This is a genomic window from Nostoc sp. (assembly GCF_036917465.1).
In the GTDB taxonomy this organism is placed as follows: domain Bacteria; phylum Cyanobacteriota; class Cyanobacteriia; order Cyanobacteriales; family Nostocaceae; genus Nostoc.
On sequence record NZ_JBALDL010000012.1, the window covers coordinates 1 to 57,538 of the forward strand.

Genomic DNA, 57,538 nt, shown 5'->3' on the forward strand with positions numbered 1-57,538 from the left:
GACGGAGGAACAGGCATCAGTCAATATGCCATATGTTTCGGGAAATCATATTTCCTAGTTACAAGCCCCATCCCCTCGTGGGTGGGGCAGTTGACAGTTAAGGTGAAGGCTACTTTCAATCAAAATCTGTTGGTAAATCTGGATTGCGGTAATGGTAGAAAAGTCGGGTGATTTGTCTTGGTGTCACCCGTCCGATAGAAAGCTTTGGTAAAGTATCTTCAGCAAAAAAACCTACATCTTCAGTTTCAATACTAGATGATGGAGAACCACCGATAATTTCGCAGTGAAAAAACAGCTTATAGACATAAAACGGAAACGGGGGATGTCCCTGTTTATCTCTGTCATAGACTGCTAGTAATTTGATAGCGCGTGCTTGATATCCAGATTCTTCATATACTTCTTTCACAACTACTTCACTGGGCGACTCGCCAACATCTGCCCATCCACCAGGTAAAGTCCAACAGCCATCGGCTCTTTCTTTAACTAACAATATAGTATTATCCCGAAAAATCGCTGCTCGCACGTCAACCTTGGGAGTTGCATACCCGATTTCACGGCTAAATAAATCAAGGACATAACTGTGTTCTACATTCGAGAAAGTCGCCATGATTTCTGTGGCGATCGCTCGTAATTGCTTATAGCGTTCAATATCAAAAGGGCCTTCAGAATAGGTTAGACCATTTTGAGCGATCGCTTGTAATTTTTGCGCCCATTCCAGCCATTTAGTTTCCATATTTAGGGATCGGGTACTGGGTACTGAGGATTGGGCATTGGGATTGGAAAATAGTATTTTTAATCTTATTTCCCATTCCCCATTCCCCATTCCCCATTCCCTAATTACGCATCATCTAAAGCCGCAATTCCGGGCAACACTTTGCCTTCAAGTAACTCTAAGCTAGCGCCGCCACCAGTGGAGATGTGGCTCATTTGGTCTGCTAAACCAACTTTTTCCACAGCCGCTACTGAGTCACCCCCGCCAATGATGGTGGTTGTGCCAGTTTTACCGATTTCGGCGAGAGTATGAGCGATCGCTTCCGTACCTGCGGCAAACTTATCAAACTCAAACACACCCATTGGCCCGTTCCAAATTACCGTTTTGGTATCTGCAAGGGCATCTTGGAAAAATTTCACCGAGTCTGGCCCAATATCTAAACCCATCCAACCATCGGGGATATTCTCAATGCTAACGGTTTGAGAATTGGCATCAGGGGCAAAGTTATCTGCCACTACCACATCTGTGGGCAGCAATAAAGCAACACCCCGTTCCTTAGCCTTAGCTTCCAAAGACTTCGCTAGTTCTAGCTTGTCTTCTTCTACCAACGACTTACCGACATTCAAACCACGGGCTTTGTAGAAGGTGAAAATCATCCCACCGCCGATAATCAGCTTGTCGCACTTCTCCAGCAGTGTTTCAATCACACCAATTTTGCTGGAAACCTTGGAACCACCAATAATTGCCGCCAAAGGACGTTGGGGATTTTCAATGGCGTTTTGCAGATATTGCAATTCCTTCTCAACCAAATATCCAGCCACAGAAGGGGTGAGGAATTTTGTCACACCTTCAGTAGAAGCGTGGGCGCGGTGTGCAGTCCCAAAAGCATCATTTACATAAAAATCAGCATTAGCTGCCAATTTTTTCGCAAATTCTGGATCGTTTTTCTCTTCTTCTGGGTAAAAACGGACATTTTCTAGTAACAGCACTTGGCCATTTTGCAATGCGCCAACTTTAGCCGCAACTTCATCGCCAATGGAGTCATCAGTTTTAATGACTTCTTGCCCCAGTAACTCAGACAGACGTTTGGCAACGGGAGTTAGGCGTAATTTGTCATCCACACCCTTGGGACGGCCAAAATGACTTGCGAGAATGACCTTAGCACCCTTCTGCGTCAAATCTTGGATGGTTGGTAGAGCGGCACGAATGCGAGTATCGTCGGTAATCTTGCCTTGATCGTCCACAGGCACATTAAAGTCAACCCGCACCAAGGCACGTTTCCCAGATATATCAGCTGAAGATAAACTTGCTAAACTTTTTTTGGACACACCAAACTCTCCTGATTGCCTTTTTGTTATTGTTTTGAAAGTAGAACCATCAAGATTTTACCGGAGTCAGGGGTACCCAAGTGACAGAGATATTTAAGACAGTACTATTTCCGATCGATCAAAGCCGGGAAACACGGGAAGCTGCTGATGTTGTTACCAACGTAGTCAAAAAGTACAGCAGTCGCTTGGTGCTGCTGTCTGTGGTGGAAGAAGCACCAAAAGACGCGCCTAGCGCCGATCCGATGGTGTCACCGGAGGTAGTTGCTAAACTGCTAAAAAATGCCCAATCTTTATTTTCTGGGCAAGGAATTCAATCCGAAATCCTAGAAAGGCAAGGAAAACCAGCTTTTACTATCTGCGATGTCGCTGATGAAATTGGGGCTGATTTAATTATCATGGGCTGTCGGGGGCTAGGCTTAACTGAAGAGGGAGCGGATGATAGTGTGACAACTCGCGTTATTAATCTTTCCCCTTGTCCAGTGCTGATTGTGCCTTAGCAGTGTGTTTTGGAATACTAGTAAATTTGTGGGGCGATCGCTAATTAAAAAAGAGAAAAAAGAACGAATGTCACGAAGAAAAGGTGAAACCCTTGCTTATTCTGGCTGTGCAGATGTAGAGAAAGTAGTTGATTTGTAAGTATTATTTGGTTTTTAATTGTTGATTATGCAAACCCTACACCGCTACATCCAAAAGTCAGTCATATTCAGGATTTACACCTTTCTTGGTGCCATTCGTCTGTATACCTATTACAGATTTTTTGTTCTAGATAGCTCTCCTTAATCCGATTAAGTACTCAAATTAGAGGAAGCGCCAGAAAAGACGATTTCTTCAACATTCAACACATTTAGGGTGAAGTTATCACGTTGAATAGTGTAATTGTTACAGCTGCCTAGAATGATGTAATCACTTTTTAAGTCAGACAGAATTAGCTTGTCGTATCCACAGCCACCATCGATTGTGGCATTACCGTAACCAACATCAAATGTGTCGGCTCCAGCACCACCCAGAATTAAGACATCGGCAATAGCACCCCCTTGATTTGAAACGGGATTACCTTTATCATCAATTCGCCGGGCTTTGAAGTAATCGTTACCGTTGCCGCCATCAATTGTGCCACCTTGGATGCCAATATTGGCACCATACCCAGTAAGGGCATCATCTCCTCCTCCTCCACAGATAATGCCATTAGTATTAACAATACCTATGCCTTGACTAATGCCAGTACCGATGATGGTATCGTTGCCAGCGCCTAAATTAATAGTGCCACTGTTAACAATGCCTATACCTACACCGGAACCAAGCTCCCCAAAAGGACTATTAGAGGTTGCTTTACCGCCGTTGCCTGTTCCAGAGATGAAGTCGTTTCCCTGCCCTCCATTGATCACGCTACCCTCAGTGTTAGAGATGCCTATACCTTTACCTGCATAGTATGATCTAGAAGGTTCTAAACTTGCATCACTGCCGTAGCCGATACCGATAATAGAATCGTTTCCTTTATCTCCATTAATCACGCTACCACCACTGTTGGAGATGCCTGTACCATTTCCTCCGCCGGAAGTAGTTCCACCATTTCCAGTTCCCTTGATGAAATCGTTCCCTTCTCCACCATCAATGCTACTATCCTGAGTGTTAGATATTCCTATAGCAGACCCTTGAGAAAGTCCAATTCCAAAAAGTCCAATTCCAGTACCCTCAATAGAGTCGCTTCCTTTTCCACCATCAATGCGGCTATGCTGAGTGTTATCAATGCCTGTAGCGCCTATGCCCCCACCGTTACTTCCGCTTCCGATTCCGAAGATCGAATCTTTTCCATCTCCTCCATTGATGTAGCCCCCCTGAGTGTTGGAGATACCTATACCAGGTACATAGGTTCGATATTGAGCACCGCCTCTGCCTGTGCCAGAGATCAGATCATCTCCTTTGCCTGCATTGATAATGCCACTGTTAGCAATACCAGTGCCTGTGCCTGCATTGGAAAATGCGTCGCCACCAGTAGCACTACCCTCGATAGTGTCATTACCTGCTTTAGTATCAATGACTCCGTTTTTTAGAACCTCAATTCCAATTGCTGGGAATGCATTATCCTCTTGGCCCACCACTAGATCCGAACCAGAGGTGTCTATAAGCGAGGAAGAAACAATTAGTCTCGGCATAATATTAACTTTCCTGACTTGAGTGTGATAAAGGTTTAACCCCGAAATGTCTTAGTCTCTCAATAAAAACTTTTAAGTCAGAATTCACAGAGAACTCTAAAATCAGGCCTTTTTATTTTCAGAAGTTCACAGAGTCTAGAACTAGAAAGTTCCAGACTTAACAAGTATTGGTTAACGAATTATTTGTCGCGATCGCAACAATCTCTAAGAGGATGTTTGAAAAGTCCTCTTGTTGGTAGCAAAACCTTCTAGATCCCCCTAAATCCCCCTTTTTAAGGGGGACTTTGATTCCGGTTCCCCCCTTTTTTAAGGGGAGCCAGCGCAGTCTTGGGGTCTCCCCAAGTGGAGCGATTGGCGTGGGTTAGAGGGGATCTAAAAGTGCTTAAAATCACAACAAAACACTTTTCAAACAATCTCCAAGACTGTTAATTACAAAAAATAATCTATTATTCGACACTTGAAACTAAGAAACATCTTAATAACCTGATAGTCATTACATACCGAAAATTTACTTAGATGTCTATAATCCAATGAACATCTTTACAGAATCTTCATATTACTCACTAAAAATTGTATGTATTAATATTGATTTATGTGTACTTCTTATATGTATATTTTCTTCTTCCTGTTGGCTTTAATAAGAAAATTCTGGATGTTTTATAATTGTTAACTTATCTTCCAGTATTAAAAAGCAGAAAATTCTAAGCGCCGACTGGTGGCGCTCAGAACTTTGGAGACAAATCTTGCATGTTTACACGCCTAACAGCTTAAAAGCGATAGTTGCGATCGCGCACCCACATACTAACTGGAACTGCCTTACCCTGTGGATCTACCTTCGCTTTCACCACAATGGGGGGTACTTGTCCTCTACGGGCGCGTTGAGTTCGCAAATCATTGCTAATCTGCTGGCGTTGATTTTCTGGGATGTAATATGTTTCCAAGCCGTAGTTAACAGAACCATCTTGATAAACACCTTTTAAGGCTACCTGATTAGCTCTAAGAGTTGTGGGGCGATCGCTACTGACTCGTAATGGTCTCCAAGCTCTAGGAACACCGCTACCAATGGAAAGTTGCTCTTGCAAAGTCACGTAAATATTGGTTCCTTCAGGCAATCTTCTGCCACTTCCCCGACCTTTGCTGACTAATGTTTGCCAACCAGGTAATCTACTCAAATTTGAGGGACGGGATATATTGTAATCTAGCGCTAAAGTATTACCATCTAATACATTATTTGGGTCTACAGGTACGGTTTGCAAAATCACCGTTTTACCTGTCACATCTGTATAAACCGCTTGGGCTGGTACTGCCATAATTAACCCTGTTTGCAGCGCCAGGGGAGCTAGTAACCTCCAAAAAGGTAAGGACTTATTCGATTTTTGTTCAGTAGCAATCAAGTAATCCCGAAAAGTCACTTTATTAGAGAACTCGGCTTCGGGAGACAAGGTTTTATTTTTAGATTCAGAAGAACTATTAGTCATGAGCGTAGTCCTAAAAAGCAAAAGAATTGAAGAGGTCAAAAGTAACGAGATTAGGACTAACGCAGAGAAACTTTAAAAACTTTGACGCACAGAGATTTCAGAAGAAGTTAGTAGACGCAATTAATCGCGTCTATACAGGAGTTAGAAGTGCAGAAAAAATCATCAATGTTGAATACACTACTTCTTACTTGAGCTAGAGCCACCAGGTAAACGGCGTTCAAACCAGAGTCCAGCGCTAATTAAAGCGGAACCGCACAAGATAAAGACTAGAGACTTAAAAAGTAAGTCGGTATCGTACTCCTGCACGCGACTGATAATTTGTAGTGTCACTAACAGCATACCGCCCCAAAAGGAGTTTCTGTTGCTTAATTTCAATCCTTCTTGAATTAGTCCCCAGGCTAATGTTGCTAGAAGTACATTGAAAATAAAAACACCAAGTTCATCAATCCGGCTGACAGTTTGATGCCAAAAAGGTACGATGGTAATAAAGGCAAGAAAAGTACCAATAACGGCAGTTGTGAAAATCACTTCGCGGCGCGGAGGATTATTTCTTTGACGCAGTAGAAATAACCATTGCAATACCGCCAATCCACTCAGAATCCCCAAATCGATGATCGGCAGAGACTGGAACAAGTTTGTCACATTTGTTGGTTGATTATAACCATAATTTGGAGATTCCCACACCCAACGAAAAGACAGAACGTAAAAGACAACGCCGAAGCTTAACAAAGCTAAATTACGAGCCAGAAATTGAAATAACCTGTAATTTATGGTTGGAAACAACAGATCGTCATAACTCCAGAATAATGCAGGTGGGAGTGCAAAAGCAAAAGATGCCACCCAAGGGGCTATATCAGCATAATTCAGCAGTGGCAGAGGATTAAGGTTAGCTTGTAAGGAACTAGCGAAAACAAAGGCTGCTAGACCAAAAATCCAGCGCGATCGGCAGAAGTAGGCTAAGGGGACAAACACCAGCCATGCCAACAAAGGCAGATGCTGTACCACTAACCGCGACCAAGTTAACTCACCTGAAGCAGACCATAAATCTTCTAATCCCGTCCAATACCCGATTTCTACGAGAATAATTGACAGAATTCCTAAAGAATTTATGGACAAACTGAAGGCCATTAACACAACACCCAAGCCCCAGGCGAGAAAAAGTTGGGAAGTTGAACCGGCAATATTGAACATCTGGGCCATCAGCAGTAAATTTGCGCCGAAAATCAAGGCGCTTAAAAAGAGTAATCCTTCTCCCAGTATGCGTTTGCTTCGTTCTGGCTTCTTTCCTTCAGGCGATCGCCAATTGTAAAAACCAGTAATAGCGATCGCAAAAAACAAACTCATCATCAGAATAAATTTGACTTCTCGCGATCCTCCCTGCCAGTTTCCTGATACAAAGGTAATTATGCCTAAGCACAAAAGGATGCTACCTATAGCGATCGCGATTGCTTTATTGCGATCGCGTACAGCAGCTTCCAGGTTTTTAAATTGATAACGTTCTGCTATCTGCTCATACAGCGAAGAACTAATTAATCCTTCATCCCTCCATAGTTGTGCTTCTTTGCGTAATTTGTGCGGAAAACTATCTAACAACATGACCTTCTCCGGTGCAGTGGGGTAGCTTGGCCATTGCGTTCTGAATGGCGGTCATTATATTTTGAGTATGAAGCCAAAAGCCTTAATTACATTGTTCTCGTGTAACAGTTTGATTTGGATTTTGATACAACCTAATTCGTAATTCGTAATTAGTTAAGAAGGATCATTTTTCATGTTGATTTCCACACAATTGCATCTGTACTCTGATTTCTAAAGATTGTTATTTATATATTTCGATGGAAAAACCTTCTAATTTATTACTTAAAGTCTCACGCCGTTTGTTCACTAATTTAGATGAGCAAGAAAAATTTATTGAGGCTTTAATCAATCCTCAGCCTTTTTCACCTAGTATTCTTTGGTGTCAAGAAAAGCCTGAAACTTTATCTTTAGTAGTAGAAACACCAACCTATTGGCAACCACAATTTATAGACCGTTTATCCTTGGGAGAAAAACCCGGTCAGCATCCCTTGCATCAACAAGGATATTTCTATTGTTTAGATTTTTCTTCAGTGTTTGCAGCTACTACTCTATTAGCAATTCCTCAATCAGTGCGTTTAGTTTTTGATATGTGTGCCGCACCAGGAGGTAAAAGTATCTTTGCCTGGAAAGCTTTACAACCTGATTTACTTATCAGTAATGAAGTAATTGGCAAACGTTTGGGAATGCTAATTTCTAATTTGAAACGTTGCCAAATCAGTCCTAGTGTAGTGGTTAATAGAGATTCGAGTATATTTGCCGAAATGTTTCATTGCTCTAGTAATTTAGTAATAGTAGATGCACCTTGCACTGGGCAATCTTTACTTGCTAAAGGTGAAAAAGCACCCGGATGTTTTCATCCAACTGCTATTAATAAAAGTGCAAATCGGCAAAAGCGTATTATAGCTAACTCTGCTAACCTTGTTTCCCCACAAGGTTATCTAGCTTATATGACTTGCACATATTCTCCCGAAGAAAATGAGCAAGTTTGTGAATGGTTATTAGAACGCTTTCCCCAGTTTCAGGCAATGGAAATTAGTAGTTTAGCTAAATATCAGTCGCATTTAACTACAATGCCTTGTTATCGAATGTTTCCTCAAGATAGGTTAGGTGCCGGTGCATTTACAGTATTATTTAAAAATACTAATGAAGATGAGCATAAAGAAGTGGATTTAAATGCAATCTCTTCGCTGTATATCTACCAAAATCTAAAAAATTCAGAAGTAAAAAGATAATCCCCATAAATAAATTTTGGGGATTTGATCGGCAAGTAACTTTTCCAGTCTCTGACTGGGAATGCAACGGCTTAGGCTTTGCCTCTTCTCTAAGCCCAGAACTAAGTAAATGGGCGTGAATAATTAAAGGTTTGTAGTTATAGCTAGAACCGCTTACTAGGAACCAATTTGATTAATTTATCTTTCGTAACATAGTTTAATTTATTGTTGCCCACTTACTCTTTCGACATTTATAAGTTCTACCTGCAAATGAGATGACGACACTAATAAAAAATTTTAAATAATTAATTCTTATGGATAATTAAATTGTTTTTAATTTTTTCCTAACCTAAATTTAACCTAAATTTATCCGGTATCAGAGTTAGACTTTTTGAAGTAAACATCAGACAGAAAAGCTAAACCGTACAGGATGCAAATTACATGAGTCGAAAAGTCAGCAAAGTGCTTAAACAGTCAGGAGTAATTCCTTATAGAGTGAACAATGGCAAAGTTGAAATCTTGCTAATCACAACCCGTAACTTTCAACACTGGGTGATTCCAAAAGGAGATATTCCTAATGGCATGAGTCCGCCCGCTTCAGCAGCCAAAGAAGCTTGGGAAGAAGCAGGGGTGATTGGACAGGTAGACGCGAATGAACTGGGAACTTACAAGTACCGCAAAGGAGGCAAAATTTACCGAGTCCAGATGTATTTGTTACCAGTTGAGATGCTGAGTGAAGATTATCCAGAAGCTAGTAAAAGAAAACGGCAGTGGGTAGAAGTGGCTACAGCCATCAGATGGATTAAGTTTAATTCACTAAAACGGATACTGAAAGGTTTTTTCGAGGTAAAATCTCACTTTTGTGCATTCCAAAATACTAATTAGATATAGAAACTCACTACTAACAATACTTATTTTTAGTCAGCGATTTATCGGGCATAAAAATTTCTACCAGTACTAAAGTCATTATTAAAAAGTTTAATTTATTTACATCTAGCTACTTATTCAAAAGCCCTTAAAGCAATGTGAGTGACTTTCAATAACTAGCTAATTAAAAAACTGCATTCGCTAGTGAAAATAAGTAAACATTAGACGTAAAGTATTACTTAAGTAAGTGGGTCAAATTAAATATCAAACCTCACCCTGCCTCCGGCTTCACTCTCCTTACTAAGGAGAGGGATTGAGGGTGAGGTTTGATCTTATATTTAATTACGCCTACTTACTTATGTTTACACTAATTTTATCTTAGAAAGCAAAAAAATAATCCCCATAAATAAATTTAGGGGATTTGATAAGGACATATTCTCGTTGAACTCTTTGCTCTTAGAGGATGTTTTAAAAGTCGTGATTGATGTATCAAACAAATATTTTTACCCCACCCTAACCCTCCCCTTATAAAGGGGAGGGAACTTGATTTTCTTGTTTCCCCCCTTTATAAGGGGGGATTAAGGGAGGTAAAATCACACCGTATAACTTTTAAAACACCCTCTTAGAGGATGTTTTAAAAGTCCTATTGTTGGTATAAAAAGTTTTAGATCCTCCTAAATCCACGCTACTTGCTTCACTTGGGGAGACCACAAGTGAAGCAAGTGGCTCCCCTTAAAAAGGGGAACTTTGATTCCGGTTCCCCCCTTCTTAAGGGGGGTTAGGGGGGATCAACAAGCGCCTAAAATCACAGCCAAAAACTTTTAAAATATCTTCTTAGACCTAAAACGGTTTATCGGAAAGTGACAAAAGTTTTTACTCCGTTCGATAAATAAATTTAGTTGTTCTCAAACCGATTTCTTCTTTGCCTTGTTCAGTAAGTATTGGTCTATTCACTAAGTAGACTTATCTGTTCTAAATCCAGAGTAAAGCTAGCCAAGTTTTTATACCGACAATTCCATCAGCTTGCAATTTTTTAGATGTTTGGAAACTAACAATTGCATTTTTAACTGAATCAGAAAACTTTCCGTCAATAGAATCAGTATACAATCCAATATCTTTTAATTGCTGTTGTAATTGTTTTACTCTTAGCCCAGAATCTCCTAGCTGCAATCCATTAAATCTATTCAAATCGGCTCGACCACTAACACCAGTTACACCAGAGATATCACCCGCATATTGATGGATTAAGTATTGCTCCTGCCAAGCACTAGGAATACTTGGGTTCTTAGTTCCGTAGTGGGCAATCCATAATGGATAATTAGCAAAATCAGATGGATTACCAATTTCTTGCCAGAAACTGGGAAAGGTATAAATGATTGGCTTAATTGGTTTTTTTGTTTGTTGTAAAAGGGCTTTTTCCACCTCTGCTAACCACTGTTTGGCTGCATTAATTACTCCTTGGCTATTTCCTCCTTTGTCAATTACCTCTACATCCAGAACTGGTGGTAAATCTCCGGGTTCTAATTGCCCCAAAGTTTTTAAGAATTCCTTCGCTTGCTGAACCGGATCAGATGTATGGGGGTGAAAAAAATGATAAGCACCCCTAATAATACCTACAGTTTTCATGGTCTGCCAGTGATGAGCAAAAGAAGAGTCTTTAATGCTAACTCCTTCTGTGGCTTTGACAAACGCAAAGGTTTTACCAGAGTTTTTTACAGCCGTCCAATCAACTCTGCCATCTTGATCGGCAACATCAATTCCTTCCATAAAATTTTTAACCTTTTTGATTAGTGCAATACTGAACTTATCAGAGGCTTTGATTAAATTTATGCTTTTTCTGGATCTTTAAGTAAATTACAGAATATTTACTAAGGTTGAGTGTCAAAAAATCGCACAGGAGTCACTCTGACTTTGCCTGTACAAGGCTTGATTTCTTCTGTGAGGGTCAAGTGCTGGTAAGCATTGGGAGGCGTGATTTCAATCTTACTAGAAATTGGGCAGTTTTCCTCTTGGGAACTGATGTGGTTATATGCTATCTGAAATGAGGCTTGTTTTCCAGGATCTAAAGTTATTTGTTGTCGAGGTTGCTTACTCGAAAAGTGAGTGTCTTTTGAGCGGATAACTTTAACCCTTTCCAAAGGCTGTCCTTTTGCATCCAGTAGTGCCAATCCTGGATAACCGTAGAGGGTGCAAGGGGATGACGCGTTATTGGTGAAGGCGTAAGTGAGGGCAATATTTCCAACGCCAGCATCTTCGGAGACTCGGCGCACTGACAATTGGCTAGTTTCACAGCGCGACGGATTGGTGGCAATAATGGATTCAGGGGTAGAATTATCTGTGGTTTTTTCAGTCGGTGTAGGTGTTGAGGTCAACACTGCTTCTTTCGTGGGCTGTTGAGTGATTGCTGGTAAGGCTTGCGTCTGTTTGGTAACAGACGGAGAACCGACACAGCCAGTTGTTACCGCAGTCAGTAGCAACAACATACTGCTTTCTATAATTGGAATTCGCATATCTCTTTTTTTGTAGTGAACTACTTACATTGATGCTTCACATCCAGTATAAGTTTCCAATTTCACAAGCGTTAGCGTTGCTGTGTAGATACCATCTTCAACAGCTTATCCATCTTTTCGGGCAACGTGAACAGCAGAAAGAAACGAGAGGTGTACACTGTCTCCAAAGTTCCTCAGCTTTTCCCGCAATCCTACAAATAGCAACTCCTTCGCCTTTGGCTCCAGTCTCATCATGGTACTTAACAGCTTGAGGTAGTCATCGATGCTGTACGTAACCTCACACGCGATTTGCTCAGTCACCAACTCCTTAAAATAACCAGAGTCTAGAATGTCTTGTTCAAACCCTCTCAAAATTTCCGCTTGAGTTTTGGCACCTTCATACCGGACAAGTGAGGGAGCATAGGCTTGATACACTTCCTCAATCGCCTGGTAAATTTCGTATTTCGGTTCAGGTCTCAGATTCCATAGCAGGATGAGAAACCCGTTGTCGCGTAATGCCTTCGCTGCCAAGGCATACCGAATCTCTGACGGTATCCAGTGAAAGGCATTAGCAGATAGAACGGCATTGAACTGTTTTGCTTCCAGTTCCCACTCCTCAAATGAGGTGTTGTGGATTGCAACGTTTGGATAGGTTGCACAGTTGCGTTGTACCAAACGACAAAAATCCTGGTTTGGCTCAATACACGTCATTGAAAAACCAAATTGAGCAAAAGCTACGGTCGCATTTCCTGGGCCACAACCGACCTCAAGAATCGATGCATCTGAGGAAAGTGGGGCTAAAACGACGGATCTCTCGATCAGTTGCTTTGGATATTGTGGTCTGGCGTTGTAATAAACATCAGCAACGGGAGAATACCAATTTCTTCGCTGTTCTAAATCTATAGAAGCTCTGGCATTTATTTCTTGTTTAGAGTCTTGCATAAGCTAATTAAACAAAGTAGGTACTGCAAAATCCCTTCGTATCCTGGTTAGGATTGCCTTGTCGTGGGTTTGGTCTTACATCGCTCCTTTGGTGAACTCCCCCGTCCAACAGGCTAAATATTCAACCGAATTCAATATTATCTGTTGCTTCAATCAAAGCACTGCAAATGCCTGGTTCACTCATCGAATGCCCCGCATCAGGAACCACTATAAATTCGGCTTCCGGCCAAGCGCGATGTAATTCCCAAGCTGATATCATTGGGCAGACCACATCATACCGTCCCTGAACAATTACAGCCGGAATATGGCGGATACGGTCTACATTTAAGAGTAATTGATCTTCGGTTTCCAAAAATCCCTTATTCATAAAGTAATGGCATTCAATACGTGCGAAAGCTGAGGCAAATTCGCTCTCGCCAAACTTTTGCATGAGTCCTGAGTCTAAAAAAAGTCTACTGGTACTAGCTTCCCAAATTGACCAAGCACGCGCTGCTGTTAATTGAATTTCTAAATCTGGATCGGTCAAGCGTTTGTAATATGCTGCGATCAGATCATCACGTTCTGCGATCGCAATTGGTTTGAGATATTCTTCCCAAGCATCAGGAAAAATATAGCTAGCACCCTCTTGGTAGAACCATCGCAACTCTTTTTGTCTCAGCATGAATATCCCACGGAGAATTAATGCCGTGCAGTGAGAGTGATGGGTTTGGCTATAGGCTAATGATAAAGTGCTACCCCAACTACCACCAAAAACCGCCCATTTTTCTATACCTAAATGTTGGCGCAGTTTTTCGATATCACTCACTAAATCCCAAGTGGTGTTTTCGCGTAATTCAGCATGGGGCATACTTTTACCACAACCACGCTGGTCAAACATCACTATCCGCCATTTTTGTGGGTGGAAATATTGCCGATAAAAAGGTGGACATCCACCACCAGGGCCGCCGTGTAGCAAAACGATGGGTTGACCTTGGGGGTTTCCTGACTCTTCAAAATGAATGGTATGAAGTTCAGAAACCTGTAAATTGCCTTCTCGATAAGGTTCGATTGCTGGGTAAAGTTCTCGCATATAGGATATTAGGAATTACGCATTGAGAGGAAAGACTAGATATAAGTGGTTTGAAAAACTACATCATTGGGTTACAAGATCCCCGACTTCTTAAAGAAGTCGGGGATCTGACCACCACTAACCATTCAGAAAAATCAGGCAACTGAAAAATGCGGTAGTTAATCCAAATTTCTAATTACCTTTGCCATTCTCCTGAAAATTTAACAAGTGATCGTCATTGACCCAAATTGCTTGTTGAGGCACAGAAATGGAAATTCCAGCTTTGTCTAGAGCAATTTTCAGACGGCGGCGAAACTCCCGTGCTACATCCCATTGCTTGAGGGGTTGTGTTTTAAACCATACACGAATAATCAAACCGCGATCGCCAAATTGATCTATTCCCAAAACTTGCGGCGGTTCCAAAATTTGACGCTGCCAATGGGATTCTTGATTCATCTCGAAAGCAACTCTTTCAATCAACTTCAAAGCCTCTTCTGTATCGGCTTGATAGGCAATGGGAACCGTTAAATCGGCTCGTGACCAACGACTAGAAAGATTGGCTACAACTTTAATTTCACCATTGGGAATTGTGATTAAGCGCCCTTCGGAATCCCGCACTTGGGTCATCCGCAAATTCAAATTTTCTACTAAACCTCCCACGTCTCCCACACTAATCACATCACCTAAAGCATACTGGTCTTCTAAAATAATCAGGAAACCGTTAATCGCATCTTTAATTAAGTTTTGCGAGGCCAAAGATAATGCAACACCAACTAAACTCGCACCCGCTAGCAAGGGAACGATATCTATCCCCAAAGATACCAGCGCTAGCAAGAAGCCTACTCCTATCCAGATAGCAGTAGTGATACTTTTAGTCACACCAGAAAATGTGGAAACTCTCAGTTGCAGCCGTGCAGAACTTTCTGGGGTTAGGAAAGCACCACTGCTGATCAGAGTGGAGGCGAAGCGGTCAATTAGGGCGTATGTCAAACGGATGGCTACATAGATTCCCAGACATACAATGCCTAATCGCAAAGGAAATTGAAAAGCATTGAGAATTCCTACCTGAAACCCTCGTGTATACGGAAATAGACCCAAAATAAAAAAGCTTCCACCTCCCCAAATTCCGGCTTGACTTAGCTGAAATAATCGTCTTTTGACTTCTTGGAGATGCTTCTTTTGCTGTTGATTCAGTTGTGTTGTAATTGGTTGATTTGCTGCTGGTGAAATTGGAGAGTTTAGCAGCTCTCTGGGGAGTTGGGAGGCGACAGGATTGACTGAATCTGAATCTTTTTGGGAACGTCGTTGCCAGCCATATAGCCCCAAACTGATAATTACCATTGCTACTCCAGTACCCGCAGCAATTTTACCTTGGTTGATTAAAGATTGAGTTTGCCTTTCTTGCTTTGCTTCTTGTAAGTCTTCTTGTAATGATTCGGCGACTTGATTTGCTGATGTGGATATATCTACCTGTCGCAGTCCAGCATCTTCAGAAGTAACGGTCATCAGATATTGACCGTTGACATAAATTACTGGTAATTCGTTGACTTTCCGAACTTCTACCTTGACTGCTGTTTTTTGTGGTGACTGAAAGTAATTTTGACCAATTTTATCTAACTTTTTTTGAATATCTTCTGAACGCTCAGGAAAGTTGGTTCTTGATGCCGCTATTTGAAATAATCGGCGACCATCTAAATAAATCCAGCCTGTGACAAGTCTATCATTTGAATCATTACTGACACTGCTGGGAGCTTGTAACTGAGGTAATAAAGGAATCTGGGCTGTGGCTTTTGGCATAGGTACAACGGTTATGGCCATTGAACTAGCGATCGCCAAAAATTGAAAACGCACTCAAACACCTCCTTGAGTAAAATCTACTAAATTCATTACTTCAACTATCCTGCGTAATTACTTTGGGTAGATGTACCTATCTAAAGTTGAGGTTTTGCTTTGAGATAATGACATTTTGATGTTTTTTCTTTATTATCTATCCTTAGATGGATGACAGGGTATTGAAAATCTGTAATTCAGACTGATAAGAGTCTTACTCTTAACCAAAGATAAAACAAAAAGGAAGAAGCTGGCGATGAAGTTGACATTGTGGTAATCAAACGTCAAGCTAGTTTTGAGGACTGTTGACTAGTGATTTGCTATTATTACAAGCAAAAATCGCCAGTTGTACAATACTCTAGTAGAGTGCGTAAAATTTACGTAGCTTTTTTTATTTTTTGAGGAAACTTTTGATGACCGCAACTTCTCCCCGATTAAAGCACGAGGTTAAAGACCTCGGCCTAGCTGCCTTGGGAAGACAGCGCATTGAATGGGCTGGACGCGAAATGCCAGTTTTGAAGCAAATCCGCGATCGCTTTGCGATCGAAAAGCCTTTCGCTGGTTTACGCCTTGTAGCTTGCGCCCACATTACAACAGAAACAGCACACTTGGCGATCGCTCTGAAAGCCGGTGGTGCAGACGCGCTTTTAATTGCTAGTAACCCCTTATCAACTCAAGATGACGTAGCAGCTAGCCTCGTCCTCGATCATGAAATTCCCGTCTTTGCTCAAAAAGGCGAAGATAACGAAACTTATAACCGCCACGTCCAAATAGCTTTAGATCATCGCCCCAACATTATTGTTGATGACGGTAGTGATGTGGTTGCAACTTTGATACAACAACGCCAACACCAAATCGCTGATTTGATTGGTAGCACTGAAGAAACCACCACGGGTATCGTGCGGTTACGCGCCATGTTTAGAGAAGGCGTTCTTACCTTCCCCGCAGTCAACGTCAACGACGCTGATACCAAGCACTTCTTTGATAATCGCTATGGTACTGGGCAATCAACCCTAGATGGCATTATCCGCGCGACAAATATTTTGTTGGCTGGGAAGAACGTTGTTGTCGTTGGTTATGGCTGGTGTGGTAAAGGTACAGCCCTCCGCGCCCGTGGGATGGGTGCTAACGTCATCGTCACCGAAATCGACCCCATCAAGGCAATTGAAGCCGTAATGGATGGCTTCCGCGTCCTGCCAATGGCTAAAGCTGCATCTGAAGGTGATATCTTTATTACTGTGACTGGTAACAAGCACGTCATTCGCGGTGAACACTTCGATGTGATGAAAGACGGTGCGATCGTTTGTAACTCCGGTCACTTTGACTTAGAACTTGATTTGAAATACTTGGCTGCACAAGCTAAAGAAGTCAAAGATGTTCGTCCTTTCACCGAAGAGTATAAATTGAAAAATGGTAAATCAGTTGTCGTTCTCGGACAAGGACGCTTGATTAACCTAGCTGCGGCTGAAGGACACCCCAGCGCGGTTATGGATATGAGTTTTGCGAACCAAGCTTTGGCTTGTGAATTCCTGGTGAAGAACAAAGGTAAGTTGGAACCAGGTTTGCACTCAATTCCTGTTGAAGTCGATCAAGAAATTGCTCGTTTGAAGTTGCAAGCTATTGGGATTACGATTGATAGCCTAACAGCATATCAAATTGAGTACATCAATTCTTGGACAAGTGGAACTTGATACATTGATTAATTGATTTTTTTGGGGATAGGCTTTTGGGCTTATCCCTTTTTTTGTGTTCGCACATTCGCTGAAGCATTCCCGTAGAGTAGACGCAAGTGCAATAGCTTACTTAAAAAATTAGGTAATATTATAATTTATAGGACTTACGCACTGTACAAATTAGTCATAGTATGCTTTTACCGAAATAGCTTGTTTCAGACTTTGACTAATTATATATTTACCGATAACTTAACCGTGGAGTAGGGGTTTAGCAATGCTAAACCCCTACGAGAAATATGGTTTTTCCGGGATATATATTTATTGTTTTCTGTCAATGCGTAAGTCCTAATTTAGACTATTCTTTTTTATATGTCAGCAAAAGATATTTTTCATAATACTGTGAAAGTAGCCTTAGAAAAAGATAGCTGGAAAATTACACACGATCCCTTGTTCTTTCAACTCACTGAACAAATTAGAATTAAAATAGACATGGGAGCGCAAAAGTTAATTGCGGCTGATAAAGATGAGCAAAAAATAGCAATAGAGGTAAAGAGTTTTATTGGGATGTCAGCAATCTCAGAATTTCATACAGATGTTGGTCAATTTTTGAACTACAGAGTGGCATTGGAGCAAAAGGACTCTGAACGAGTATTATACTTGGCAATAGCTAAAGATATCTACCAAGAGTTTTTTATGGATGCTTTTATTCAAAGTGTATTAGAACGATATGAAATCAAGTTATTAGTTTTTCATGTCCAAAAACAGGAGATAGTATTATGGAAAAATTAAATTATCAGGAATTAGTGAAAAAAGTTATTTATAAATATGTAAAAGATCAACCAAAAGAAGATTTAGAAAATACTGAAATTGTCTTTGATACAGAACGCGATCGCTATTTATTATTATATGTTGGATGGCATGATGAAGAAAGAGTGTATGGATGCCCCATTCATATTAGTATCAAGGATAATAAAATTTGGATTCAGCGCGATTTTACTGAAGAAGGAATAGCTAATCAGTTAGTAGAATTAGGTGTGCCAACAACAGATATTGTTTTAGGTTTTAGATCGCCTTATGTCCGGCAGTTTACTGGTTTTGCATCTGTTTAAATTTTTTGTATTTTATCCCGGCTTAAGTTGAAAGTTGACTATCTCAATTCGTGAACATCGGGAACTTGATAATTAATTAGTTGATTTTTTGGGGATACGGCTTTGACCTATTCCTTTGTTTGTAATTTCTTAGTATTACTTTAGTACAAATAAAACATCAGCATAGCTTTGATATTCATTGTTTTTAACCGACCAAGTTAATAATAGTTCATCTTTATTAAAAATTCGTTGATCTAAATAATTATCAATACTTGTTTTTAACAATATACAATCACTTTTTATTTTCCAACTATCTTCTAAAGAATTAGTATCAATAAGAATTAAATATAAGCGATTACTTGCATCAAATCTTTGAGAACCTTGTTCTTTATATAGACTACGTAAAAGATCACGGGGTTGCTGTATACACTCATTTATAAGACAAGGTATAAGATTAGAAAATTTATTATAAAATTCTTTTATTTCTTGATTTGTGCTTACATCAAAAGCTGATTTTAAATTAAGCAATTGGTCATCATTATTAAGATTTTTACCAAGAGGAATTCCATATTTTTTTGCTGCTTTTTTTAAGTCTGATAATTCCGTCCCTTCCTTAGTTATACCCATTTCTACCCTTTTAGCTATTATAAAATGTTTTGGAAAATAAGTTACTTTAAGATCAAAAGGTATATCGTCAATAAAAAAATCAACTTGTTTAATATTGCCAACAGTTGGCAATACACGTTGGTGGTCTTTAAAAATATTCTCAATTATCAGAGATGTCCATGTATTATACCAAGAATTAAGAACAAAATTTCTGACAGAATTTAATATTTCACCATTTATTTTATCTATTAAGATATCATAATTAGTAATCTTTTTTATATAATTATCAACTAGGTACTTATTAATATCATTTTGATGAATTCCGCCCCAATCAAAAGATTGTAACTTATATAATTCTGTCAGTAAATCTTCTTCTTTAGCCTGATATTTTTGTCTTTCTTCTATATATATTTCATTGATTACATCATCAATTATTTCGGAATTAATTTGATGATTAAAAAGAGTTTCTAAAAGCTCATTTTCTTTCTGCTTACTATCAGTAGTAGGTATTTTTGCTTTCTCATACAAACGAAGATAATATTTATTACGTCCTAAAGAGCGTAATTTTAAAAAATATAATCCTTCTGGAGATGATGTTAATTCAAAGAATTTATTTTCATTGTAGAGATGAGAAAGTTCAGAAAATGAATAACTCATTTATTTTCCAGCTTCAAGATGATTTTGAGTTAATATTAGGTATTTCTTTAGACCAATTAGGTAAATTTTCTAAAAATTCCAATTTTATCTTATCTTCATTTCCAGGTTTTTGATAGATTAAAACAAAATCATTTTTTAAACCTCCTTTTCGGTTATCTTGTACTACTGAATTGGCTGAATAATTCATTGGAAATAATCCACGAAGTAGCAATTGATCTGAAGATGGTATTACTTCTTTTAAAAACTTCCAACTAGCGGCATCTCTAGCATTGAAAAATAGAGCTAATATCCCACTAGGCTTAAGTATACGAGTAGCAGTCTGCATAAATTCCGTCATTTCATGAAGATAAAGTTTTTTATCCTTTAATCTAATACGGGCATTAGATACTACAATTTCATGAGAAAAGTCTGGCTGTTTATCTATTAAAGAATTCCACATTTCACTTAATTCTAAGTATGGAATTCTATCACTATGTGGAGGATCAGTTAATACAAGTGAAATGCTTTCATCAGGGCAATTATTGAGAATTTTTCGATTATCACCTTGAATAATCGCTACTTCAGCTTTATTATGAATAACATCTTCTAGTTTTTTGGATACTTGATAACCTTTTTCAAATTCATCTTGTTGAATGGATTTTAGTAAACTATTTGCACGTTTAATAAAACAATTCCAAACATTGATTTCAAAATGTAGTGTTGGTCTCCAATATCCTATAACCCAACTACCAACTTCTATTTTATTTGTTGACTGAGATTTTGTTTTACCTCTTCCTGTAATTGCAAAAACCATATTAGACATTTGACCTGAAGCAGATGTTAATGAGAGCAATAATGCAGATTTTATTGTATCTGGTTGTTTATGAATTGCATCAAGTAATAAATCTATATTATGTAATGCACGTCCCGTGAATAAATCTTTCAGTGTTAAAGAATTATTTGTATTTATTCGACTATTCTGAAAAAACTTAATTGGACGAGGTATCTGAGGTTGATATGCTTCAAATTCTTTCAATATTTGATAGTCATAATTAGTTGGCAACCTTTTATCACCTTCATTTCTTTTGTGTGATAGCTGCCAGACTGAATTTAGTTTATTTCCATTCCATAAATAGTGAGTTGCAAATTTTCCATCTTCTAGTAAGTAAGTTTTATAGATTTCGGGCTTAACACTTGTTTCTAATTCATAAATTGCTTTTTCTAAAAGATATGGACTTGGTAAATCAATTAGTAAATTCGATAATTCTACTGCTACAGGATTAATATCAATACCTATAAACCGTCTTTGCCTAATTGCTGCTTCACGAGCTACTAAACCTGAGCCTAAAAAAGGATCTAAAACTACATCACCCTTTTTTGTTAAATTTTCAATTAAAAAGGCTAGGGATTCAATTGGTTTCTTCCCCCAATATTTATGAAAAGCAGCTAATCCTTTGTAGCCTTTTGGTAATACTATTGTTTCAGGAGTTATACTAGTCAGTTCTGCTTCAAATAAATTTAATTGTTTAAAACTAGATTTCATTATTTATGTAATAATTAAAATTATGTATTTCTCAAAGAAATAGCTAGATACGTATTATATGGTATACTCTTTTAAGAGTATCCAAACGATTAGCTATTATTTATTAATAAATTTTTACAAAAAATATAAGGAAACTCAACTATATATTATATTTTGTATTCTTGCATTTCTCTTGCTTGACGCATGTCTTCGACTCAAAACGAGAGGTGGTACTGCAATGGATACCTTAGATAATTATCGCCAAATCATTCAAAAAATATTAAACGAATACGCTCAACTCCCCTACGCTTACGGAGAGCTAGAAAGACAACTAATTATAGACAAAACCGCCAACCATTACCTACTACTAACACTAGGCTGGGAAAATAATCAACGAGTGCATGGTTGCTTAGTTCATATTGACATTATCAACGATAAAATCTGGATTCAAAGAGACGGTACAGAATATGGGATAGCCAACGAATTTGTTAATGCTGGTATTCCTAAAAATCAAATTGTTCTCGCCTTCCAACCAGCCGATATCAGACAGTATACTGAATTTGCCGTTACTTAATTAAGCCTAAAAGCTGCTACTAAATCAGGAATAGACATTGCTATAACTTAAAACTCTCAACTTCATATACTAGAAATATTCCTACAGACACATCTCATGTTAACCGTAACAATTGATGAAATTCAGCGAAATCTAACTAGTTATCTTAAACAAGTAACAGCAGGAGAAACTATTATTGTCATGCAAGCAGGTAAACCTATTGCAGAAATTAAACCAGTTTCACCCATTTATCAACAAATTAGACCTTATGGCTTATGTGCTAGGGAGTTCATTGTTCCAGATGATTTTGATAGTCCCTTACCTGAAGAGATATTAAATAGTTTTGAGGGTAAATGAAACAGAATAGAATAGCCTTTACATTTTAAAAGTACATAAGAGTATGCTTTTTTCAGCATTAAATAATCAGCACTTGTTCGGAGCGATGCCTGCGGTTCTTGCTAGCCTACGCAAAACTACATGCTATAAGGGCAATTCATGAATTGCCCTAAGAATAAAATCTTTCTTTTCGGCTATTGTTTGCGTAAGTCCGGTTCACTTTTCGCTGTCCGGCTGAAGACTCGATAGTATAGCGACGTACTGGTTTCCTTTAAGGGAAACAGCAGATAAGTGAGAGGATTTATTGCCACAATAATATTTCGGAAGTCTCGCCGAGCCAAAAACAAGATAGCACGAGCAACTTGCTGTGCAGACATCACACCATAGGGATTCAGTTGACTCTTAAATGGGCCAAGAATTAACTTGCGAATGACACAATCCCCGTCCAAACGCTTGAGGGTAACTATATCACCTAGCGATCGCTTGCTGAGTTCATAAAGCGGACTCAGCGCTGGAGAAACCTCAGCTTCAGAAGTGTTTACCCAAATTTCCTTCGTTGCTTTTGCCTGTGGCCCTGTTACAGTTGTCACAAATATATCCATCAGCCGTAATGCTGAAAAGGTATTCACCTCATAAGAGAAATTGATCGCCTCTGGTGTGCGGCTGGCGTAGACATTGATTCCGTGGTTGATAATTAAAATATCTACTTTCTCTAAACTATCCCTCAGTTCGGCTTCATTTCCTAATTGCCAGGGAACCACTTTCACCCCAACTTGCTCTACTAATTTTTCTGGATTAGTCGTTAATGCCACGACTTTAGCATTATTCTTGACAAGTTCAGTCGCAAACGCTTGCCCTAACGCTCCTGATGCTCCGGTTAAAGCGATGGTTTTACCCTTGAGAGACAGTCCTGTACCAAGAATTTTATCTACTAAGGGAAAGACACCACTATAATAAGCGTTGACATCATCAAAATGATGCCGCCAATGGTAAGACCGATTCACCCACCAAATGGATGGAATTGTCTCTAAAGGGCCGGGTAGATGGTTGAAATCTGTATCAATTTTGCCCTGGAAATATCGCACAGACGCGCCATATAAGAAGGTGCAACCATAAGCAACTCCCAGCCAGAACCCCATTTGCTGGACAATTAAGGCAATGACTATCAATATCACCAGCAGTAGACTCGACTCTAAAATATCGTGATAGAGTTGGGATTCTTGATAAATTTTCAGGGAAACTATCGATAAATCTCGGCGATAGGCTGCATGGTGCTTGTTATGCCATTTAGCAAGCCAATTGACTTGGTGACACAAAGCATGGTAGCTGTCTCTCAAGACCTCAGCAAGTAAAAGTGAAAAAAGTCCCCAGCTAACAAACTGCAAGCTGGCATTTAGCCAAACCCAATTATTTTGTAATCCTACCTCAATTCCCATCAAGTTTTCAGCTAGCATTTTTATCATGTTTGTCTATACTCGTTTTTCTCAATCATTCTTTCACGATCTGATAAAGGTGCGCTAACGTCGAGTCTAGAGCATCATATAGCCAGGTTCAATGCGGGTAAAGTGTTTGCTCAATTGCTGATGCGCTTTTTGTAGAGTGTGAAACGGAATTGATGCGGATAAATGATGCTCAATACAATGGCATATTGCACACAAAAATCTTACAGGATAGAGGTTTAGCGTTGTTCGTGTATTCGTCAACAGATAGATGCCAGAACTTTATGAGACACTAAACAATTTAGCGCAACAGATTAGTAGAGATAATGCTGAGGTGCTGCGAAAAGCGATGTCTAAGCACTGTTATAAGTAGCCATAGAAACCAAGCATATCTGGATTGTAGATGATAATCACAATATTGAAACTGAACTTATCGGGATTTAAACAGCATGACAGATATAAACGATTTATCAAAACTAATTGCCAGTAAAGGCGATAATCCACTCATTATGTCAACTGAAAACTCCCAGTCAGAAGAAGATGTAGAAGTTGATAAAAAACTGCGGGAACTCAAGTTTAAACATGAACTAAGAAAAGATTGGATTTTATTTATTGTCAGAGATGTAGTAATTTTTCCCGCAGCCATCCTTTTTATTTTTGCTGTCAGTGGTTATTCCCTATTTCTTCATATTCATGGGTAAGTTATCTGATTAAAATTTTTAATAAACCGTAGAGACGCAGAGTACACAGATAAAGGAGAGATTATAGAGTTCATAAAAATTTAGAATTATGAAAAATTATTTCTCTTATCTTTGTGTTTATTTCTCTCTGCGTCGCGCCAGTTGCTACAACGGGGAGAACCGGGGAGTTATTGTGGCGCATTCGCGGGAAGTACCGCGAAGACAAGGGTTTGCCCCTGTGGGCTTTTGGTTTAGCACTGATGGCAATTGGCGGTATCGGATTACTTTGTGGACGATTAATTAAAGCCGCCGTCTCTCGTCAACGCGAATTTCTCGCTGGCTGATGCTTCGGGTGTACAGTTTACTCGCAACCCCAACGGACTTACCGGAGCTTGGTTAAGCGAGGTGCAGCCGCCTGAGTTGGTAGATAAAACCTTGGAATTGAGTAGCGAAATTAGCCAGTTAGATCCTAAAATTCGCTTGCCACTGGTGGATTTGGCAGTACCCCTATTGCGCCAAAATTCTGCCAAAGAATGCCAAAGGTTGTGTAAATGCGTCCACGGTTTAGTTGTAGCTACTGGAAGTTTATCACTGTGGTATTTTGTGTTGCAGTTAATAATGTAAGAAGTAGGATGCAATCTAAACATCTACTTAATCACTCATATAGCAATTCTATTTGATTTATAAGAGTTGCAACCCACAGATCCCCGACTTATTAAACAAGTCGGGGATCTTGTTTCTGCGCGTTTGATTAAGGATTGCTATAAGTATCTAAATATTAATGACACTGCTTCTCTGCTGCCAATGTTTCCAAAGTTCTGTTTGGAAAGTATAATATTGTACAAAAATTCTTGACATGGACTAGAAACATTACCTGACTTAAACAAGTTTAGACAAAATGCCAACATTCCAGAAATTTGATTGCTATATTAGATTAAATAACTATTCTGGCAAGGATTAAAAAGCTGTGCGAGATGATTTACAGGGCTTGGAAATTAGTCAACATGAACTACAAAAGCTGACTAATTTACCTGTCAATAATCGACTTGTAATCATTACAAATACTATCCAAAGATTAGCAAAATTATACATTCAAAAAATTCAAAGCTCAGAAGGAGCAACCGTAATTTTTATTGGATTTTCTACATTTGTTTTCGGCTATCTTTTATTTGATATATTTCTCAAAATATTTATATCATGGATGACAATTCCATCCTGGATATTATTAATTATTTTAGGTCTTTGGGTTGGCGGCTTTACACAAAGTATCTTATATTTAGTCTGGAAAAATAAAACTAAACTTGTCAAACTTAACATGACAAAATCTCTGCAAATTTTATTAAACGATGTTGAAAGATATAATACTGTTATCAGAGCAATAGATATTAACGATCAAATAGAAGAAGCTGGTAATCCAGAAGTGCTTATCAAGGAAAGAGAGAGTGTTCTTGCAGCGCTTAAGCTCACCAAAGCCGATTTAGTTCGCGCTTTGAAGACAGAAAGGATTTTGAGAGAAAATAAGAGTTTTATCCTTAGTAATACAGAACTATTCGTCAATAATTTAGCAACTTTAACAGCCATGCAAGTAAATGAACAGGCTACTGAGCATGGAAGGTTACTCAATGAAGCGTTACAGATTGCATTAGATGTACAAGACGAGATGAAAAGATTACAGACTCAGGGTTAAAACCAATGCTCAGGGCAACGTGCATAAAGAAGTGAATTTGAGAACGCGTAGATGCTCTCTATAAGTCCATAAGACGCTGTTGGATGGCTTCGGTTCCAACCTACATGCTATACCTCCTCAATGGCTTTTTCCCTAATCCTTCCCACGATTGCGATCTCCGGTCTAACATAAAGAATATTCCTCAAGCGATCGCTTATCGGCATGGACTGGAAAGAAATCAGAGGTAATTGGGTAATCATTCCCCGAAATCCCATAGGTATCATCCATTTTTTAGGAGGTGCATTTGTCGCCACTGCACCCCACATCACTTATCGCTGGTTACTCGAACAACTGGCAAGTAAAGGCTATGTTGTAATTGCTACGCCTTTCGTCAACACATTGGATCATACTGCGATCGCCAAATCTGTACTGTTAAATTTTGATCGCACCCTCGAACGCTTACATGACTCTGGGGCATTACGCAAGCTTTACTTCCCCATCTACGGACTTGGACACAGTATGGGCTGTAAACTTCACTTGCTGATTGGTAGCCTTTTTAAAGTAGAACGTGCAGGCAATATTTTAATATCCTTCAATAACTACGCGGCTAAAGAAGCTATCCCCCTAGTAGAACAGTTCAATTCTGCTTTTGCAATCGAGTTTACCCCCTCACCCTTAGAAACCAACAAGCTTGTCCAAGAGCGTTACAATATTCGGCGCAATTTATTAATAAAATTTAGTAATGACACCATCGATCAATCAGCAGCTTTAACCAAAATCTTACAAGAACGTTTTGATGAAATGGTGACAGCACAAACCTTACCAGGAAATCACACAACACCTCTAGGTCAAGATATTAAATGGCAAACTGGAACATCTTTTACCCCCTTTGACGCATTAGGGCAATGGTTCAAGCAAGAAGCATACCGCGACTTGAACCAGCTAAAAAGTTCCATTCTCTTATGGGTAAATCCTCTTGCACCGCCATAATATTTTATGACATTAATTAAGTCATGAATTCGACGGGAAAATATAAGTGAGTTAGTAAGATATTTTGATTGAGATTACTAACTCATTGCCAACATATATTTTTATTTTCTATTTAGAAAACTATTAATGAGTGTTTAATACAATTTTATATGTTTCAAATACTAGTAATCGATGATGATTATTCTATAAAAATCCTCCTAAAAAGGATGTTAGAAAAACAGGGTTATGAAGTAGTTAGTGCTAGTAGTGGCGAGGAAGGAATAGAAAAGGCGCTAGCTTACCGTCCAGCACTAATTATTTGTGATTGGATCATGCCAGGATTGACAGGTTTGGAAGTCTGTCACAGGATTAAGGAAGATCCCAAATTTTTCACAACATTCTTTATTTTATTAACATCCTTAGATTCTGTTGCCGATTGCGTCAAAGGTCTAGATGCTGGTGCTGATGATTTTATTTCCAAACCTATCGAGCATAATGAATTACAAGCACGGGTAAGAGCAGGATTACGCCTCCATCAATTGAGTAGAGATTTGCAAGCTCAAAAGTTACTTTTAGAATCAGAAATGTCAGAAGCAGCAGAATATGTCCGATCGCTGCTACCTCTTTCGATGACTGAACCCTTCAATATAAATTTCCGATTCATTCCCTCGCGACAACTTGGTGGCGACTGTTTCGATTACTATTGGCTTGATGATGATTATCTGGCAATTTACTTACTCGATACTGCCGGACATGGACTTAAAGCGACTCTTCCCTCCGTTTCAGTGCTGAATCTACTGCGTTCTCGTGCGCTTAAAAGTCTGAATTACTATCAACCTAGTGATGTATTGAAGGCTTTGAATGATACTTTTCAGATGAATTATCAAAATGACAAGTACTTTACGATTTGGTACGGAGTTTACAACCGAATTAACCGTCATTTAGTTTATGCTAGTGCTGGCCATCCACCAGCAGTTTTAGTAACTGGTGCATCGCCCAGAAAATCTGAAGTTAAACTCTTGAAAACCCCCGGTATGCCAGTTGGGATGTTTCCAGAAGCAAAATATGTTGATGAATTTTGCAATATTGAAAAATTTAGTAGTCTTTACATTTTTAGTGATGGCGCTTATGAAATCACTAAATCAGATGGCACTCTTTGGAGTTTGGACGCTTTTATTCAGTTACTTGTCAGCTTACAACATCCCGTTGATTGCCAACTCGATCGTGTACTGAGTTATTTAATCGCTTTGAACTCCAAAGATGCTTTTGATGATGATTTATCTATTTTGCAACTTCAGTTTGATTAATTACATATTGGAAACTAAAACCTGATTAAATGCGTCTTGGTTAGGAAAAATTTCAAATACTTTATCCATATTAGTCAGTTCAAATAATATTCTAACTTGCTCGTTAATTGAGCAAAGAACAAGCTTAGTATCTGCCGCTCGCAAGGTTTTAAAAGCTAATACTAAAGCTCCCAAACCTGAACTATCCATAAATGTTACATCTTTAAAATCAACTAACACAATCCTTGCACCATCTTCTAAAACATCAGTGATATTTTGTCGAAATTCTTGTGAAGTTGTAGCGTTTAAATTACCGTTGAGCTTAATAACTTTTACTTGTTCTCTCATAATTATGTCACGCTGATTTTTGTAAATGATTGTCTGATTTCGCTATTATATACCCATCATAGAACATTTAAAAATGCTTGTAAAATAAAAAATCAGATTCAAGATAGAGTAAGTATTGACAATTAATCTGGATGGATAAAGAATAATTATAAATAATTTGACATCTTTTTTATATAATGAAAAAAAACATTTAGCTTGATTAAATATAGTTTTTCTAGTAGTAAAAATCCCATTTTAAATAAAAACTTAAGTAAGTCAGCACGAAAAAAATATGTATATTTAGATTTGTAAAAAGGTTAGGATAACCGATTATTAAGCTGTTAGATGATTTTAGTCTCTTTACATAAGTAGGTCAGTGCAATTAAAGCTAACTAGTGGGGGCTGTCCTTTGTCATTGTTCATTGGTAAGAGTTTGAAGCCTGTTTACGTTTCGTAATATAGTTGAATTTATTTCCGCCCACTTACTTAGGTTTATTTTTTAAAGCCGACTTACCTAAATCAATGTGATATAGGGATATACTGATCTACAACCTGAAGTTACTGCTTTTCAGATTATTTCCCAAATATTTTTTTATTTATGTCCAATTACTTACATAATTGAAACAATTTACGTCTAGACTACCATCTCAATACACTAAGGCTCTACCACAAAGTTCTCTGAGGCGATCGCCTCAGCTACTTTAGTATTCCCAATATTTATAATTTCTCAACAGACAGCACAAAAAGTAAAGAGTTATAAATTTATAACTCCTTATTCTTAAGTCCTTCAAATAGAACTCACTTTAGCCCTGTGAAGCAGCTTCTCACCTTGAAGATAGCCAGTGTAGCGTACCTTGACTGTTTCTCCAGGTTGTGAAGTTCCCTCCATTAACTGGTGCAGTTGGGGATCGTAAGGTAATTCTGCTCCCACGGGTGCGATCGCTTCTACTCCCCACGCTTGTAAAAGTTTTTCTAAGGGTTTCTGCACCAACGGGACTATTTTCACTGCTGCTAGCTGTGGATTCTCCTGCGCTTTCTGTGCTGCTGTTGGCCATTGCAGTAACAAAGATTCCAGCAATTGTAAAGTTGACTGCTGGAATTCTTGTACTAATATCTCTCGCTGCTGTTCTAGTTGAAGTTGCGATCGCTGGTACTCTTTTTTTAAATCTGCAATTTCTTGCAATAATTCCTGAATTGAGGCTGTTTTATGCTGTAACAACTCTCCGGTTGAAAAAGTTACGACTAATTCACTCAATGGCATCTGTAATATTAAGGAAAGCTTAAGCAGTACTTCTACCCGCATCTGCTCTAGCTTTCCTTGTCGTAACCGCAAAAGTTGACGTTCTGAGACACCAGCATCACGACTGAGCGCTTTAAAACTAGAAATATCTACCCGTTGCATTAAACCTTGCAACTTTTGCGTGAAATCAATATTGGGCATTTGGTACTAGGGTGTATTTTCAAACTCGTTATATCTTAAAAAATAGGCGATCGCAGGTATAGTGTGTTGACCAGATGTAATTGATTAGGACTTACGCATTGACAGAAAAGCGAAAATAATAGGTATAGTTTTCAAGGCTTTTTGCTAGGTTTTTCAATCATATTTTGGCGATGCCTGCGGCGAGCTGCGCCTACGCCAGCAATCAGAAGCGCCCTTCAAAAGCCTAAAACGACCTATTTACGTTAATACACAAGACGCTTCTTTTGTACAGTGCGTAAGTCCTATTGATTTAGAATTACGTTGACTCAGTTCATCTTTCTAGAAGATGTATGCAAATTATTTCTAAAAGCTGATAGCTACCTTAGTGGCTCTTGTTGAAAGATTACTAGAAGATGTTGGCTATCATGTTTTTTGTCCTTAACCTTTCTTTACTTATCTAAGTTTTTATGGGAGCATCCCAAATGTGCAAGTTTAATTTACATACGGAATTTTGACTTACCCTGGAGAATAAAAAACGAACCGCAAAGGACACAAAGGTAAGAGGATTTAAAAGGGTTTTTGCGTCAGTTCCGTATATTTTTGCTAAATTGGGATGTTCCCGTTTTTATGAAAAAAACCCCTGGGTATTATTCCAGGGTACATACACGTTTTTCAGGCATTAACAGGCTGAATAATAACTTTGTAAAATTGTTATTTCTACTATCTTAGGACTTACGCACTGTACAAATTAATCATCGGATGAATTTACCAAAATAGGTCGTTTCAGACTTTGATTAATCGTTCTTTGATACCCGCACTGTAGGGGTTTAGCAATGCTAAACCCCTACGATCAATGTGGTTTTTCCTATCATCCATATTTGGTGTTTTCTGTCAATGCGTAAGTTCTATATCTATAGAATGATACAAATATTGAACGATAGGACTAGTATTTTATTTTTGAAATATACGTAGTGGCGTGACAAGGCTAAATGTGTACATTAAGAAAATAGAAACCATCAATCAAATCACTTCTTCAATATTAAGAATTTTGTCATTATTTATACTAAATTACAAGTACGTTGCAACGCTTGCTTAAGTAGGGCTTGATATTCTTTATCCTCAACCCGATAAGCTCCAAACCTCTCCAAATGCGGATTCATCATTTGGGCATCGAAAAATACAAATTCCCTTTGGCGCAACCTTTCTACCAACTTTACCATCGCCACCTTTGAACCTTCGGGAATGCGGTAAAACATCGACTCGCCAATGAAAGCACCACCAATGACAATTCCTAAAATGCCCCCAGCTAATTCGTCACCTTGCCAAGTTTCAAAACTAAAAGCATAACCATTCTGGTAAAGTTGCCAGTAAATCTTTTGTAACTCCGGTGAAATCCAAGTTGTTTCTCTGTCGGCACAACCAGCCACCACAGCTTGAAAGTCCCGATTAATCGCCACACCAAAACGCTCTTGATTCAAGACACGCTGCAAAGATTTAGGGTAACGAAACCGTTCATCCAAAGGAATAAAAGTCCGATCGCGACTTCCGTACCAACTCAGCCGATCGCGCTCATCAGCCATGAGAAAATAGCCTTGTGCATAACCATCAACAATAGCGGCGATATCATATTGCATAAATAAATATAAAAAAACACTCTTAGAAACGCAATTTGATGCTATCACTCAACCTCAGCGTTCCTCTGCGTTTCCCTCCGCGTCCCTCTGCGTTTAAAAAAAATGACTCAACCAATTCCACCCATCACCCTACCATCACCTGAAAACCCTTTGCTCGAAGGTGAATGGTTACGAGAGCGCTTACAACGGTGGTTAGATACAGAATTTATCCCCGAAGCAGTCAACCAAAATATTGCCCAACGAGCCGCACAGATTTTTGTGCGTCAACGGATGGAAGGAGAAAACGACCTTGGTTGTCTGGTAATTGCCATTGTCACAGAGATGCAGTCCTATGATTTTTCCAATAGCTTCTATGGAGAGTTTGCGATCGCCAACGCCGTCAGCGATCTACTCTTAGAAAGTCTGGGAATTGATAAGTGTTGTGGTCAATAATTTTTGTCATTTGTCATTTGTCAGTCGTCCTTTGTTTTTTACTAATGACCAATGACCAATGACTAATGACCAATGACTACCAGCTAGACTTAACAACTCCAGGTAATAGACCTTCATGCGCCCATTCTCGTAGCACGTTCCGAGAGAGTCCAAAATCGCGGTAAACTCCTCTAGAACGACCAGTCAGCCAGCAACGATTCCGGTGACGGGTGGGCGCACTATTGCGGGGTAGCTGTTGAATCTTCCGATGGATTTCTAGTTTATCCAAAGGAGATGCTGCACTTCTGAATTCTTCCAAAAGGGCTTCGCGCTTGTCAGCATACTTTTCTATCAACCTGGTGCGCTTTTTCTCGCGCTCAATCATGCTCTTTTTTGCCATATATTCTCTAACTTATTTAAAGACACCGTTTTCCATTCTACAGTCTCTCCATCAATTCTGGGGTTAACTTGTGTCGCTTAACCTACAACCACAGGTTTATTGGCTACAGGACATAAATCAGCAAGCTCACACGCAACACAAATTGGAGAGCGGGCTTTACAAATAGCACGACCGTGATAAATCAGTCGAATTGACCAATTTTCCCAATCAGGTTGCGGCAATAAACCCATTAAATCTTGCTCAATCCGAACGGGGTCTTTTGCTTCAGTTAAACCCAAACGTTGAGACAGGCGCTTGACGTGAGTATCTACTGTCACGCCAGCATTAATGCCATAACCATGACCCAAGACTACATTTGCTGTCTTCCGCGCTACACCTGGAAGCTTTAACAACTGTTCCATTTGGTTTGGCACAACAGAGTCAAATTCAGTAACAATCATCCGACAGGCGGCTTGAATGTTCTTGGCTTTATTGTGATAAAACCCTGTGGAGCGCACCAAGCTTTCTAATTCTACCAAGTCAGCGATCGCTAAACTCGCAGCATCAGGAAATCTATCAAATAAAGCTGGTGTAACTTTATTTACCCGCTCATCAGTACATTGAGCCGAGAGAATCGTTGCCACCAACAATTGTACTGGCGTTGAGTAGTTCAAAGAGCAAGTAGCATCTGGATAAAGACGCTTCAAACGAGTTAAAATTTCTATCGCCCGTTGCTTTTTAGATAAAGATTTGCGGGTAACGCTCACTGGAATAATTTTTGTACCCACTCCAATTGGCTAGTTAATTGAGTAGTTTCTTTGACGATCAGAAAAATTCCTAACCCTAAGAGTAACACCAAGCCAGTTTGCATTACACCTTCTTGAATCCGAGCCGGAACGGGCTTACCACGCAAACCTTCAATCAGCAGAAAAGCCAGTTGTCCGCCATCCAAGGCGGGTAAGGGTAAAATGTTGATGATAGCCAAGTTAATGCTGATAATTGCGGCAAAAGACAACAAATTTACGCTATTGTCTTCAGCTAATTTTGCACCAATTTTGACAATATTAACTGGCCCTGAAATTTGTCCAGCAGTTTGTTGAAAGTTGGTAATTAACTGTCCAAAACCGCTCAGTGTACCAACAAATAATTGTTGAAACCTGTTAGCAGCAAGACCGAAAATTTCAAAAGGACTATTAGGACGGCGATAAATTGCTGTAGCATTTGGACTAAGCGCCACCCCAACGACACCTTTGCCATCGGCTCCCAGTTTTGGTGTTAATTTTATGGATTGTTGTTGGTTTTCACGCTGGATTTTCAGTTCGATTTGCTGATTGGGATGAGTTTGAATTTCTTTGGTCAGCAAAGGAGTTGATTTGTCAGAAGCCGGGAGTTCTTGACCGTTAACAGCCAGAATAATATCTCCTTCCCGAATACCTGCTTGATAGGCAACAGATTCTTGATTAACAGGCTGGACAACGACACCAGCTTGATAGGTTAATTCCTTGGGAATGCCGACGATACCCAATTGCAAAGCCAACACAAAATAGGCAAATATTAAGTTTGCAATCACACCGGCACTGATGACAATCGCCCGGTCTAAAACTGGACGGTTACGCAGCAGATTTGGGTCATTGGGTGGAACATCGCTATCTGGGTCATCATCGGGAAAGCCCACAAAGCCACCCAAGGGAAAGGCGCGGATAGCATATTCGGTTTGTGAACCTTGGTACTTCAAAAGAACTGGGCCAAAACCCAAAGAAAAACGGTTAACGAGAATGCCTTGAGAACGTGCTGCAACAAAATGTCCCAACTCGTGTACCAAGATCAAAACAGCCAAGACTGCGATCGCTGCTAAAACTGACATAGAGTAAATTAGTGAAAATATTAAGCTATAGTTATCTTCATTCTAATTGGGTAATGGGCATTGGGCATGGGGCATTGGGCATGGGGCATTAGTAAAAGACAAATTACAATACTTCACGTCCCAAATAAGGTTGCAGTGCTTCTGGTATCCTCACCGTCCCATCAGGTTGTTGATAATTCTCTAAAATTGCTGCCATAGTCCTCCCCACAGCCAAACCCGAACCATTCAGGGTATGTACGAACTGAGTACCTTTCTTCCCCGCCTCCTTGAAGCGAATATCAGCCCGTCGCGCCTGGAAATCTATAGTATTGGAACAGCTAGAAATTTCGCGGTATTTGCCAGAAGAGGGCAACCAAACCTCTAAATCATAAGTTTTGGTAGAGGCAAATCCCAAATCTCCAGTACTTAAATTTACGACTCGATAAGGCAACCGCAACGCCTGTAAAATTGCTTCTGCATTCCCCACCAATTTTTCCAATTCATCAAAAGACGTACTTGGTTCGACAAATTTCACCATTTCCACCTTGTTGAACTGATGCAGGCGAATTAATCCCCGCATATCGCGCCCATAACTACCAGCTTCGCGGCGAAAACAGGGAGTAAAAGCGCAGTGGTAAATAGGCAAATCTTCAGCAGCGAGAATTTCACCCCGGTAGAGATTTGTAACTGGAACTTCCGCCGTAGGAATCAACCACAAATCATCATCAGCACATTTAAAGCTTTCTTCCGCAAACTTCGGTAACTGACCGGTCGCCGTCAAAGACTCGGTATTAACTAACAACGGCGGACTGACTTCCACATATCCAGCTTGAGTATGGAGAGTCAGCATAAATTGAATTAATGCCCTCTCCAATGCTGCACCAGCGCCCACCAAAGCCACAAAACGACTTTGGGCTACTTTTACAGCCCGTTCAACATTGAGAATACCTAGCTTTTCGCCTATTTCCCAGTGAGGGAGAATATTCGGATTTTTGGGAATGTACTCATCACCCCAACGGCGTACTTCTACGTTATCTTCTTCATTCTTACCAAGAGGTGTAGAGTCGCTTGGTAAATTGGGAAGCGCCAACACAAGTAGAGCAATTTGAGCTTTGAGGTCTTTTTCCTGGGGTTCCAGTTCGCTCAACGTCGCTTTCACAGAGTTACCTTCATCGCGCAAAGCTTGAATTTCTGGGTCTTGAGGATTAATGCCAGATTTAATCTTTTGCCCGACAATTTTACCGATTTCGTTGCTCCGAGCTTGGAGTTGACTGCGCGTCCCCTCTAGTTCCCGTTGTTGCCGATCTAACTGGAGAATCGGTTCAATGTCGTATTTACCACTACGACTATTCAAGCGTTCTTGAACTAATTGCGGATTTTCCCGTATTTGCTTAATATCCAGCACAAATTTTTCTCAGTTTCTAGCCTAAAATCTTCCTGTCAATACAGTTAACACATTAAGCATTTAGCATATAGTAATTTTGGTTTGGTGGGGCAACATTCTTATCGTCTACTAAGGTCGGTTAATGCGATTGAGTAGCCAAAGTGACGCTATAACCCCTGCAAAATGGGCTGATACAGTGTTGGTATTTGCCTGTACCACAAGCATATCTAGACCGCTAATAATGCGGGTAGGGTCAAAAAATTGTGTAGTTATAGCTTGGGGAGATATGGATCTTGCTACCAGTGTACCAACGATCGCCTGCGCCCCCAAAAGAGTCACCAGCGTTCCCCCTAAATTCACCCACAGCCCTAAGCGTAATACTTGCACTGTCTCGCTTTTCCGAGGGCGGTTAGTGGGATTGGAGGATTCCAATTGCTTGCCAATTCTAGTGTAACGGTAAGCTAAATAAATACCTCCACCCAAAATAACTAGTCCACAAATTGCTAAAAATACCCCAAAGCCAGTCCCAGGATTATTACTAGAACTACCAGTTCTTTGATTAAAGACGGCGAATAGCAACACAATTATGCTAGAAACAACGCCTAGTACTAGCTGAATCCAGAAGCTAATCCAACCTGTAAGGCGAAAGGTTTGGGCAATTGCCCGCAAAGAAGATGAAGATGATGGAGCATCGGGAGTCTGTGACATACTAATCACCAATGTGCTGGGCGCTTTCAAAAGACACAAAGACAAGAGTTTGAACTAAGGAAGTTTGAGATTGGAACTTCGGAGAATACAGAGAACTTTGTTGAGAGATATCGCACTTTGCGTTTTTGGCTCTCCTAAAACACTAATTCAGTCAGGACTAAGGCAAACAATAGCCTAAACACTAGATTTTCTTAGAGCAATTCATAAATTGCCCCTGAGCGCATATAGTTTTGCCTAAGTCTATCTAGTAACGAAGAACCTCTCCTCCCTCCTCCAGCCCTCCTCCCCTTTGAGTGAAAGGGGGGCTGGGGAGTTAGATTTTTGATTACTGAATCGATGCCCTAGTCTTTGCGTCTTCTTTGATAAATTTACTATCACATTTACCAAATTTGACAAGAGATTCTCTTGTCCGGCTAATCAGTAATGCTTATTACTTAAGTGTGTTCACGGTCGTAGCAGCTTTAAACTAGACATATCCCTTAGCTTAAGTTCTTATAGTTTGCATTGGGAAAATCACTGTAAAACAAAGTGTTTATTAAGTTCTACAGACAAAATTGCATTTTACCTGTAAAATTTCTTCGGTGGCATTTTATTGCTTAAGCAGTTCTAACTAGCTAGGCATCACTTAATACCAAGATAGTGACTTTGCCAATCTCTGTTCGCTCCTCACCACAACTTATCGAGCTTGGGTAAGGGTATATTTTTTCTGCCCTTAAAACTTGCAAACTCGTCTCACAACTTCACAGGCGTGGGTAATCATTTGGTATTTACGCTTTGGAAATTTAGTCTAAGTAGCATTATATAGGTTACTCACTTGGCAGTAGCACTGTATACTGACTACAAGGATTGTAGACCTTACCATAAGGCATTTTTTTAGCCATTCACTAACCATGAAACTTGAGGATATATATCAATTCTTTGAGAATCCTCCGCCAACTTACCTTTGTCAGGAAGTAGCAGTTTGCTACATACTGTCTGTTTTATTACAAGGTGAATCCTACGGAACCGAGTTGATTGAGCAATTAGAAACTGAATATCCAGCCTATAGACTTTCAGATACCGTACTTTATAGTGCAATCAAATTTCTGGAAGACCAAAAGGCAATCACTGGATATTGGAAGAAACTGGAAGGACGAGGAAGGCCCAGGCGGATGTACCAAGTTTCTCCAGAATGGCAAGTTAAAGCACAAGATTTAGCTTTTAAATGGCTTAACTACATCAACAGGAGGACAAAGTAACGAATAATTGATAATGAATAAGTCTCCTCCAGTCAAACACTAACAATCAGTTATGGATACTGCTATTCTGCCATCTACGTTCCTGCTAACCTTGTTGTTATCGGTTGGACTGTTTTTCTTTATTCGTGCCTCGACTAAAGACCGCATACAAACAGTGCAACTGTTATCTGAGCAAGACGAAGCTACTTTAATGTCTCAATTAAAAGAGTATTTTCGCTCCCGGTCTTATCGAGTGGCAGAGGTTGACCGAGAACAAAACAAAGTGACTTTTGAAGGGAATGTTCGCCCCAGTTGGTTCTTAGCTATATTTTTAACTCTGCTGGCAGCGACTGGGATTGTTTGTCTCTCACTAGTCGTATACCTACTTTTTCCTAACCTCAGTACTCCTATTCTGGCTATGGTACTGCTGTCGCCTTTAAGTGGTTTATTCTATTGGAAAAAATCTGGAAGACTTGAGAAGGTATCGCTCAAAGTAGAAACAACTCAGAGTAAACAAACCTCCTCAAGTAAGATCACTGTAGTTGGCCATCGAGATGAACTCAGTGAGTTACAGAGGACTCTACAGATCGAGGCTAGTGAATAATTGTTGGTTTTTTAAACTATGATATGCGGACTTCTGACCCGATCTAATCTTTAGGCGATGAAAAGTAGGAAGGAGGAAATCAAGACTTACGCTTTGTCAATTTTCCCCACGACACAGGTTGTGGGGAAAAATTTAAATTAATCTTAAATTAGTTGACAGAGCTTGGTTGACAGTTTTCCCTATGAGAGCGCAATTTCACTAGCGCTTTTGGAGGCGCTTGGCTCTATACTAGCTCCCTTCTATATCATGATACTAGTATCAACCCATGCAACATAGCGTGGTTTGAGACAAGTTTACTTTTCGACTACCTGGATTAGCTTTACTGACAAATCAGCTCCAAACTAAAAAAAAATTAAATTTTGCATAAACTTAGCAATTTTGCCAGTTAATGATAGTCAGGAGCCACATTCAATGCGTAAGATGACCATCTATATGGTTCACCGACTAGCTAAAGCAAGAGGTTCTTGACCAGGCGAAGGTTCTAACACCCTCAAGCTAGGAAACAAGAAGTGGTTTTCCTCTACGTATTGAGCACCAAACAGTCCCTTTTCTGCCCAGAAATAACGATCTGTGGTGTGTTCATTTCGCTTTACGAGTAGCAACGCTGGCGGCAAAATCCCTTCAGCTTGAATGAATCTTCTCGCTGCGGTCACAGGTTTTTCTTCACCACTTTCGATGCTATATTGAGGCACGTGTTCCAGAATCCTCCGTCCTTCTTGACGACGGCGACTTTTCCTTTTGCGTCTCCTTGCCAATCGATTGTCCTCCTCTTTCAAGCTATAGATTGTAGTTTTAGCTACAAAATCCGTCGCCATTATATAAGTTCTAGTTCAAAATATCAATAGTTTTTAACCTTTTCATGCAAGAAAGTTAACATCTTTGAAAATAGATAAAACAAAATCACCTAAGGAAATAATCCTTTGGTACAAACCATCCCTAAGAAGATTTTAGTTAAGCTTTATTGAATGAGTGAGGTAAAAATTAAGTATCCTCTCTTATCATCATGCCTCAAAATCTGTAATCTTGAGCAAGAGCTAAAAAATGTTAATGTCTGCCAGTTCCGATTTTATTGCTCTGTGTCGAGAGCAAATAGCGCTGCTAACCCAAGGGCTGGGAGCAACTTTAAGTATTGTGTACCTGACACAAGAATTGGTAGAGACTCCTTCTGGTGAGGCCAAACTGATTCCTGTGGTAATTTACCCAGAAACAGCATTATTACCGCCAGGAGAAGAGAGTGCTGAGACAACAGTACACAAGCAACTTCAAGTTGGAAATGTGTTGATATTACCCAACGATCGCAGAAGGTTATTGACAATAGGATCGGAATCTCCAACCTCGTCACAGCAGTCTGAGGCATCTCAACCCCATCTAAAAGAGGAATACCTTTTTAGTGGCAACCAAATTGTTTTACCTCTGGTCTATGAGGGTGTGATGATGGGGTTACTGGTGACGGGTAGGCAAGATCGAACATGGAATGAACACGAGGAAAGTCAGATTCAAAGGATAGCCCAAACATTAGCGATCGCTTGTATTTTAGATCAACGGCGGGCATGGTTTGAGCAGCAGTTGCATGAGCAACAAATTCTCCAAGAGAAGCAGAGGGATTTACTGGATAATCTATTGCATCAGTTTCGTAACCCATTAACGGCATTGCGAACTTTTGGGAAACTGCTATTGAAAAGGTTGCGTCCAGGAGAGGCCAACCGAGATGTGGCAAATAGTATTGTGCGGGAAAGCGATCGCCTTAAAGAATTACTGCAACAATTCGATCAAGTAATTGACTTGACAGAGGAAGATTTAGCACCGCTACATCTGCCCGAACATGAAGTATTTGTGGAAGCAACCATCCAAAAATCCGCTAAACCGCCGCTATTATTGCCGGGAACAGGAGATAAAGCAGTTGACTGTTCGTTAGCAGATATATTAGAACCATTATTAATATCAGCTAAAGCGATCGCCCAAGAGCGAAAGCTAAAAATAATAACTGAAATTCAACAGAATTCACCCCTAGTACGTGCCAACGTCAAAGCATTACGAGAGGCTTTAACTAACATCATCGATAATGCCTTGAAATACACTCCTACTGGTGGCAAAATTTTGATTCAGGCGGGACAAGAAAAAGCTAATTTTCAAGGAATTATCATCAGTGACAACGGGCCTGGTATTCCACCCGAAGATTTAGAACATCTTGGAGAACGGCATTATCGGGGTGTACAAGCGCAAACAGAAATCCCTGGCACAGGTTTAGGGTTAGCGATCGCCAAACAATTAATAGAACTTATGCAGGGCGAAATCGAGGTTTTCAGCCCTGCAATCAACTCTCAGCTAACTTCACCTAATGCACCAGGGACTACATTTATTATTTGGTTGCCAGAAGTTCAAAATTAGTTAGTCATTTGTCCTTTGTCATAATGGCTAATAACTGAATTTAAAAGTTGGTCATTTTTCCTTTATAAATACTAATGACCAATGCCCAATGACTAATGCCCAATGACCAATGACTAATGCCCAATGACCAATGACTAATGACTATCTTAGTGAAACCAATAAGTTTTGATTGATTGTCATTTGTAAATCGGTATTTGGGTCAATTGCCACTAAGTCAACACTATTCTTACCGAAGAATAGACCAACCAACGCACCGATACCAGCACCACCCAAGACTTCTTCTGTGGCGATGGCGCGATCGCCTGTCACCGCAGATACCGCAGTTGCTGCACCTGCGCCCAATACAGTATCCTTGATAATTGAACCAATGCTAGTACCCTTCTTCACGGTTTCAGTTTTGGTAATCACTTCCGAAGTAGCGTTAAGTTGATACTCTTGACCATTGGTCAAAACCAATTTTTGGGCAACGAATTGAGAACCGCCTGTAGCAGGCTTTAGTTGACCAATAACTTGACTACCAGCCGGAATCACTACAGATCCGTCTTGTGTCACCACGTTTTGGGATACTGTCAATGTCAAAGGCGCTATTTCATCCTTTGTAACCAGAATTTTTTCTGCCTTGTCATACTTCACAGGAATAGCAGTCCCTTGAGAAATTGTGACTGATACAGGTGTTGGAGTAGTAGACCCGACAGCTACAACATAAGGAGAGTTAATTGCTGAGGCTTGGTTAGAACTAACCAATGCTTGGTAGATAAAAGCTGCTACCTGAGCGCGAGTGGCGGTTGCAGTTGGATTCAGGAACTTCACATTAGGATAATTTACAACGATTTGCTTTTCAGTTGCGGCTGCGATCGGGCTACGGGCATAGCTAGCGATGTTAGAAGCATCGTTGAAGTATTGCAGAGTGCTTTCGGTATTGCCACCAGGAGTATATTCCAGACCGTTAGCGAGGGAAACTAAAACCTGCTGGCGGGGAATAGCTTGGTTAGGTTCAAAGCGATTACCGGGATATCCAGATAAGAAACCAATGGTATAAGCTTGTTGAATGGCGCTTGATGCCCAATAATTGCTAGGCACATCAGCAAAATTAATTGGCGATCGCTGCTGTGATTTTTGGAAAGCTTTGTTGACCATAGCGGCAAATTGAGCGCGTGTCACCGCTTCTTCAGGACGGAAAGTCCCATCAGGAAATCCGGCAATTACACCTCGCTGTGATAATTGTTGAATAAATTGTGATGCCCAATAATTAGATGAAACATCAGAAAAAGTAGTTTGAGCTAAAGATGGTGAAGCTGTAATAAAAGGCGCTACAGTGCCGACTGTGAGGCTTAAAGCCATGAGTGCAGCTGTTCTAGATTGGAAACGATTTAAAGTAAACATTAGTTTTTAACTCCGGTACAATTATTTTTATTACTATTAATCAATTAGACATTAATTAAAGTACTAGGTTCCCATTATTTTCTGCTTTTGTAAAAAGCATTACTTTTGTCATAGAGTAAAATCAGATAGTCAAAATTGGAGGAAACCTATCAATATAGATCACACTAATTAATAGTGTAATCAGCCTTTTAACGATGAATGCTATTAAATAAGTATTTCCAAAAACATGAATGTCTAGCAAGACGATATAGAGATAGAATAGTTGCTAGAAAATAGCTTCTTTAGGGTTAAAATTGAAAGCGATCGCACACTATAGTTAAAGTGGCGATCGCCTATTAGAGGTGATTAAATTCACGACTTGAATTGAGTTAAATCTAGTAGCGGGATGATGGTACTAAATTCAAGTTAGAATTCAGTGTGAGTCTTAAATCCTGTGCAGGTCTGAGGACAAAAGCATTTCCTTGTTTTTTGCGTAATAGCACACTTGCACCTGCACCCGCAGCCCCACCGAGAACAGGTTTTAAATCGTCAATTCTGCGGTTTCCAGTCACTAGTGAACCTAAAAGACCAGCACCCGCACCAATAGCTGCATCAGTTAAAACCTGATTTGTGCTAGGCCCCTGTGAAACTTTTTGAGTTGTGGTGTATGTCCGAGAACTTGCATTAATCGATAGACGTTGACCATTAGAAAATTCTAATTCTTTAGCTACAAATCGCACGCCTTTTCCTTTGTTATCATCTGTATCTCTTGAATAGCTATCTAAGTCAACAGATTCTAGCCGTCCAATTACTTTAGTACCAGCACGAATCAAGACATTTTTATTCCTGTCGATAATGTCATTAGCTATTCTCAAGGTTAGAGATTTACTTTCCCCAGGAGCAATAGTAATTGTCTCTTTCTCGTACTCAACAGGAAGAGTAACCCCAGATGGAATGGTAGTGTTTCCATATTGACTATTTCTGTCTTGTCCAATTCTGTATTGTGCATTAGCAGGAGCCAAGCCTAATAGGGGGCTAGCGATGCTTGCAGTAACAGCTATTGCCATAAATGCAGCAGTTCCAGATTTCCATTGATGTAGGCGAGTCATAAGAGGGCTATCCTTTGTGTATGTGATGTATTTAATGACGATGATTCACTGAGTTTGTTTCTGACTGTTTTTGAACCTGTCTATAAGCGTATTCCGAAGATAAAAGTACTTATTATGATGGGGAGTTTGTGCAATCGCGATCGCACCTGATAACTTGTATCCTGCGAATGTGCGTCACTAAAACCAGAGGCAAGACATTTATGCGACGTAAATGGGGATCGTTTTGTTCCCAAATGCTGTTTTATTACTTATGTTCACATATCTAAGCCATTGAATAGAGGCGAATGGGCTAACTGCGAACTCTTACTTCTATTCTAGATTGATTTGCTAGGATTTGGAAAATATTTTCGCTTTCTTAACAAATAATTCACTATCTGTTATATGGGTATTTAAGATTGCTGCTGACGCTGTTTAATCTCTGCGATCGGTAATAACAAAGTATCTTCTATTTGCTGTCGCACTTCACTACTGACATAACAATCACTATGTAGACACTCTATCAGTAATTCATTAGCTTCGTAATACTGCTGAAGCAATTCTTTTTGCTGTTTACTGAACTGCCAATCATGACCAATGTTGCGATACTCAGTAATCAAACTTCTGAAATTTTCAGTCCAAACTGAAAGTTTCTCTTCTTGCCACTTATTAAAGCAGATTTGGTCTTTCCAATCTGGTATTTGCTTTTCGAGTTTTCGTAATGATTGTTGCAGTTCAGAATCAATATCAACACCAGCAATAATAGGAACAATAAAGTCAGGGTCAATACCGTCATCAAGAGCATGAGCAAGAGTGGTAGCAAAACAGAAATCAATAGTCAAGTCAGCAGAGTTGAGTTCTAATTCTCCTTCAAAAATAAAAGTAGAATCGAGGTTAAAAGCAAGAAGCGGATAAAAATCTAGATCAGGAGCATGTTTGGAGGCAGGAGCAAGAGTAAGTCAAAGGTAAAAGGCTCGAAGTGCTTCTAGCTTGTAGAGAACCTCAACTGAAAGAGATTTCTGGTTAACCCACTTTAAAAATTGCTGCAATTTCTCATCAGCAGCAAAAAGCGAATCAATTTTCTCTTTAATTAAAAGTAACAAAAAATCTGCAATTGACGACATTCCAACTGCAAGTAAAAAAACTTCCCGCCAGCGTTTTTCAAGGATGTGGCTAACAAGATTTTGCAGTTCTTCCTCTGAAGATTGTCTCACAACTACAAATTCTCTAGCTGTGAAATACTCATGAAATGTTAGGTGAGAAAATGAGTAAATTCCTTTTGCTCTTGCTACAACTAGTCCATGATGATGTTCAATTGAACGCAAAACTTGCTCACTATCAAGTTGCAATGCTTCTTCGTCAGTATTGGCACCGGGTAAATTGCGGATGTATTCTGTAATGTATTGTTCTGCTACTTTTTGCTTGAAGAAATATTCACTCCCCTCAAAGGTAGTCAACGCCATTTTGCTGAGTAAATCTTCTTTGCGTTGGACTGATAGCTTTTTGTAAATCTGATCGCGTTGAATTCCCCGCTTGGCATCCCATTTTTTCAATAACGCATCCAGTCCTTCTTTATATAACTCAGAACGATTTGCAGGAAAATCTCCTGACTCTTCAAATGCTAAACAAAGTAATGTCAGCAGTAACGGACTTGCAGCAAGTTCTTTGATCCGGTTATTTTCTTCCAGACGTTTGATAAAAATCTCTGGTTTTACAGCTTTATCCTTAAACCACTTATTGGTAAAGTTTAAAATTTGGTCATTGTCAAAATCAGCAACTTCCACCTCTGTAAACTTTTCAAAGGTATACTCCTTTGCTGCAATCCGGCAGGTCATGACAAACTGATTTTTTGGGAAATTGCCAGAAATTTCACGAATTGCCTTTAATACACGGTCACTATCCTCTTCTCTAACCTCATCTAACCCATCAAGTAAAACTAATGCTTTGCCATTTGTTAGTACATCTCGGATAGAAGAGATAGGATTTATCGTCTCTTCAGCGATGTATTGTAATAATCCAGGTTTGTTTGCAGCTTCCGCAAAGTTTTTGAGGGTGACAAAAATCGCTACACGTTCAGCCTGAAACTCACCTGCAATACACTGAATCGCCAAATACTTCAGAAATGTGGTTTTACCTGCTCCTGGTTTACCCAAAATCATCAGTTTGGAATATTTCTTAACTGCTTCCAGTCCTGGCAGTCGTTTTGCAGTGATTCTATTAAGTCCAAAGAGGTCAAAATCCTGGCTGCTACAGTGTTGTAAGAAGTCATCAATTCCTAACCTTTGCTGTCCAGTGATTTTCTCTAATATATTGACGCTGGTGTAAATGTCATTCAACCCGATGGGTTGAGTCATATCTAGCACTCGCATTGTGCCGCAAAGTTCTTGGATGAGGGGTTTTATCTTTTCACGTATCTCTTGCACGATCGCATCAATATCAATCCTGTTATCCTGGTTTAACTCTGGTTCAGTCGCAGGTTCAGCAACTATTTCTTCCCACTCTAGGTCTAGCCTGTCGCAAATCTGGACAAACAGGTTGCGGTCAACAGGCTTACCTGTAAAGAATTTTCCGATCGGCTGTCGAGTAATTCCTAAATTTTCAGCTAATGCCTTTTGAGTTAAGGAATAACGAATTAAAGCTCTTTTTGCTTTTTGGATACCTTCTGGAGAAGAGGAAAGCGATCGCCCGGACATAACCTAACCACTACACTTTTGCTGATTCTAACTGTCAAATTGGCAATTCATGCTCATCGCATACATAAGTCATTCATATCACAAGCCTGTATTTAAGCCTACAACAACCACCCGCCTGTAAAGCTAGAGATGTAGTGATTAAAACGATTTGGGAGTCGGTAAATGTTATCCAAGAAATTTCCTTCAAGAGATGAAGTACTGGCTGTTGTAACGCTGATTATGGTGATTGGTTCTCTCACACTTGCAGTTGTCGACGAAAAGAGTCGCCCTCAATTTCTCGATTTAACAAAATTTGCTGTTGGTACGTATATTGGATTGTTGATACCTCGGTCTAGGTCAAGCGATCGCGATCGCAATTAACTAATCCAAGCCTCTAATAGCCACATAAGCATACAAACGAAACCCGCGCTGGCGGGTTTTAATTGATATCAAGTTAATCCTCAATACCTTATAACTTGGACAAAATATCTGGCAACAACTGACTAGGAACTTTAGATAAAGCCAGATTTTGCCCCTGTATCCCTAATTCATTATGAAAAGCGCGAATAGTTTTCACCACATAAGTGAAAGTTGTTTGATAAGCTTCTGATTGTTTGCTCAATGCGTTTAAGGCTTGCAAATGATAGTCTAAGGCTACTTCTAGGTGTTGAGAACGTGTTGCTTTATCACCATTAAACGACTTATCTATTACTAGCTGATAATGTGCCAGTCCCAGGTTATTATAAGAGGCTAGTAAATCAAAGCTTAAAGGAGCGCCGCTCAAAGAGTGAGCTAAGGATATGGCCTCTTCGTAAGCGCTGATGCATAGTTGCAAATACTTTTGCCGTGCCTCTTTAGTTGTCTGAGATAAGTTTGCTAGATGCCAGTAGGCAGTACCGAGATTATTTTGTGTTGCGGCGCAGGCGCTAGGGACATTAGCTGGAGTGCGATACTTAAGAGCTTTGTTATAGACATTTATCGCTAGCTGGAGATTTTGGACTGGTTGCTCATATTGTGCCAGATTCCAGCAGGCAGTACCGATGTTGTTTTGAATCATGCCATACTTAAGCGGCTCCTCTTTGGGGTTGTAGTGTACGAGTGCTTCGTTGTAAGCTGCGATCGCTTTCTTTAAATGCACAATCGGTTGATTGTATTGTCCTAGATGCCAGTAAGCAGTACCCAAATTGTTCTGACAAGCCGCATACTTTAATGAATCCATATCGGCTGTACGGTAGCTGAGTGCTTCATTGTAAGCTAATATTGCTTGTTGCCAATTTTCAGATGGGTGAGAAAAACGAGCTAAATCACCATAAGCCGTCCCCAAATTATTTTGTACACGAGCATAAGTTTCCCGATGCGTCTGCGGTGAGATCATCTTTAACGCCAACAGATAAAATTCTATTGCCTGCTCTACATAAGTTTGTCCCTCCTCAGAATTGGGTGGTGTGCGGTATAGCATCCAGTAGAGTGTACCCAAATCATTTAATATACCTGGAAGTTGTGGTGAGCTTTCGTCATAGCTAATAGCCTCTTGATAGGCAATAATTGCCACCATCAGGTTTTCGAGGGTTGACTCTCCTTGCTCAATGCGAAGGCGATATAAACTGCCCAAGCGATGATAAGCTTCTGCCAGTATCTCCCCTGAAACTTGCTTTTCGTGTAATTTTTCAATCTCTAACAAAATCTGCTGTGGTTGTAAATAATCCTCAGCATTTTGATTAATACTTGTGTTGATTGTTGCTATTACTAGCTCTGTTAACTCGCTACTAACATAAGATAAAGACGACAGTGATTGATTATTATTATTGCCACTACCAGACCGATTAGTAGATTCCTGTTGTTGTGGCGTAGCTTTTTGGGTTTTATCTACACCATTCCCTTGTATCTCTGTTGGAAAATCGGAATTCTTCTCAAACTTGAACTCAGTCGCTGCCGTTCTGAGTTCTGCTTGCTTAACTGATTCATCTAGAATCGACTGCTCAATATTCTCTAAATCTAAGCTTTTGGAACTAGAAAAACGCTCTGGATAGCCTGCATTTTGAGTTGCAGGTGTGGGTTCTCCAGCAAACACAAATACACCAGTCCGGCAACGCCAAAACTGTGGTGCTGATTGCTTGATGGCAGATAACCAAGGACGCGGTATCCACAACAGCAAGTTAGATTCTAGGAATCGACCGGATTCTTGTGTAGAGAAAAATTGTTCGCTTAAACGAAGATAGTGTAAAAATAAACGCTGTGTTGCTACTGTTTGTTTGGTGAGATGTTCCACACCTACAATCTGAAATGCTGGTACTGGAAAAGGTCTTCCAGGGGTATCTTTTGAGCCTCCAACGGTTGGCGGTGGATAATTAGCTAACCATTGATTTATCTGAACTATGGGATTGGGATCGTTTAAATTCAAACGCAACGTGACTAATCGTGGATAAGCTGGAGTACTATTTTCTTGGGCATTTGATGGCTGATATAGCACTTGTCCCACAGGATAAGCTAATGTAGAATGCAAACGAGCCGCTACTTGATTTCTTAAGTGTAAATCATCACATACTGCTAAAAAAAGTTGTCGTCGTAAGCCAAGACTTAGGGCAAGCTTTAGGCGGTGATATACTTGCCGATTCCAATTAGAATTATTGTTGTGTGCAGTATCATTCACGCTCATAGCGGCTAAAGAGCCAAAACACAGTACATATCAACATTTTGGGTGCATCAAAAGAGGCTAAAGTAATACAGCAGTTTTATTTTGCATCAAGAACAAAGCGGCGGGTTTTGAGGCAGGAGGCAGAAATTCTTAATATGTGATTTTGAGTCCTGTATTTTATAGCTCACTTATTTGCAAACTGCTGTAATAAAAATAATTTTTAAGTAGATATTGCGCTGCCCAGAATAAATTAACCCTTCAAGTCTAAGAGAAAAAAGTATAATTATATACTTAAATGGCTAGTTCAATTTTAACAAAAAATAAAAAAGCAGGCCCCTCTTAAAATCGGAACCTGAAAAACTATAAAGAAGATGAAATTTTATTAAAATATTTTACGATTAACTGCTCTTAGAAACAAAGAAGGCGACTAGAATTAAGCCGACAACCAAAGCTGTAGCGGCTGTTCCTAGTATGAGATAAGTTCGTTTTTGCCCTTCTGTGGGAGGTTCTGCTTGATAAATCTTTGGCTCCCGGGCAAAATTATTTAGAAGGCCGCCTTCTTCATTGGTATAGGGCATGAATTAATTCCTTTATCTTTATGGTTCATTTAATGTTACATAAATGATAAATCCGCTCTAAAACTGCTAGACAAATCGTTACATTGGGGATTGGGGATTGGGGATTGGGGATTGGGGATTGGGGATTGGGGATTGGGGATTGGGGATTGGGGATTGAGTACTTGTACTGAGCGTTGCCGTTGGCGCAGTCTCTCGCAGAGAAGTATTGAGCATTGGTTATTCACCTTGTCTCTCTTGTTCGTATATTCCCCATGCCCCATGCCCCATGCCCCATGCCCAATTCCCTAATTAGTAATCGTCCCAGTGAGAGGAGAACTAGGACTGGCATAATCTTTGATGGGCATCCTGCCAGCAAGGTATGCTAGACGGCCGGCGACTGCTGCTAAATTCATGGCACGGGCCATTGCTGCTGGGTTTGCAGAAAGAGCGATCGCACTATTAATCAACAAGGCATCTGCTCCCAATTCCATTGCTTGGGCGGCTTCTGAGGGTGAACCAATACCAGCATCTACCACCACAGGCACACCTGCATTTTCGATGATAATTTGGATATTGGCGGTTGTTTTTAGCCCTTGTCCAGAACCAATTGGGGATGCCAAAGGCATTACCGTCGCGCAGCCTACTTCTTCTAAACGCTTGGCTAACATGGGGTCAGCGTTTATATAGGGCAATACTGCAAAGCCTTCTTTAACTAATTGTTCTGCGGCTTGCAGCGTCCCAATTGGATCTGGGAGTAAATACTTAAGATCGGGTATTACTTCTAACTTAACAAAGTTATTATCTTCTTGCCCTAGCAATTTCGCCATTTCTCGCCCCAAACGCGCTACCCGAATTGCCTCTTCAGCAGTTTGGCAACCTGCGGTATTGGGTAACATCCAAATTTTTGTCCAATCTAAGGCTTCAGCTAAACCTTCATGTCCGGGGGCTTTAGTTTGTACCCGTCGTACAGCTACGGTGACAATTTGGCAATCACTAGCGGCGACGCTTTGCTGCATTTCTTCGATGCTGCGATACTTACCAGTTCCCGTCATTAAGCGAGATTGAAAGGTTTTGCCAGCAATAATTAGCGGAGAATCTTGAATGGGGAGGGTGGATATCGCAGGACGATTCCCGTTGGAGAAATTGGCAGAGTTAGTCAGCATTGGGGTGGAAGTAGATGGCTGGGATTGGAAGCGGGAATAGTGAAAATCAGCAAGTATAGAATCCGGCTTTTGTTCTAAGATTAAATCGGCAATCAATACGGCTGTTACGGGTGTAAGTAGAATCCCGTTACGGTAATGACCTGTAGCAAGGGTTAAATTTTGACAGTGGCTAGTGCCAAGGATCGGTAATTCATCGGGGGTGGTTGGGCGAAATCCCCACCAGAAATCTTGGATGGGATAATGCTTTAATTGGGGATATAGTCGGATGGCAGCTTGTAATAATGTTTGAATGCCGTCTGGGGTGTTGTTGGGGGTGAAGCCAACGTCTTCGCTTGTTGCCCCGATAATTAGGCGATCGCGTCTTGGTACGATGTAAATATTCTGCCCAAACAAAACCCGCTTCAAAGGTAAGTCTGACGCAAATTCTGGTATCCGCACACTAAGCATTTGGCCTTTTCTGGGTAGCACAGGTAGCGGTAATAACTCATTTGACCAAGCACCGGAAGCTAAAACATAGTGGGCGGCGCGAATTATTCCAGCATTGGTTTGTACGCCAACTACTTGTCCTTGCTGCTGTAAAAATCCTTCTACTGTAATACCGTCTTTGAGTTCAACACCAATAGACTCAGCCGCCGTCCTCAATACGTGAGCTAGAGCCTTATTATCAACTTGTGCATCTTCAGGATACCACCAGCCACCAACTACCTCGTCCCCCAACCCTGGTTGATATTGATGAATTGCCTCTTTATTTAACCAGTAAGCTGGGGATAAGGGAGAAAGACTTTCCCCCCTGCCCCCTGCCTCTTCAAAGACGGGTGCGAGGATACCACAGGGACGGTAGCCAGTATTTAAACCGGTTAGTTCTTCTAGTTTGCGCGTCCAGTCGGGATATAAAGCACGCGATCGCAAACACAATGAACGCATTGCCCCATTTGTGATGTTTTCCGCGTCTGGTGCTAACATCCCGGCGGCGGCGTGGGTAGCGGCAGATTGAAAGTCACGACAAAGCACGGTGACATTTGTCCCGCGCAGTTTTAGTTCAACAGCGATCGCTAAACCAATAACGCCGCCACCAATAATTACGATCTCACTAGTCATTTGTCATTAGTCATTTGTCATTAGCCACTTATCATTAGTACATAACTAATAACTCATAACTAATTTACTCATAACTTATAACTTATAACTCGTAACTAAAGACGGATATATCCTTACCACAAGGCACGAATTGGTTCGTTGCTTTGATTAGCATCGCTAGATGTCGTGTTTTCGGAACTATTTGTATTGCCGTCTGTTGTACTGTCAGCAGGTGATGTTGAGTCATCAGAAGGATTTTGAGCAACGCTGCTTCTGTTGTCAGGTCTTGGAGCTACAATGCTGCGTTTATTTTCGTTTGTTTGGGTTGTTTCGGTTGTTTCATTTCCTTCCGTTGCAGTTTCTTCATTCTTACTGCCAGCACTGCTATTAACATTGATATTAGCTGGCAGGACTTTTGCTGCTTTACCACCGGGAGCGTTAGCGGTTTGTACGCCCATAGGAAAATTAATGCCTAGTAATGTACCAAGCAAAATGGCTAAACCTCCAGCCATTAGAATTAAGGGTGTCCATCTACCCATCTTGTCTTACTCCTTTTTAACCTTTTGGTGTCCACACTATCCGAGAACCTTGTCCCCAAAATCCATCAAACTTTGTCACTTTCACATCGCCTAAAACCTTAGTTTGGCAGGCTAAACGCAATTCTGTTGTGGGAGAATGGGGTGTCAGCGAACGCCGCGATCGATCGCGCCAATTCGCTGCTGATACTTCGCCCTCTACCTTAACCGCACAGGTTCCACAACTGCCAATGCCCCGACAGTTTATTACCTTAGCACCGTCATTGTAGAGGTTAATAGCATTTTGCAGCAAAATTGTTCGGAGATTGCTGCCACTTAGGCACTCAATTGTTTTACCTTCAGCTAGTACTTTAGGCATTTTTAAACTGTCAAACAGGCTTTTATGTTGTATATTGACACATTGCCTCGAAAGTTGTCTCGTCGGTCCCAGTTTTATGACCACAAATTCCTCACCTCAACTTTGGCTTTATGACACTACATTACGGGATGGCACTCAGCGCGAGGGGCTATCAGTATCGATAGAAGATAAGTTACGCATTGCTAAGAGACTCGATCAACTGGGAGTTCCCTTCATTGAAGGCGGTTGGCCTGGTGCTAATCCTAAGGATGTACAATTTTTCTGGCAACTTCAAGAAAATCCGCTAAAACAAGCTGAAATTGTGGCTTTTTGTTCGACTCGCCGGCCTAACTCCACTGCCGCAACCGAACCGATGCTACAGGATATTTTGGCTGCGGGAACTCGCTGGGTAACGATTTTTGGTAAGTCTTGGGATTTACACGTTACGACTAGCCTCAAGACGACATTAGAAGAAAATTTGGCGATGATTCGTGACACCATTGAGTACCTCCGTTCTCAAGGGCGGCGCATTATCTACGATGCCGAGCATTGGTTTGATGGTTACAAGCACAATCCAGATTATGCTTTACAGACATTAGAGGCTGCGATCGCAGCTGGTGCTGAATGGCTAGTCCTCTGTGATACTAATGGCGGCACTTTACCTCATGAAATTAGCCAAATTGTGCAAGATGTAGTGAAAGTGACTGGGGACTGGGGACTAGGGACTAGGAAAGAATCTTCCCAATCCTCAATCCCTAATCCCCAATCCCCAATTCCCCAAATTGGAATTCATACTCATAACGATTCAGAAATGGCGGTTGCTAACGCAATAGCTGCCGTGATGGCTGGGGCAAAGATGGTGCAAGGTACAATTAATGGTTACGGTGAACGTTGCGGTAATGCTAACCTCTGTTCGTTAATTCCCAATTTACAACTGAAGCTGGGTTACAGTTGTATCACAGAAGACCAGCTAACACAACTTACAGAAGCTAGTCGTTTTGTTAGTGAAGTGGTCAACCTCGCGCCAGATGAACACGCTCCCTTTGTGGGACTTTCAGCTTTTGCTCACAAGGGCGGTATTCATGTATCAGCTGTAGAACGTAATCCCCTGACTTACGAACATATTCAGCCGGAACAAGTCGGAAATCATCGTCGCATCGTGATTTCTGAACAGTCTGGACTGAGCAATGTTTTAGCTAAAGCCCGCAGTTTTGGGATTAACCTCGACGAGCTAAAGGCAGAAGCAAAGCAAATTCTCCAACGTCTCAAAGATTTGGAAAGTGAAGGATTTCAATTTGAAGCAGCAGAGGCCAGTTTTGCGCTACTGATGCACGAAGCTTTGGGAGATCGTCAGAAGTTTTTTGAAGTCAAAGGTTTTCAAGTCCACTGTGACTTGGTTGAGGGGAAAGAAACTAGTAACGCCCTCGCTACAGTCAAAATCGCTGTTGACAGCAAAAATATTCTGGAGGCGGCGGAAGGTAATGGCCCTGTTGCTGCATTGGATGCAGCTTTACGCAAGGCTTTGGTGAATTTTTATCCCCAAATAGCAAACTTTGATTTGACAGATTACAAAGTGCGGATTCTTAACGGACATACGGGTACTGCGGCGAAAACCCGTGTCTTGGTAGAATCAGGCAATGGTCGTCAACGCTGGACGACTGTAGGGGTTTCTACCAATATTTTGGAGGCTTCCTATCAAGCGGTGGTGGAGGGCTTAGAATATGGTTTGTTATTGCACTCCCAGGCAGAAGCGGTAGTGAAAGCTTCTAGTTGACATTTTAGAAACATTTCTTATCTATTAAAGCCCGCAATAGATATCAGATAATTTGATAGTTTTGGCAATAAACTACAACTGTAGTATTAGCAACACAAGACTTTTGCTAGCTTAACTATCTGTCTTGCTCACGGCGAAGCCAATCTGTTCATAGCCCGTACTACTTCTAAGGTTAGATATCTTTGCTGTGTAGCCACTTAGACAACTAGTAGCAATAAATTCAACAATCTCATAGTTATTGTCATAACTCGCAGAACTGCCAACCAATGTGCTACCACAGAAAACTCCAAGATCCAGGTCTGTGGTAGGCTCAGTCATCGAGTTTCCAAGAGGCATTTTGTGATCCCAGGCAATGGCTACCCGAACTTTTTGACCGCTTGTAGCGGTGAAAGTTTTATAAATAGGGAAGTTTGAGGCGGCACCATCATTAATGATATGGTCTGACTGCCCGTTTGCTGCCACTGTGTCTGCTGCTGCTAACATGATGCCTCCAGATCTCCGTCTCTATCGCTCAATCGGCTATCTCCTTCAATATTGTGGCGGGCTGAGGCCATCATAATAGCTCGGACTTCGGCAGGTCTATTGAATAGCTCAGTCTTTCTCGCCCTTAGTAAACCTGCACCAGCAGTAACGTGGGGAGCCGCATAACTGTTTCCGTTCGTAGTTACGAAACCACCGCCGTTAGTAGGCATCGTGATCTGGTGTCCAGGCGCTACAACGTCCGGTTCTTCCCGATCTCCATTAGGAGAATCGGGATTGAGGTAAGAACTTGCAGTTACAACCCCAGTACAGGCAGCGATGTCATCAGCAAAAGTTGTCGTATTGTTATCACCAAATGAGCCGACAGCTATAACATTGAAAGCAATTTCAGGACTTCCCATCTTATTGGCACAGACGTTGGTAGCAGCTATAACGATAGTCGCACCTGTGTTGTAAATGATTTCATCCATGTATCGAGAAAGGCTATCGAAGCTGCCATTCGTCTCAAATCCATAGCTGATGTTGGTAGCACTAGCACTGTTAATAACACATTCAATAGCTGCCATAGATTCTGCATCCGAATCATTTGCCATTATGCCATCAACAATTGTGATGTCAGGGGCTATTCCCCGTACTGATGCAGCAGTACTTTGGATTACTCCAGCAACCTGAGTTTTATGAGCATCGTTGAATGTTGAGGCAGTTGGACGACATAGAGTACGCTGCAATGCTGGTAAATTGGGGTGGGTTCCAATTCTGCCAGTCTCAACCACTGCCACTGTTTCTGCTACTCCAGTCAGACCTCTAGTGTTTACCGTGTTTGCTTGGACGACGACTCGCGATACATTTTGCCTTGGAATTCTCCGTCGCTCAAGATAGATTCGCTCTACATCAGAACGAGCAGCTATTGTTTGGATTAACAAAGGGGTGACTTCCGCCACCACCATTGGTGTATAAAGAGATTGATAAATGACCCGCTGGTTACTTTCCTTAAGTTGCTTTACAAGAGGTTGCTGAATTGCCTCATAGTGAGATTTAAGAGTACTGAAGTAATTTTGATACTCAGTGCGGTTCGATCCTCGATAGGGCTTAACTGTTTTCCCTTTTAGATAAAAAACGACCCTTATAGGGCTATTGCTTCCTTGACCAATGCGATTAGCTAATTCGGCTTCCAATTTGCCAACGAAGCCCTTATTGTTGATTGCCTGAACAGCCTGATCTAACACTTCCTGACTAATTTGATTGCCAGCAGCATCAAGGGATATACCATAGATATTACCTTGGGTATCTATTAGCTTAAACCGCGTGATTTCAGTATTAGCTAGAGTAGCTTTGTTAGCTACACTGAGGCGGTCAGCCGAGATTCCTGTAGTCTTAGAAACCTCTAACTTAGCTTTTTCAGCCAAATTGTTTAATGTCTGGTTTCCTGAGAGCGGAAGGCTAAAGGCTACTGTAGGCACGAATGAGATAACAGCAGATAAGCAAACGGTTAGACCTAAAAATTTCTGCATCTTGATAACAAACTATTTTTACTAGTATGTTTTAGCAATTTTTTTACTTTATTGTAACCAGTAAAAGCGCTGTAATAATTGTTCAAGTAGAGAACTTATTGTTTTGAACGCAAAGTATCAGCACAGCCTGATGGTAAGCTAATCAGCATTTAAGTTGCATAAAAGCAGGGCTGAAGCCCTTACTAGAAGCGAATCATTCTAGAAAAATGAATGACGATTAGCTTAGTTCATCTAAGCGGCAACGCAGATCCACAATTACTTTTTGTATTATTTTTGTATTCAGCACAATCTGCCTTATGGTAAAATACAAAAATCTCAAACCTGATAGCTTAACGTTGGCCATTAATGTTACATCTAGCTATTAATGTTACATCTAGAGAAAATGAGCGGTGAAATGTCAAAATCATCGCCTAACCCCCCAGAACCCTAATTTTTTGTTAACAGTGAGATGGTGGTTTAATAATGCACCGTTTCAGCTTTTATGATGATTTGGGATAGCGATCGCTCACCATTGCTAAAAAGTTCTAATTTGAATTTGAGTCGGAACTAAATAGCGATTTTTATTTGCTGTTTAACCCTTTTTACTCACTAAACTAGAATCAAACTGGATGAAGTTCCAACTCTTCAATAAAATTCGGTACTTTATTCATTACTTTGCCCCTGGTGACACTTTCCGTAACACCGATCAAAGAGCATGAAAATTGATCTAAAAAAAAGACCCCTGCTTTGTATCAGAAGTCTTTCGCTTTCAGAACGTTGTAAAATTCATTAGCAATGTAAAACCCTGATATGGTTAATTTAGTGGCTTCTGTGCCATGAATACCAAAACAGCAACCCAATTCACCAATCCCATACTGACAATTATTGTTACTCTTATACCTAAAGTGCGTAGGCGCAGCCCGCCGCAGGCATCGCCAATATTTCAATATTTAGGTGCAGACCTAGAAATCTAATGCTTCCACAAAAACTTCATCTAAAGCAAGGGTTTAAGAAAACTTTTCCCAGGATTGGGCAACTAATTGACTCAACCAGCGACGTTGTTCCCGATCCAGCAGTGGATCATCTGCTAGCAACTGAGCGGTTAATTCTTCCAAAGATTGACCCTGAGCGCGGACAACTTTAATTACGCCAGCGATCGCAGCAGCAACAAGTTCTTCATCAATCGGCTGTTGTCGTAGAGCAAAAATTTCCTGGGGGCTGTCTGGAATGGGATAATTCATGGCGTGGGTTACAAAAATACAAAATGAACAATAAATTTGACAAACTCTTAAAATTTCTTCACTGAATCTTTATGAAACTAATAGGGCGGAGTATACCTTGCTCTGTGCCTTGAGAAAATATGTCTTAGTGAGTAGATTTAAGGGAGATGTCAGGAAAAGATGAAAGAGATCCTTTATTTAGAAGTTCCAACTCCAGATATAGAAACTGTGCGTAGCTGGCTACAAACAGATTTTGAACCTGGAAATGGAGAAAAAGTGCTTACTTCGGAAGGCTTTCGCCTCAAAATACCCAGTGCTACTACAGCTGCTGGGGCGGCTGTTTCCGAAAACTTGCCTGTGGAACTTTCGGTATTTGTCTGGTCGGTGCAACGAACTACTTATCTGAAAGTGTTTCGTTGGGCAGAACAACCCTTTCCCAGTGAAGGACAAATTCTGCAACGCCTAACCAAAGAAATCAGAAGCCGTTTTCCGCATCATTACCCAGAACCACCAGCGATTGATTTATCCCAGCAATCGATTTTTGCCGCCCTAGCCTCTGCTTACCCCCTCACCGTCAAGTATTTTCAGAAAATGCCTAACGGTGAATACGATCTAACACGCGCCTACTGGTGGGAGCAACGATGGCGCGAAGGAGTACAAAATCCGCAGCAGCCGCGTCAGGTTGTGTTTTCGCAGGAGAGTAAAGGGGAAATAACCAATGCCCCATGCCCAATTCCCCAGTACGACA

Annotated in this window: 59 protein-coding genes (1 of these 59 cut by a window edge); 24 read left to right on the plus strand and 35 right to left on the minus strand. The window is 40.4% G+C overall.

Annotation, left to right across the window (positions count from 1 at the left end):
* Positions 1 to 115 precede the first annotated feature (115 nt).
* Both V7K38_RS02270 and V7K38_RS02275 read right to left on the minus strand, forming a co-directional pair.
* Entirely contained in the window at positions 116 to 733 is a 618-nt protein-coding gene (locus tag V7K38_RS02270) for an NUDIX hydrolase (protein ID WP_334855112.1), read from the minus strand.
* Between the two features lie 104 nt (positions 734 to 837).
* Entirely contained in the window at positions 838 to 2,040 is a 1,203-nt protein-coding gene (locus V7K38_RS02275) for a phosphoglycerate kinase (protein WP_334855113.1), read from the minus strand.
* Between the two features lie 89 nt (positions 2,041 to 2,129).
* On the opposite strand from V7K38_RS02275, the gene V7K38_RS02280 reads away from it, so the two are divergent.
* Entirely contained in the window at positions 2,130 to 2,537 is a 408-nt protein-coding gene (locus V7K38_RS02280; RefSeq protein ID WP_334855205.1) for a universal stress protein, read from the plus strand.
* A gap of 4 nt (positions 2,538 to 2,541) precedes the next feature.
* The gene (locus tag V7K38_RS02285) at positions 2,542 to 2,676 is read left to right on the plus strand and encodes a hypothetical protein (protein WP_334855114.1); all 135 of its coding nucleotides are present in this window, start codon (positions 2,542 to 2,544) and stop codon (positions 2,674 to 2,676) included.
* A gap of 149 nt (positions 2,677 to 2,825) precedes the next feature.
* Here the strand turns inward: V7K38_RS02285 and V7K38_RS02290 are convergent, their stop codons facing one another.
* From V7K38_RS02290 to V7K38_RS02300, 3 genes are all read right to left on the minus strand, one after another.
* Positions 2,826 to 4,193 carry a hypothetical protein gene (locus V7K38_RS02290; RefSeq protein ID WP_334855115.1) on the minus strand — a complete coding sequence of 456 codons (1,368 nt, stop codon included), beginning with the start codon at positions 4,191 to 4,193 and terminating at the stop codon, positions 2,826 to 2,828.
* A 767-nt stretch (positions 4,194 to 4,960) separates the two neighbouring features.
* Positions 4,961 to 5,671, minus strand: coding sequence for a GDYXXLXY domain-containing protein (locus V7K38_RS02295; RefSeq protein WP_334855116.1), 711 nt, complete (start codon positions 5,669 to 5,671; stop codon positions 4,961 to 4,963).
* 177 nt (positions 5,672 to 5,848) lie between these two features.
* Positions 5,849 to 7,267 carry a DUF2157 domain-containing protein gene (locus V7K38_RS02300; RefSeq protein WP_334855117.1) on the minus strand — a complete coding sequence of 473 codons (1,419 nt, stop codon included), beginning with the start codon at positions 7,265 to 7,267 and terminating at the stop codon, positions 5,849 to 5,851.
* 236 nt (positions 7,268 to 7,503) lie between these two features.
* Between V7K38_RS02300 and V7K38_RS02305 the strand changes: the two genes are divergently transcribed.
* Positions 7,504 to 8,478 (plus strand): RsmB/NOP family class I SAM-dependent RNA methyltransferase, encoded by a 975-nt coding sequence (locus V7K38_RS02305; protein WP_334855118.1) that lies wholly within the window; start codon positions 7,504 to 7,506, stop codon positions 8,476 to 8,478.
* A 420-nt stretch (positions 8,479 to 8,898) separates the two neighbouring features.
* Positions 8,899 to 9,342 carry an NUDIX hydrolase gene (locus V7K38_RS02310; protein ID WP_334855120.1) on the plus strand — a complete coding sequence of 148 codons (444 nt, stop codon included), beginning with the start codon at positions 8,899 to 8,901 and terminating at the stop codon, positions 9,340 to 9,342.
* Positions 9,343 to 10,296: 954 nt separating this feature from the next.
* Here V7K38_RS02310 and V7K38_RS02315 read toward each other — a convergent pair.
* From V7K38_RS02315 to V7K38_RS02335, 5 genes are all read right to left on the minus strand, one after another.
* Positions 10,297 to 11,091, minus strand: coding sequence for a GH25 family lysozyme (locus V7K38_RS02315; RefSeq protein WP_334855121.1), 795 nt, complete (start codon positions 11,089 to 11,091; stop codon positions 10,297 to 10,299).
* A 101-nt stretch (positions 11,092 to 11,192) separates the two neighbouring features.
* A complete protein-coding gene (locus tag V7K38_RS02320; protein WP_334855122.1) occupies positions 11,193 to 11,834 on the minus strand; it encodes a DUF4232 domain-containing protein in 642 nt (213 codons plus the stop codon).
* Positions 11,835 to 11,939: 105 nt separating this feature from the next.
* The gene (locus tag V7K38_RS02325; RefSeq protein ID WP_334855123.1) at positions 11,940 to 12,755 is read right to left on the minus strand and encodes a class I SAM-dependent methyltransferase; all 816 of its coding nucleotides are present in this window, start codon (positions 12,753 to 12,755) and stop codon (positions 11,940 to 11,942) included.
* Positions 12,756 to 12,876: 121 nt separating this feature from the next.
* A complete protein-coding gene (pip, locus tag V7K38_RS02330) occupies positions 12,877 to 13,824 on the minus strand; it encodes a prolyl aminopeptidase (protein WP_334855124.1) in 948 nt (315 codons plus the stop codon).
* Between the two features lie 171 nt (positions 13,825 to 13,995).
* Positions 13,996 to 15,654: a mechanosensitive ion channel family protein gene (locus V7K38_RS02335; RefSeq protein ID WP_334855125.1), complete on the minus strand. Its 1,659-nt coding sequence runs from the start codon at positions 15,652 to 15,654 to the stop codon at positions 13,996 to 13,998.
* Positions 15,655 to 16,046: 392 nt separating this feature from the next.
* On the opposite strand from V7K38_RS02335, the gene ahcY reads away from it, so the two are divergent.
* From ahcY to V7K38_RS02350, 3 genes are all read left to right on the plus strand, one after another.
* Positions 16,047 to 17,324: an adenosylhomocysteinase gene (ahcY, locus tag V7K38_RS02340; RefSeq protein WP_334855126.1), complete on the plus strand. Its 1,278-nt coding sequence runs from the start codon at positions 16,047 to 16,049 to the stop codon at positions 17,322 to 17,324.
* A gap of 351 nt (positions 17,325 to 17,675) precedes the next feature.
* Entirely contained in the window at positions 17,676 to 18,095 is a 420-nt protein-coding gene (locus V7K38_RS02345; protein ID WP_334855127.1) for a XisH family protein, read from the plus strand.
* Entirely contained in the window at positions 18,083 to 18,415 is a 333-nt protein-coding gene (locus V7K38_RS02350) for a XisI protein (RefSeq protein WP_334855128.1), read from the plus strand. Before V7K38_RS02345 ends, V7K38_RS02350 begins: the two co-directional genes overlap by 13 nt.
* Positions 18,416 to 18,550: 135 nt before the next feature.
* Here V7K38_RS02350 and V7K38_RS02355 read toward each other — a convergent pair whose 3' ends face one another.
* Both V7K38_RS02355 and V7K38_RS02360 read right to left on the minus strand, forming a co-directional pair.
* Positions 18,551 to 19,657, minus strand: coding sequence for a hypothetical protein (locus V7K38_RS02355; RefSeq protein ID WP_334855129.1), 1,107 nt, complete (start codon positions 19,655 to 19,657; stop codon positions 18,551 to 18,553).
* A 13-nt stretch (positions 19,658 to 19,670) separates the two neighbouring features.
* Entirely contained in the window at positions 19,671 to 21,179 is a 1,509-nt protein-coding gene (locus V7K38_RS02360) for a DNA methyltransferase (RefSeq protein ID WP_334855131.1), read from the minus strand.
* Between the two features lie 217 nt (positions 21,180 to 21,396).
* Between V7K38_RS02360 and V7K38_RS02365 the strand changes: the two genes are divergently transcribed.
* Together V7K38_RS02365 and V7K38_RS02370 are read left to right on the plus strand one after the other, a co-directional pair.
* Complete coding sequence (locus V7K38_RS02365) at positions 21,397 to 21,732, plus strand: XisI protein (RefSeq protein WP_334855132.1); 336 nt, start codon at positions 21,397 to 21,399, stop codon at positions 21,730 to 21,732.
* Positions 21,733 to 21,828: 96 nt separating this feature from the next.
* The gene (locus V7K38_RS02370; protein WP_334855133.1) at positions 21,829 to 22,068 is read left to right on the plus strand and encodes a type II toxin-antitoxin system Phd/YefM family antitoxin; all 240 of its coding nucleotides are present in this window, start codon (positions 21,829 to 21,831) and stop codon (positions 22,066 to 22,068) included.
* Positions 22,069 to 22,241: 173 nt separating this feature from the next.
* On the opposite strand, the gene V7K38_RS02375 is transcribed toward V7K38_RS02370, so the two are convergent.
* Positions 22,242 to 23,510: a bifunctional sterol desaturase/short chain dehydrogenase gene (locus V7K38_RS02375; protein ID WP_334855135.1), complete on the minus strand. Its 1,269-nt coding sequence runs from the start codon at positions 23,508 to 23,510 to the stop codon at positions 22,242 to 22,244.
* Between the two features lie 425 nt (positions 23,511 to 23,935).
* Between V7K38_RS02375 and V7K38_RS02380 the strand changes: the two genes are divergently transcribed.
* From V7K38_RS02380 to V7K38_RS02410, 7 genes are all read left to right on the plus strand, one after another.
* Positions 23,936 to 24,187 (plus strand): hypothetical protein, encoded by a 252-nt coding sequence (locus tag V7K38_RS02380; RefSeq protein WP_334855136.1) that lies wholly within the window; start codon positions 23,936 to 23,938, stop codon positions 24,185 to 24,187.
* Between the two features lie 113 nt (positions 24,188 to 24,300).
* Positions 24,301 to 24,510 (plus strand): hypothetical protein, encoded by a 210-nt coding sequence (locus V7K38_RS02385; RefSeq protein ID WP_334855137.1) that lies wholly within the window; start codon positions 24,301 to 24,303, stop codon positions 24,508 to 24,510.
* A gap of 61 nt (positions 24,511 to 24,571) precedes the next feature.
* The gene (locus V7K38_RS02390; RefSeq protein ID WP_334855138.1) at positions 24,572 to 24,790 is read left to right on the plus strand and encodes a hypothetical protein; all 219 of its coding nucleotides are present in this window, start codon (positions 24,572 to 24,574) and stop codon (positions 24,788 to 24,790) included.
* 343 nt (positions 24,791 to 25,133) lie between these two features.
* Positions 25,134 to 25,853: a hypothetical protein gene (locus V7K38_RS02395; RefSeq protein ID WP_334855139.1), complete on the plus strand. Its 720-nt coding sequence runs from the start codon at positions 25,134 to 25,136 to the stop codon at positions 25,851 to 25,853.
* A gap of 83 nt (positions 25,854 to 25,936) precedes the next feature.
* Positions 25,937 to 26,080 carry a hypothetical protein gene (locus V7K38_RS02400; RefSeq protein WP_334855140.1) on the plus strand — a complete coding sequence of 48 codons (144 nt, stop codon included), beginning with the start codon at positions 25,937 to 25,939 and terminating at the stop codon, positions 26,078 to 26,080.
* A complete protein-coding gene (locus V7K38_RS02405; protein WP_334855141.1) occupies positions 26,055 to 26,822 on the plus strand; it encodes a DUF1350 family protein in 768 nt (255 codons plus the stop codon). Before V7K38_RS02400 ends, V7K38_RS02405 begins: the two co-directional genes overlap by 26 nt.
* A 149-nt stretch (positions 26,823 to 26,971) precedes the next feature.
* On the plus strand, positions 26,972 to 28,108 hold the full coding sequence (locus tag V7K38_RS02410; RefSeq protein ID WP_334855143.1) for a PP2C family protein-serine/threonine phosphatase: 1,137 nt from the start codon (positions 26,972 to 26,974) through the stop codon (positions 28,106 to 28,108).
* Here V7K38_RS02410 and V7K38_RS02415 read toward each other — a convergent pair whose 3' ends face one another.
* From V7K38_RS02415 to aat, 3 genes are all read right to left on the minus strand, one after another.
* Positions 28,109 to 28,435 carry an STAS domain-containing protein gene (locus tag V7K38_RS02415; RefSeq protein ID WP_334855144.1) on the minus strand — a complete coding sequence of 109 codons (327 nt, stop codon included), beginning with the start codon at positions 28,433 to 28,435 and terminating at the stop codon, positions 28,109 to 28,111.
* A gap of 766 nt (positions 28,436 to 29,201) precedes the next feature.
* Positions 29,202 to 29,855, minus strand: coding sequence for a nucleotide exchange factor GrpE (grpE, locus tag V7K38_RS02420; protein ID WP_334855145.1), 654 nt, complete (start codon positions 29,853 to 29,855; stop codon positions 29,202 to 29,204).
* Between the two features lie 1,037 nt (positions 29,856 to 30,892).
* On the minus strand, positions 30,893 to 31,468 hold the full coding sequence (gene aat / locus V7K38_RS02425; RefSeq protein WP_334855146.1) for a leucyl/phenylalanyl-tRNA--protein transferase: 576 nt from the start codon (positions 31,466 to 31,468) through the stop codon (positions 30,893 to 30,895).
* A 102-nt stretch (positions 31,469 to 31,570) separates the two neighbouring features.
* On the opposite strand from aat, the gene V7K38_RS02430 reads away from it, so the two are divergent.
* Positions 31,571 to 31,900 carry a hypothetical protein gene (locus V7K38_RS02430; protein ID WP_334855148.1) on the plus strand — a complete coding sequence of 110 codons (330 nt, stop codon included), beginning with the start codon at positions 31,571 to 31,573 and terminating at the stop codon, positions 31,898 to 31,900.
* Between the two features lie 76 nt (positions 31,901 to 31,976).
* Here V7K38_RS02430 and rpsN read toward each other — a convergent pair whose 3' ends face one another.
* The 5 genes from rpsN to V7K38_RS02455 form a co-directional block, all read right to left on the minus strand.
* On the minus strand, positions 31,977 to 32,279 hold the full coding sequence (rpsN, locus tag V7K38_RS02435) for a 30S ribosomal protein S14 (RefSeq protein ID WP_012410383.1): 303 nt from the start codon (positions 32,277 to 32,279) through the stop codon (positions 31,977 to 31,979).
* Positions 32,280 to 32,356: 77 nt separating this feature from the next.
* Positions 32,357 to 33,046, minus strand: coding sequence for an endonuclease III (nth, locus tag V7K38_RS02440; RefSeq protein ID WP_334855149.1), 690 nt, complete (start codon positions 33,044 to 33,046; stop codon positions 32,357 to 32,359).
* Positions 33,022 to 34,122: an RIP metalloprotease RseP gene (gene rseP, locus V7K38_RS02445; RefSeq protein ID WP_334855150.1), complete on the minus strand. Its 1,101-nt coding sequence runs from the start codon at positions 34,120 to 34,122 to the stop codon at positions 33,022 to 33,024. Before rseP ends, nth begins: the two co-directional genes overlap by 25 nt.
* Positions 34,123 to 34,225: 103 nt before the next feature.
* Entirely contained in the window at positions 34,226 to 35,506 is a 1,281-nt protein-coding gene (gene serS, locus V7K38_RS02450) for a serine--tRNA ligase (RefSeq protein WP_334855152.1), read from the minus strand.
* A 108-nt stretch (positions 35,507 to 35,614) separates the two neighbouring features.
* A complete protein-coding gene (locus tag V7K38_RS02455; protein ID WP_334855154.1) occupies positions 35,615 to 36,193 on the minus strand; it encodes a DUF3611 family protein in 579 nt (192 codons plus the stop codon).
* A gap of 890 nt (positions 36,194 to 37,083) precedes the next feature.
* On the opposite strand from V7K38_RS02455, the gene V7K38_RS02460 reads away from it, so the two are divergent.
* Positions 37,084 to 37,431, plus strand: a complete 348-nt coding sequence (locus V7K38_RS02460) for a PadR family transcriptional regulator (RefSeq protein ID WP_334855155.1) — start codon at positions 37,084 to 37,086, stop codon at positions 37,429 to 37,431.
* A gap of 52 nt (positions 37,432 to 37,483) precedes the next feature.
* A complete protein-coding gene (locus tag V7K38_RS02465) occupies positions 37,484 to 38,014 on the plus strand; it encodes a cofactor assembly of complex C subunit B (RefSeq protein WP_334855156.1) in 531 nt (176 codons plus the stop codon).
* 437 nt (positions 38,015 to 38,451) lie between these two features.
* On the opposite strand, the gene V7K38_RS02470 is transcribed toward V7K38_RS02465, so the two are convergent.
* Complete coding sequence (locus tag V7K38_RS02470; RefSeq protein ID WP_041566316.1) at positions 38,452 to 38,769, minus strand: DUF3155 domain-containing protein; 318 nt, start codon at positions 38,767 to 38,769, stop codon at positions 38,452 to 38,454.
* A gap of 286 nt (positions 38,770 to 39,055) precedes the next feature.
* Between V7K38_RS02470 and V7K38_RS02475 the strand changes: the two genes are divergently transcribed.
* Positions 39,056 to 40,402, plus strand: a complete 1,347-nt coding sequence (locus tag V7K38_RS02475) for a GAF domain-containing sensor histidine kinase (protein ID WP_334855158.1) — start codon at positions 39,056 to 39,058, stop codon at positions 40,400 to 40,402.
* A gap of 141 nt (positions 40,403 to 40,543) precedes the next feature.
* Here V7K38_RS02475 and V7K38_RS02480 read toward each other — a convergent pair whose 3' ends face one another.
* From V7K38_RS02480 to V7K38_RS02495, 4 genes are all read right to left on the minus strand, one after another.
* The gene (locus V7K38_RS02480; RefSeq protein ID WP_334855159.1) at positions 40,544 to 41,785 is read right to left on the minus strand and encodes an S-layer homology domain-containing protein; all 1,242 of its coding nucleotides are present in this window, start codon (positions 41,783 to 41,785) and stop codon (positions 40,544 to 40,546) included.
* 374 nt (positions 41,786 to 42,159) lie between these two features.
* Positions 42,160 to 42,873: a conjugal transfer protein TrbI gene (locus V7K38_RS02485; RefSeq protein ID WP_334855161.1), complete on the minus strand. Its 714-nt coding sequence runs from the start codon at positions 42,871 to 42,873 to the stop codon at positions 42,160 to 42,162.
* Between the two features lie 389 nt (positions 42,874 to 43,262).
* Positions 43,263 to 43,691, minus strand: coding sequence for an NACHT C-terminal helical domain 2-containing protein (locus V7K38_RS02490; protein WP_334855162.1), 429 nt, complete (start codon positions 43,689 to 43,691; stop codon positions 43,263 to 43,265).
* A gap of 117 nt (positions 43,692 to 43,808) precedes the next feature.
* A complete protein-coding gene (locus V7K38_RS02495) occupies positions 43,809 to 45,542 on the minus strand; it encodes an NACHT domain-containing NTPase (protein ID WP_334855164.1) in 1,734 nt (577 codons plus the stop codon).
* A 162-nt stretch (positions 45,543 to 45,704) separates the two neighbouring features.
* Here V7K38_RS02495 and V7K38_RS02500 point away from each other — a divergent pair, with 162 nt between their 5' ends.
* Positions 45,705 to 45,902, plus strand: a complete 198-nt coding sequence (locus V7K38_RS02500) for a hypothetical protein (RefSeq protein WP_334855165.1) — start codon at positions 45,705 to 45,707, stop codon at positions 45,900 to 45,902.
* A gap of 88 nt (positions 45,903 to 45,990) precedes the next feature.
* On the opposite strand, the gene V7K38_RS02505 is transcribed toward V7K38_RS02500, so the two are convergent.
* The 6 genes from V7K38_RS02505 to V7K38_RS02530 form a co-directional block, all read right to left on the minus strand.
* The gene (locus tag V7K38_RS02505) at positions 45,991 to 48,177 is read right to left on the minus strand and encodes a tetratricopeptide repeat protein (protein WP_334855167.1); all 2,187 of its coding nucleotides are present in this window, start codon (positions 48,175 to 48,177) and stop codon (positions 45,991 to 45,993) included.
* 377 nt (positions 48,178 to 48,554) lie between these two features.
* The gene (psb34, locus tag V7K38_RS02510; protein WP_334855169.1) at positions 48,555 to 48,734 is read right to left on the minus strand and encodes a photosystem II assembly protein Psb34; all 180 of its coding nucleotides are present in this window, start codon (positions 48,732 to 48,734) and stop codon (positions 48,555 to 48,557) included.
* Between the two features lie 78 nt (positions 48,735 to 48,812).
* Positions 48,813 to 48,947, minus strand: a complete 135-nt coding sequence (locus V7K38_RS02515) for a hypothetical protein (RefSeq protein WP_334855170.1) — start codon at positions 48,945 to 48,947, stop codon at positions 48,813 to 48,815.
* 71 nt (positions 48,948 to 49,018) lie between these two features.
* Positions 49,019 to 50,974: a glycine oxidase ThiO gene (thiO, locus tag V7K38_RS02520; RefSeq protein ID WP_334855173.1), complete on the minus strand. Its 1,956-nt coding sequence runs from the start codon at positions 50,972 to 50,974 to the stop codon at positions 49,019 to 49,021.
* 113 nt (positions 50,975 to 51,087) lie between these two features.
* Positions 51,088 to 51,492: a hypothetical protein gene (locus V7K38_RS02525; RefSeq protein WP_334855175.1), complete on the minus strand. Its 405-nt coding sequence runs from the start codon at positions 51,490 to 51,492 to the stop codon at positions 51,088 to 51,090.
* Positions 51,493 to 51,508: 16 nt separating this feature from the next.
* Positions 51,509 to 51,847, minus strand: a complete 339-nt coding sequence (locus V7K38_RS02530; RefSeq protein WP_334855176.1) for a 2Fe-2S iron-sulfur cluster-binding protein — start codon at positions 51,845 to 51,847, stop codon at positions 51,509 to 51,511.
* 76 nt (positions 51,848 to 51,923) lie between these two features.
* Here V7K38_RS02530 and cimA point away from each other — a divergent pair, with 76 nt between their 5' ends.
* Positions 51,924 to 53,600 carry a citramalate synthase gene (gene cimA / locus V7K38_RS02535; RefSeq protein ID WP_334855178.1) on the plus strand — a complete coding sequence of 559 codons (1,677 nt, stop codon included), beginning with the start codon at positions 51,924 to 51,926 and terminating at the stop codon, positions 53,598 to 53,600.
* Between the two features lie 111 nt (positions 53,601 to 53,711).
* Here the strand turns inward: cimA and V7K38_RS02540 are convergent, their stop codons facing one another.
* Both V7K38_RS02540 and V7K38_RS02545 read right to left on the minus strand, forming a co-directional pair.
* Positions 53,712 to 54,083: a hypothetical protein gene (locus V7K38_RS02540; RefSeq protein WP_334855180.1), complete on the minus strand. Its 372-nt coding sequence runs from the start codon at positions 54,081 to 54,083 to the stop codon at positions 53,712 to 53,714.
* Positions 54,077 to 55,486: a S8 family serine peptidase gene (locus V7K38_RS02545; RefSeq protein ID WP_334855182.1), complete on the minus strand. Its 1,410-nt coding sequence runs from the start codon at positions 55,484 to 55,486 to the stop codon at positions 54,077 to 54,079. Before V7K38_RS02545 ends, V7K38_RS02540 begins: the two co-directional genes overlap by 7 nt.
* Positions 55,487 to 56,406: 920 nt before the next feature.
* Here V7K38_RS02545 and V7K38_RS02550 point away from each other — a divergent pair.
* Positions 56,407 to 56,544 carry a hypothetical protein gene (locus V7K38_RS02550; protein ID WP_334855184.1) on the plus strand — a complete coding sequence of 46 codons (138 nt, stop codon included), beginning with the start codon at positions 56,407 to 56,409 and terminating at the stop codon, positions 56,542 to 56,544.
* 33 nt (positions 56,545 to 56,577) lie between these two features.
* Here the strand turns inward: V7K38_RS02550 and V7K38_RS02555 are convergent, their stop codons facing one another.
* Positions 56,578 to 56,811, minus strand: a complete 234-nt coding sequence (locus V7K38_RS02555) for a hypothetical protein (protein WP_322642454.1) — start codon at positions 56,809 to 56,811, stop codon at positions 56,578 to 56,580.
* A gap of 159 nt (positions 56,812 to 56,970) precedes the next feature.
* On the opposite strand from V7K38_RS02555, the gene V7K38_RS02560 reads away from it, so the two are divergent.
* A protein-coding gene (locus V7K38_RS02560) for an NAD(P)/FAD-dependent oxidoreductase (protein ID WP_334855187.1) crosses the window boundary here: on the plus strand, positions 56,971 to 57,538 show its start. 1,544 nt of this gene lie beyond the right edge of the window; only the first 568 of its 2,112 coding nucleotides appear in the window; its start codon is at positions 56,971 to 56,973; the stop codon falls past the right edge of the window.

What these genes read in the sequence shown, in the direction of transcription:
- V7K38_RS02325 (WP_334855123.1), bottom strand. Translation starts at nt 12,755, where the DNA reads ATGCAAGACTCTAAACAAGAAATAAATGCCAGAGCTTCTATAGATTTA.
- ahcY (WP_334855126.1), top strand. Translation starts at nt 16,047, where the DNA reads ATGACCGCAACTTCTCCCCGATTAAAGCACGAGGTTAAAGACCTCGGC.
- V7K38_RS02550 (WP_334855184.1), top strand. Translation starts at nt 56,407, where the DNA reads ATGAATACCAAAACAGCAACCCAATTCACCAATCCCATACTGACAATT.
- cimA (WP_334855178.1), top strand. Translation starts at nt 51,924, where the DNA reads ATGACCACAAATTCCTCACCTCAACTTTGGCTTTATGACACTACATTA.
- V7K38_RS02405 (WP_334855141.1), top strand. Translation starts at nt 26,055, where the DNA reads ATGGACTGGAAAGAAATCAGAGGTAATTGGGTAATCATTCCCCGAAAT.
- V7K38_RS02375 (WP_334855135.1), bottom strand. Translation starts at nt 23,510, where the DNA reads ATGATAAAAATGCTAGCTGAAAACTTGATGGGAATTGAGGTAGGATTA.
- V7K38_RS02295 (WP_334855116.1), bottom strand. Translation starts at nt 5,671, where the DNA reads ATGACTAATAGTTCTTCTGAATCTAAAAATAAAACCTTGTCTCCCGAA.
- V7K38_RS02315 (WP_334855121.1), bottom strand. Translation starts at nt 11,091, where the DNA reads ATGGAAGGAATTGATGTTGCCGATCAAGATGGCAGAGTTGATTGGACG.
- V7K38_RS02485 (WP_334855161.1), bottom strand. Translation starts at nt 42,873, where the DNA reads ATGACTCGCCTACATCAATGGAAATCTGGAACTGCTGCATTTATGGCA.
- rpsN (WP_012410383.1), bottom strand. Translation starts at nt 32,279, where the DNA reads ATGGCAAAAAAGAGCATGATTGAGCGCGAGAAAAAGCGCACCAGGTTG.
- pip (WP_334855124.1), bottom strand. Translation starts at nt 13,824, where the DNA reads ATGCGAGAACTTTACCCAGCAATCGAACCTTATCGAGAAGGCAATTTA.
- V7K38_RS02415 (WP_334855144.1), bottom strand. Translation starts at nt 28,435, where the DNA reads ATGAGAGAACAAGTAAAAGTTATTAAGCTCAACGGTAATTTAAACGCT.
- V7K38_RS02300 (WP_334855117.1), bottom strand. Translation starts at nt 7,267, where the DNA reads ATGTTGTTAGATAGTTTTCCGCACAAATTACGCAAAGAAGCACAACTA.
- V7K38_RS02495 (WP_334855164.1), bottom strand. Translation starts at nt 45,542, where the DNA reads ATGTCCGGGCGATCGCTTTCCTCTTCTCCAGAAGGTATCCAAAAAGCA.
- V7K38_RS02360 (WP_334855131.1), bottom strand. Translation starts at nt 21,179, where the DNA reads ATGAAATCTAGTTTTAAACAATTAAATTTATTTGAAGCAGAACTGACT.
- V7K38_RS02290 (WP_334855115.1), bottom strand. Translation starts at nt 4,193, where the DNA reads ATGCCGAGACTAATTGTTTCTTCCTCGCTTATAGACACCTCTGGTTCG.
- V7K38_RS02465 (WP_334855156.1), top strand. Translation starts at nt 37,484, where the DNA reads ATGGATACTGCTATTCTGCCATCTACGTTCCTGCTAACCTTGTTGTTA.
- V7K38_RS02480 (WP_334855159.1), bottom strand. Translation starts at nt 41,785, where the DNA reads ATGTTTACTTTAAATCGTTTCCAATCTAGAACAGCTGCACTCATGGCT.
- thiO (WP_334855173.1), bottom strand. Translation starts at nt 50,974, where the DNA reads ATGACTAGTGAGATCGTAATTATTGGTGGCGGCGTTATTGGTTTAGCG.
- V7K38_RS02475 (WP_334855158.1), top strand. Translation starts at nt 39,056, where the DNA reads ATGTTAATGTCTGCCAGTTCCGATTTTATTGCTCTGTGTCGAGAGCAA.
- V7K38_RS02460 (WP_334855155.1), top strand. Translation starts at nt 37,084, where the DNA reads ATGAAACTTGAGGATATATATCAATTCTTTGAGAATCCTCCGCCAACT.
- grpE (WP_334855145.1), bottom strand. Translation starts at nt 29,855, where the DNA reads ATGCCCAATATTGATTTCACGCAAAAGTTGCAAGGTTTAATGCAACGG.
- V7K38_RS02370 (WP_334855133.1), top strand. Translation starts at nt 21,829, where the DNA reads ATGTTAACCGTAACAATTGATGAAATTCAGCGAAATCTAACTAGTTAT.
- V7K38_RS02305 (WP_334855118.1), top strand. Translation starts at nt 7,504, where the DNA reads ATGGAAAAACCTTCTAATTTATTACTTAAAGTCTCACGCCGTTTGTTC.
- V7K38_RS02380 (WP_334855136.1), top strand. Translation starts at nt 23,936, where the DNA reads ATGACAGATATAAACGATTTATCAAAACTAATTGCCAGTAAAGGCGAT.
- V7K38_RS02320 (WP_334855122.1), bottom strand. Translation starts at nt 11,834, where the DNA reads ATGCGAATTCCAATTATAGAAAGCAGTATGTTGTTGCTACTGACTGCG.
- V7K38_RS02310 (WP_334855120.1), top strand. Translation starts at nt 8,899, where the DNA reads ATGAGTCGAAAAGTCAGCAAAGTGCTTAAACAGTCAGGAGTAATTCCT.
- V7K38_RS02555 (WP_322642454.1), bottom strand. Translation starts at nt 56,811, where the DNA reads ATGAATTATCCCATTCCAGACAGCCCCCAGGAAATTTTTGCTCTACGA.
- aat (WP_334855146.1), bottom strand. Translation starts at nt 31,468, where the DNA reads ATGCAATATGATATCGCCGCTATTGTTGATGGTTATGCACAAGGCTAT.
- V7K38_RS02345 (WP_334855127.1), top strand. Translation starts at nt 17,676, where the DNA reads ATGTCAGCAAAAGATATTTTTCATAATACTGTGAAAGTAGCCTTAGAA.
- V7K38_RS02455 (WP_334855154.1), bottom strand. Translation starts at nt 36,193, where the DNA reads ATGTCACAGACTCCCGATGCTCCATCATCTTCATCTTCTTTGCGGGCA.
- V7K38_RS02270 (WP_334855112.1), bottom strand. Translation starts at nt 733, where the DNA reads ATGGAAACTAAATGGCTGGAATGGGCGCAAAAATTACAAGCGATCGCT.
- V7K38_RS02500 (WP_334855165.1), top strand. Translation starts at nt 45,705, where the DNA reads ATGTTATCCAAGAAATTTCCTTCAAGAGATGAAGTACTGGCTGTTGTA.
- rseP (WP_334855150.1), bottom strand. Translation starts at nt 34,122, where the DNA reads ATGTCAGTTTTAGCAGCGATCGCAGTCTTGGCTGTTTTGATCTTGGTA.
- V7K38_RS02430 (WP_334855148.1), top strand. Translation starts at nt 31,571, where the DNA reads ATGACTCAACCAATTCCACCCATCACCCTACCATCACCTGAAAACCCT.
- V7K38_RS02515 (WP_334855170.1), bottom strand. Translation starts at nt 48,947, where the DNA reads ATGCTCAATACTTCTCTGCGAGAGACTGCGCCAACGGCAACGCTCAGT.
- V7K38_RS02365 (WP_334855132.1), top strand. Translation starts at nt 21,397, where the DNA reads ATGGATACCTTAGATAATTATCGCCAAATCATTCAAAAAATATTAAAC.
- psb34 (WP_334855169.1), bottom strand. Translation starts at nt 48,734, where the DNA reads ATGCCCTATACCAATGAAGAAGGCGGCCTTCTAAATAATTTTGCCCGG.
- V7K38_RS02505 (WP_334855167.1), bottom strand. Translation starts at nt 48,177, where the DNA reads ATGAGCGTGAATGATACTGCACACAACAATAATTCTAATTGGAATCGG.
- V7K38_RS02530 (WP_334855176.1), bottom strand. Translation starts at nt 51,847, where the DNA reads ATGCCTAAAGTACTAGCTGAAGGTAAAACAATTGAGTGCCTAAGTGGC.
- V7K38_RS02525 (WP_334855175.1), bottom strand. Translation starts at nt 51,492, where the DNA reads ATGGGTAGATGGACACCCTTAATTCTAATGGCTGGAGGTTTAGCCATT.
- V7K38_RS02400 (WP_334855140.1), top strand. Translation starts at nt 25,937, where the DNA reads ATGGCTTCGGTTCCAACCTACATGCTATACCTCCTCAATGGCTTTTTC.
- V7K38_RS02355 (WP_334855129.1), bottom strand. Translation starts at nt 19,657, where the DNA reads ATGAGTTATTCATTTTCTGAACTTTCTCATCTCTACAATGAAAATAAA.
- V7K38_RS02540 (WP_334855180.1), bottom strand. Translation starts at nt 54,083, where the DNA reads ATGTTAGCAGCAGCAGACACAGTGGCAGCAAACGGGCAGTCAGACCAT.
- V7K38_RS02410 (WP_334855143.1), top strand. Translation starts at nt 26,972, where the DNA reads ATGTTTCAAATACTAGTAATCGATGATGATTATTCTATAAAAATCCTC.
- V7K38_RS02350 (WP_334855128.1), top strand. Translation starts at nt 18,083, where the DNA reads ATGGAAAAATTAAATTATCAGGAATTAGTGAAAAAAGTTATTTATAAA.